This is a genomic window from Streptomyces sp. GSL17-111, from assembly GCF_037911585.1.
GTDB lineage: Bacteria > Actinomycetota > Actinomycetes > Streptomycetales > Streptomycetaceae > Streptomyces.
Genome location: NZ_JBAJNS010000001.1, coordinates 4,759,709 through 4,815,991, shown reverse-complemented (window position 1 = coordinate 4,815,991; position 56,283 = coordinate 4,759,709). Strand labels below are relative to the sequence as shown.

Genomic DNA, 56,283 nt, shown 5'->3' with positions numbered 1-56,283 from the left:
GGAGGAGCAACGACGTAGTTGATCTGGGCGCCATCGCGCACGATGCCGACAGAGAAGCTGCCTTGCTCTGCCCGCGACACGACGTTCGCAGGCGTGCCCTCAGTCGACAGCGGTCCTGCGGGCGATGGGCATGGGTCAGCCGGTCCGTTCAGCCCTGGTACGGATCCGGCTCCGAAGGGGTGCCCGTACGTGCACCTCCGCTGATCGCACCAGCGGCGATCCCCCCTGTGTGGGCGCTGATTTCGGTGCGGCCGACAAAAGCCGCTCCCCCACGGTCGGCCGAGACTCCGCCTTCTGGCTTGTACTGGGAAAGTAGAGCGCGCAGTTCCTCGGCCGCCTGGGCTCGCTCGTTGTCGTCCAAGCTCTCAAGCAAGTCCGCAATGCGGGTCTGCCATGCTGCTTCCTGACGGATACGTACCCGCTCCGTGTCAGCAGCCTGCGCGGTCCGCAGCTCCTCAGCCGACCGGTCCAAACGCTCCAGCTCGCCCCGTTGGCGCTGCTCGTCACCGCGGCCGAACCAGCGTGCGAGCGCCTGCCGGAGGCCGGTCCACATGTCTGTCCCAGCCGCCTGGACCACTGCGGTTCCGCCAGCCGCGGCCAGTACCGTCAAAGCCTCTTCCAGCATCTCCGTCCTGCCCTCCCAGAGACGAACTGGTCAGTACAGTAGCCCCGCGCTCGGTGCCCGCGCAGCATCATGAGAGAACATTTAGGCGTTCGTTTCACACGTTCACTTGGCGCTCTCAGTTCCCCAGCATCGGCGCGCCTCATCCGCCTCCACTAGGCACTGTCCGGCGGATCATCTTGCCGGCCAAAGGGAATACCGAACGAACGGCCTAACGAGCTCGTGCACGGTAGGCGGTGAGGCATCGAGGACCTCGGTGAGGCTCGGTGTTCACCTCTGTCGTGTCGGCGTCAGGTCCGCGGTTTGCTGGTGGGAGAGGAGGCCGGCGACGGCTTGGACGGTGTCGCTGATGTGCTCGCGGCGGGCCAGGGCGCGCCAGTTCTTCAGATGGGCGATGCCGTGCTCGACGCGGATGCGCCGCGAGGAGTGCGCCGTGCGCTGCCGCTGGTACATCTCCTCGTACCAGTCGGGAGCGTTCTTCTTGAACTTCCGGTGCGGTGGTGTCACGACCCGTCCGCCGGTCTGCGCGCCCAGGCCCTGGTATCCGGCGTCGGTGAGGATCTCCACGGCCGACCCGTCGGCCAGGAGCCTGGCCAGCCCCAGCTGGCGGGCGTGGGTGATGTCCGCGCAGCTGCCCGGCCGGGTCGGGCTGCAGAACAGCATCCGGCCGCTGGCGTCGGTGACGACCATGGTCTTGACGGCGTTCTGCCTGGTCTTGCCGGAGATGAATTTGTCCCGGTCCCTGCGTCCGGCGGCCGGGCGCCGGACGCGGATCTCGGTGCCATCGATGATCCCGGTCCTACCGCTGGCACCGAGGTGGTCGATGACCTCGGCGAGAGTCCGCAGCCGCACGCCGGGGGGCGATGGTGCAGCCGCGCTCGGCGAGCAGGGGCCGCACTTCGCCGACGGCGCGGGTGATGGTGGAGCGCTCCACACCGAACCAGCAGGCCAGCACGTCATGCGTGGTGGCGTGACGGAGGTGGACGAGCGTGGCCAGGAGCCGGTCGACGAAGACCAGCCGGTGCTTCGCGCCAGCGCCCACCGCCCGCTTCCGCGGCCGGGAGGTGAGCCTGGCCTGGTGCCGTTCATGCCACAACGGGCCCAACTCGGCGACGATTTCAGCGATCACGTCGGCCGACAGGCCCGTGATCCTTCGGTCGCTGATGATCGCTGCACGAGATGCGTTCCCCACCACACGACCATGATCGGCGATCAGCAGCTCGATGCCTCACTGCCTACCGTGCACGAGCTCGTTAGCCGAGGATCAGGGCGGCGGAGGCGATGACGCCGACGGTGATGATGACCGCGCGCAGGGCCGTCGGGGGCAGCCGGCGGCCGAAGCGGGCGCCCAGCGTGCCGCCGACGGTCGCGCCGACGGCGATGGCTCCGGCGGCCGCCCAGTCGATGTGCGTGACGGCGATGAAGACGACCGCCGCGACGCCGTTGACGATGGACGACAGCACGTTCTTCACGGCGTTCAGACGTTGCAGGTCGTCGTCGAGGACGCTGCCGAACAGACCCATCATCAGCACGCCCTGAGCCGCGCCGAAGTAGCCGCCGTACACGCCGGTCCCGAGGACGCCGAGCCACAGGGGGACGCCGCCGTCGGCGTCCGCGCCGTCCGGGCGGCGCGAGACCAGCCAGCGGTTCAGGCGCGGTTGGAGCACGACGAGCACGCAGGCCGTCAGGATCAGGACGGGGACGACGGCCTGGAACGTCTCGGGCGGCAGCTTCAGCAGGAGCAGCGCCCCGATGAGGCCGCCGATCAGGGAGCCCGCGCCGAAGCGCAGGACGCGGCGGCGCTGGCCCCGCAGCTCCCGCCGGTAGCCCCAGGCGGCGCTCAGGACGCCCGGCACCAGGCCGACGTTGTTGGAGACGTTGGCGAGCACCGGTGGGTAGCCGAAGGCGAGGAGCGTGGGGAAGGTGATGAGGGTGCCGGAGCCGACCACGGCGTTGATCGCGCCGGCCGCGACGCCGGAGGCCGCGATGGCCGTCAGCTCCAGGACGCTCACGACGCCGTCCGCTTGTAGTAGTACGTGGTCGGCCGCAGGACCCCGGCGGGGTCGGCGGCGTAGTCGGGCACGGTGCCCGCCTCCGTCCAGCCGGCGGCCCGGTAGAGGCGTTCGGCGGGGCTGCCGGTCTCGGTGTCGAGGACGAGCAGGGCGTACCCGGCCTCGCGGCCGGCGTCCTCGGCGGCCGTCAGCAGGGCGCGGGCGACGCCGCGGCCGCGGGCGTCCGGGTGGACCATGAGCTTGGCCACATCGGCGCGGTGCCGTCCGTTGGGCATGCTGCCGGGGGTCAGGGTGATCGTCCCCACGGTGCGTCCGTCCGGCGTCCGGGCCACCCAGACGAGGGCTGCGCCGGTGGCGACGGCGTCGGCCCGCGCGAGCCACCAGGAGCGCGCGTCGGCGTGGGGCAGCGGGGCGAGGAAGCCGACGGAGGCGCCGTCGGCGACCACGTCGACCAGGAGACGGGCGAGGGCGTCGGCCTCGGTGAGGAGGTCCGACCCGGACAGCGGCGAGATCGTCGGCACGACCACGGACCCTACCGCCCGCCCGCACGGCGCACCGAGGTGACCGGTGAGTAGCCGGGGCGGTGGGCGCCGTATTGTCGGAGGTCGACAGTTAGGAGCGCCCATGGCACCGCCCGTCGTCCACTCACTGCGGGAGCAGATCCGCGAGCACATCGTGGAGGGCATCGTCAGTGGCCGGTGGAAGCCGGGCGAGCGGATCGTGGAGCGCCGCATCGCGGTGGAGCTGGAGGTCAGCCAGACGCCCGTGCGGGAGGCGCTGCGCGAGCTGGAGACACTGCGGCTGATCGAGTCGGCGCCGAACAAGGGCGTGCGGGTGCGCGCGCTGTCGGCGGCCGACCTGGAGGAGATCTACCCCGTGCGGGCGGGCCTGGAGCAGATGGCGGCGGAGCTGGCCGCGCCGCGTCTGGCCCGGGACGTCTCGGCCCTGGAGCCGCACGTCGCCGCGCTGTACGAGGCGGACCGGGCGGGCGACGGGGAGGCGCAGGTGCGGCACACCGTCGCCTTCCACCGGGAGCTGGTGCGGGCGTCGGGCAACAGCGTGCTGCTGCACACCTGGGAGTCGCTGGGCATCGAGGTGTGGACCGCGCTGTCGATCCGCTGGCTGGGCACGGTGCAGCAGTCGTACGCCGAGGAGCACGACGCGGTGGTGGCCGCGTTCCGCCGGGCGGACCCGAACGTCGCGCAGCTGGTGAAGGAGCACGTGCTGGGCTGCGCCCCTGCCCCGGAGCCGCACGTCCGCTGACGTCGTGGCCCGGGGCCCGGGGGGCGCGTTCCGTGGGGCCGGTCAGCCGCCGACGTAGGCGGCCAGGTGCTCGCCGGTGAGGGTGGAGCGGTCGGCGACGAGGTCGGCGGGCGTGCCCTCGAAGACGACCCGGCCGCCGTCGTGGCCCGCGCCGGGGCCGAGGTCGATGATCCAGTCGGCGTGGGCCATGACGGCCTGGTGGTGTTCGATGACGATGACGGACTTGCCCGCGTCGACGAGCCGGTCGAGCAGGCCGAGGAGCTGTTCGACGTCCGCGAGGTGGAGCCCGGTGGTCGGCTCGTCGAGCACGTGGACGCCGCCCTTGTCGGCCATGTGCGTGGCGAGCTTGAGCCGCTGCCGCTCGCCGCCGGAGAGGGTGGTCAGCGGCTGGCCGAGCCCCAGGTAGCCGAGGCCGACGTCGGCGAGCCGGGTGAGGACCTTGTGGGCGGCCGGCGTCCGCGCCGGACCTGCGGCGAAGAACTCCTCCGCCTCGGCCACCGACATCGCGAGCACCTCGCTGATGTCACGTCCGCCGAGGTGGTACTCCAGCACGGAGGCGTCGAAGCGCCGGCCCTCGCACTCCTCGCAGGTGGTCGCCACTCCGGCCATCATCGCCAGGTCGGTGTAGACGACGCCGGCGCCGTTGCAGTTCGGGCAGGCGCCCTCGGAGTTGGCGCTGAACAGCCCGGGCTTGACGCCGTTGGCCTTGGCGAAGGCCTTGCGAATGGGTTCGAGCAGCCCGGTGTAGGTCGCCGGGTTGCTCCGCCGCGAGCCGCGGATGGGGCTCTGGTCGACCGAGACCACGCCCTCGCCGGCGGGGATCGAGCCGTGCACGAGGGAGCTCTTCCCCGAGCCCGCGACGCCGGTGACGACGACGAGCACCCCGAGCGGGACGTCCACGTCCACGTCGTGCAGGTTGTGCCGGTCGGCGCCCCGGATGGGCAGCGTGCCGGTGGGCTTGCGGACGGTCTCCTTGAGGGCGGCCCGGTCGTCGAAGTGGCGGCCGGTGAGGGTGCCGCCGGTGCGCAGCCCCTCGACGGTGCCCTCGAAGCAGACGGTGCCGCCCTCGGTCCCCGCGCCGGGGCCGAGGTCGACGACGTGGTCGGCGATCGCGATGGTCTCCGGCTTGTGCTCCACGACGAGCACCGTGTTGCCCTTGTCCCGCAGCCGCAGCAGCAGGTCGTTCATCCGCTGGATGTCGTGCGGGTGCAGGCCGACGGTCGGCTCGTCGAAGACGTAGGTGACGTCGGTGAGCGAGGAGCCGAGGTGGCGGATCATCTTGACGCGTTGCGCCTCGCCGCCGGAGAGCGTCCCCGAGGGCCGGTCGAGGGAGAGGTAGCCGAGGCCGATCTCGGTGAAGGAGTCGAGCGTGCGCTGGAGGGTGGTGAGCAGCGGTGCCACCGACGGCTCGTCGAGGCCGCGCACCCAGTCGGCCAGGTCGTCGATCTGCAGGGCGCAGGCGTCGGCGATGCTGAGGCCCCGGATCTTCGAGGAGCGGGCGCCCTCGCTCAGCCGGGTGCCGTCGCACTCGGGGCAGGCGGTGAAGGTGACGGCGCGGTCGACGAAGGCGCGGATGTGGGGCTGCATCGCCTCCCGGTCCTTGGACAGCATCGACTTGCGCAGTTTGGGGATCAGTCCCTCGTAGGTGAGGTTCACGCCCTCGACCTTCACCTTGGTCGGCTCGCGGTGGAGGAAGTCCCGCATCTCCCGCTCGGTGAACTCGCGGATCGGCTTGTTCGGATCGAGGAACCCGGACTCGGCGTAGATGCGCACGGTCCACCAACTGTCCGACTTCCAGCCGGGGATGGTGAACGCGCCCTCGGCGATCGACTTGGAGTCGTCGTAGAGCTGGCCGAGGTCGATGTCGGTGACGGTGCCCCGGCCCTCGCAGTGCGGGCACATGCCCCCGGTGCGGCTGTAGGTCTGCTTGACGGTCCTGGCGTCCCCGCGTTCGACGGTGACGGCTCCGCTCGCCCGGACCGAGGGAACGTTGAAGGAGTACGCGTTGGGTGAGCCGATGTGCGGCCGGCCGAGCCGGCTGAAGAGGATGCGCAGCATCGCGTTGGCGTCGGTGGAGGTGCCGACCGTGGACCGGGGGTCGGCGCCGATCCGCTGCTGGTCGACGATGATCGCGGTGGTCAGTCCGTCGAGGACGTCGGCCTCCGGCCGGGCGAGGGTCGGCATGAAGCCCTGGACGAAGGCGCTGTAGGTCTCGTTGATCAGACGCTGGGACTCGGCGGCGATGGTGTCGAAGACCAGCGAGCTCTTGCCCGAGCCGGAGACACCGGTGAACACCGTGAGCCGGCGTTTGGGGATCTCGACGCTGATGTCCTTGAGGTTGTTCTCGCGCACGCCCTGCACGCGGATCAGATCGTGGCGGTCGGCCGCCCGCGCCGGGGGCGTCGACGTGTCCGGCGTCGTGGACCTGCTCATCTTGTCTCCGTACGTCGTGAGGCGGCCCGGTGGTGCGGGAGCGACGGCGGGCGGTACGCCTGGTTGCTGGGGGTCGGCGGGGCCGGGGCGCGGCCCCGGGGCAGCGGGGGCGGTGCCGCGCGCGGCTCCACGGTAGCCACGCCGCGCGTGGTCCGCAGGTCGATATCGCCGGGCGCCGGGAGGTCGATCTCCGGCGCCCGGAGGCGGGTTCAGCGTCCGCCTGACTGACTGAAGCGCACCATGTTCCCGGCGGGGTCGCGGAAGGCGCAGTCCCGGACGCCGTAGGGCTGGTCGACCGGCTCCTGGAGCACGTCGGCGCCGGCGGCGCGGAGGCGTTCGAACGTCGCGTCGCAGTCGTCGGTGGCGAAGATGACGGCGCGCAGGAGGCCCTTGGCCAGCAGTTCGGCCATGGCCCGCCGGTCGTCGGGCGAGGCGTTCGGGTCGGCCACCGGCGGTTCGAGCACGATGCTGACGTCGGGCTGCGTGGGTGCCCCGAGGGTCACCCAGCGCATTCCCTCGAACCCGACGTCGCCCCGGACCTCCAGCCCGAGGGCGTCCCGGTAGAAGGCGAGCGCCTTGTCGTGGTCGTCGACGGCGATGAAGCACTGCGAAAGGTTGATCTCCATGCCCGTCACGCTACGGGCGGGGGCGCGGTCCGTGCTTCTCCGTTCCTGACCGGTCGTGTGTAGACCTTGGCGACGCAGGCCGGGACGGCGGCGCCCTCCGCGTGGTCGCGGGCCCGGTACGCGCTCGGCGTCTCCCCCACCAGCTCGGTGAACCGCGAGCTGAAGGACCCCAGCGACGTGCAGCCGACGGCGCAGCAGACGTCGGTCACGCTCAGGTCGCCCCGGCGCAGGAGCGCCTTGGCGCGCTCGATGCGGCGGGTCATGAGATAGCTGTACGGCGTCTCCCCGAAGGCCGCGCGGAAGCTGCGGGAGAAGTGGCCCGGTGACATGAGGGCGACGCGGGCGAGGGCGGGGACGTCGAGCGGCTCCGCGTAGTCGCGGTCCATCGCGTCGCGGGCCCGGCGCAGCCGGACCAGGTCGTCCAGGTTCACCCGGCCACGATCCCACACCGGCCCCACGGGTGGCGGTCGGCGCCGCCTCGACGGACAGGGGCACCGAGTGCCCGGTTTCGTGGCACGGAATGCCGATTTTGGCCTGCGGAACATATTTTCGGCTCCCAGGCTTTGATCGATCATCGATCGAGGCTTATCGTCATCGGCGCGGGCTCACCCCTGTCCTGCCCTGCACCTTTCAGCCCCACCACCGTCCTCATCCCCGGAAGGCGGCCCACGATGACCCGTCCCGTACGCACCCCGGCGAGCGAGCTGGACCAGCTCCCCGACCGCGATCCGCAGGAGACCGCCGAATGGCGGGAGTCCCTGGACGCCGTGGCGGCCGAAGCCGGTCCGCAGCGCGCCGCCTACCTGGTGCGCCGGACGGTGGAGCACGCCCGGCACAGCGGCCTCGCCGTGCCGTCACTGCTGGAGACGGAGTACGTCAACACGATCCCCACCGCCGCCGAGCCGGAGCTGCCCGGCGACACGGAGATGGAGACCCGCATCACGGCCTGGAACCGCTGGAACGCCGCCGCCATGGTGACGCGCGGCAGCCGGTACGGCGTCGGCGGCCACATCGCCACCTACGCCTCGGCGGCCTGGCTCTACGAGACGGGCTTCCAGCACTTCTTCCGCGGCAAGGAGGACCCGGAGCGGCACGGCTCCGGTGACCAGCTCTACATCCAGGGCCACGCCTCCCCCGGCATCTACGCCCGCGCCTTCCTGGAGGGCCGGATCACCGAGGAGAACCTGGACCACTTCCGCCAGGAGGCCGGTGGCAAGGGCCTGCCGTCCTACCCGCACCCCCGGCGGCTGCCGTGGCTGTGGGAGTTCCCGACCGTCTCGATGGGCCTCGGTCCGCTTTCGGCCGTCTACCAGGCGCGGTTCAACCGCTACCTGGAGCACCGGGGCATCAAGGACACCAGCCGCAGCCACGTCTGGGCGTTCCTCGGCGACGGCGAGATGGACGAGCCGGAGTCGACGGCCGCCCTCGCGCTCGCCGCCCGCGAGCAGCTCGACAACCTGACCTTCGTCATCAACTGCAACCTCCAGCGCCTCGACGGCCCCGTCCGCGCCAACTTCAAGATCGTGCAGGAGCTGGAGGCCCAGTTCCGCGCGGCGGGCTGGAACGTCGTGAAGTCGCTGTGGGGCTCGGCCTGGGACGAGCTGATCCGGCTCGACACCACCGGTGCGCTGCTGCGCCGCCTGCGCGAGGTGCCGGACGCCCAGTTCCAGACGTACGCCACCCGCGACGCCGCCTACATCCGCGAGCACTTCTTCGGCGCCGATCCGGCCCTCGCCGAGCTGGCGAAGCGGCTGTCGGACGCGAAGATCGCCGAGTGCTTCCACACCTCCCGCGCGGGCCACGAGCCGCGCAAGGTGTACGCGGCCTACCGGGCGGCCGTGGAGCACCGGGGCGCGCCGACCGTCGTCCTGGCCCAGACGGTCAAGGGCTGGACGCTGGGCCCCGGCTTCGAGTCGCGCAACGCCAACCACCAGATGAAGAAGCTCTCCGGCAAGGAGTTCCGCGCCATGCGGGACCTGCTGGAGCTGCCGATCCCGGACGCGAAGCTGGACGACGAGCTGGTGCCCTACGCGCACCCGGGCGCCGACAGCCCCGAGGTGCGCTACCTGCGGGAGCGACGCGCCGAATTGGGCGGCCCGGCACCGGCCCGCAGGGTCCACCCGGTGGCGCTGCCGGCCCCGGCCGACCGCCCCTTCGCCGCGCTCGCCAAGGGCAGCGGCAACCAGGAGATCGCCACCACCATGGCGTTCGTCCGGCTGGTGAAGGACCTGATGCGGGACAAGGAGACCGGCAAGCGCTGGGTGCCGATCGTCCCGGACGAGGCGCGCACCTTCGGCATGGAGGCGCTGTTCCCCTCCGCCGGCATCTACTCACCGCTGGGCCAGACGTACGAGCCGGTCGACCGCGACCAGCTGATGTACTACAAGGAGGCCAAGGACGGGCAGATCCTCAACGAGGGGATCACCGAGGCCGGCGCCATGGCCGACTTCACGGCGGCGGCGACGTCGTACGCCACCCACGGCGAGCCGATGATCCCGTTCTACATCTTCTACTCGATGTTCGGCTGGCAGCGCACCGCCGACCAGTTCTGGGCGCTGGGCGACCAGCTCGGCCGAGGGTTCGTGGTCGGCGCGACGGCGGGCCGCACGACGCTCACGGGCGAGGGCCTCCAGCACGCCGACGGCCACTCGCACCTGATCGCGGCGACGAACCCGGCGGCGCTGAACTACGACCCGGCCTTCGCGTACGAGATCGGCGTCATCGTCAAGGACGGCCTGCGCCGCATGTACGGGGAAAACCCCGAGGACGTCTTCTACTACCTGACGGTCTACAACGAGCCCAAGCCGCAGCCCGCCATGCCCGAGGGGGTCGAGGAGGGCATCGTCAAGGGGCTCTACCGCTTCAACCGGGGAAGCGTCCAGAACCCCGAGAAGCCCGACGCCGACGTTCCGCGCGTCCAGCTGCTCGGCTCGGGCACGGCGATCCACTGGGTCCTGGAGGCGCAGCGGCTGCTGGCCGAGGAGTGGGGCGTCGCGGCGGACGTGTGGTCGGCGACGTCGTGGGGCGAGCTGCGCCGCGACGCGCTGGAGTGCGACGCCGCCGCGCTGCGCGGCGAGGAGCGCACCCCGTACGTCACGCGGGTCCTGCAGGACGCGCCGGGGCCGGTACTGGCGGTCAGCGACTGGATGCGGCAGGTGCCGGACCAGATCAGCCAGTGGGTGCCGGGCGACTACTCCTCGCTGGGCACGGACGGCTTCGGCCTGTCCGACACGCGGGAGAACGCCCGCCGGCACTTCGGCGTGGACGCGCGGTCCGTCACCGTCGCGGCGCTGGCGCGGCTGGCCCGGCGCGGTGAGGTGAAGCAGGAGACCGTCCGCGAGGCCGCCGAACGCTACGGCCTGGCCTGATCCGTGGCACACGTGGGGCCGCGACCCGGTGGTCGCGGCCCCACGACGCGTCAGATGGAGTGCTCCTCCGGGGACTCGGGAGGCAGCTCGACCTCGGGGTGGCCGCGCAGTTTGAGGATGGCCAGGGCGAGCCCGCCCCACACGACCACGATCGACACGATCAGCATCACGATGGCGCTGGCGGACATCAGGCACTCCTCTTCTCGTCGTCCACGTCCGGCGGGACCTCCGCGCCGCGACGCCAGGGGATCAGGGACAGGACGATCCCGATGAGCAGGGCGCCACCGGCCACGCCCCAGCCCGCCCAGGCCAGGAAGCTGCTCGGGTAGTCCCCGTAGTTCTCGTCGAGCTCCTGCGCGAGGGAGTCGATGAGCATCAGCCCGAGCACGATCGGCGTGATGATCCCCAGACACAGCTTCCACCAGCGGCCCAGCTTGACCGCGGAGGTGGCGTCGGCGTCGCGCTGCAGGACGGGCAGCTTGCGCAGGAGCCAGGCGACGACGATGACGGAGATGAGCGAGGCGAGGGCGATCCCGTACCGGTTGATGAACCGGTCGGCGGCGTCCAGCAGGTACAGCCCGCCGTTGGTCGGGTAGAGCAGCAGGGAGACGAGCGCCACCAGCGTGCCCACCATCAGCACCGAGACGAGCCGGCTGACCCGCAGCCGTTCCTGCACGGCCGCGACGATGACCTGCATGATGCTGATGAGCGACGTCCACCCGGCAACCACCAGCGACAGGAAGAACAGCACGCCGAAGAAGCCGCCCCACGGCATCTCCGAGATGATCGTGGGGAAGGCGACGAAGGCGAGCCCGAGTCCGCCCTCGGTCTCGAAGACCGCGCCGCCGCTGCTCGCCGCGAGGAAGCCGAGGGTGGCGAAGACGCCGATGCCGGCGAGGATCTCGAAGGAGCTGTTGGCGAAGCCCGCGACCAGGGCGGAGCCGGTGAGGTCCGAGCGCCGTCCCAGGTAGGAGGCATAGGTGATCATGATGCCGAAGCCGACGGACAGCGAGAAGAAGATCTGGCCGTAGGCCGCCACCCAGACGTCCCCGTCGGTCAACGCGTCCCAGTCGGGGGTGAACAGAGCGTCCAGGCCCAGATCGGCGCCTTCCAGGGTGAGGGCCCGGACGACGAGGACGACGAAGAAGATGATCAGCAGCGGAATGAAGATCTTCGCCGCCGTCTCGATCCCGTGCCGGATGCCGAGGGCCAGCGTGATCAGGACCGTGACCCAGATCGCCAGGAGCGGCCAGAAGACGCCGCCCACGTAGCCGCCGAGCTCGCCGGGGGTGTCGCCCACCTGGAGGAAGGTCCCGAACAGGAAGCCCTCCGCGTCGTCCCCCCAGCTCTGCCCGACGGAGAAGCCGACGTAGCGCAGGGCCCAGGCGAGGATGAGGGCGTAGTAGGTGGCGATGACGAAGCAGATCGCCACCTGCCACCAGCCGATGAACTGCGCCGGGCGGCCGAGCCGGAGGTAGGAGGCCGGTGCGGAGCCCCGGTAGCGCCGCCCGATCGTGTATTCCATGATCAGCAGCGGCAGACCGGCCGTCACCAGGGCGATCAGGTACGGCAGCATGAACGCCCCGCCGCCGTTGCGGTACGCCTCGGCCGGGAAACGCCAGATGTTGCCCAGGCCGACCGCCGAGCCGATCGCGGCCAAAAGGAAGCCCGTTCGGCTGCCCCACCTCTCGCGGGGTTGATCGCTCATCATCCAGATCCCCTTGTGACGGAATGCATGGGTATGGGTCTTTTGCACGCTAGCAGCGGCCTGTGACCGCCGCCCGCGGACACGCGTGCCGTACGCCCGCCCGCGCGCCCGCCGCTGACGGACCGGCACAATGCCCGGTTATGCGGGCCGCACGACTCATCAGACTGGTACTGCTCCTTCAGAACCGGCGGGCGATGACGGCCGCCGAACTGGCCGCCGAACTGGAGGTGTCACGGCGCACGGTCGTGCGGGACGTCGCGGCGCTCTCGGAGGCCGGGGTGCCGGTCTACGCCGACCGGGGCCGGGCGGGCGGCTACCGCCTGATCGGCGGATACCGCACCCGGCTGACGGGGCTGGGACGGGACGAGGCGGAGGCGCTGTTCCTCTCCGGCGTGCCGAGCGCCCTGCGCGACCTCGGCCTGGCGGACGCGGCGTCGGCCGCGGAGCTGAAGGTGCTCGCCGCGCTCGACCCGCACCTGGGCGACGCCCGGCGCAGCGTCGCCCAGCGCTTCCACCTCGACGCGCCGGGCTGGTGGCAGGAGCCGACGGCGCCTCAGCTGCTCCCCCGGCTCGCCGACGCCGTCTGGGACGACCGGCGGGTGACGGTCCGCTACCGGCGGCGGGACACGACGGTGCTGCGGACGCTGGAGCCGTACGGGCTCGTGCTGAAGGCCGGCGTCTGGTACCTCGCGGCCCGCGTGCCGGCCCCCGACACGGAGCCGCCCGGGGAGGGGGCCTTCCGCGTGTACCGGGTGGACCGGCTGGTCTCGGTCGTGGCGGAGGAGGAGCGGTTCGGTCGGGAGGAGGGCTTCGAACTGCCCGCGTTCTGGGCCCGGCGGGCGTCGGCGTTCGCCCGCTCGCTGCTGCGCGAGGAGGTCGTCGTGCGGCTGACGGAGTCCGGGGCGCAGCGGCTGCGGTACGTGCACAGCGACCGGACGGCGGCCGACGAGGCGCTCGCCGCCGGGGAGCGCACGGAGCGGGGCGGGCGGAACGTCGTGACGGTCACGCTGCCCGTCGAGTCGCTGGACGTGGCGTTCGGGGAGCTGTTCACGCTCGGCCCCGAGGTGGAGGTCCTGGCCCCGGACGCCCTGCGGGAACGTTTCGCGGAGGCCGCCCGCCGCATGGCGGCGCTCTACACCGACGTGCGGCGGGCGGGCCCCTGACTAGCGGTACTTCTCCGGGTCCGGGCGCGGCCCGGCCGCGTCCCCGGCCTCCTCGTGCGCGTGCAGGTCGAGCAGGTAGGCCCACGCGTCCGGCTGTGAGCCGTCCGTGTCGGTCACGCCGTACTCCCGGGCCAGCGAGGCGCTGGAGAGGGACCGGCCGTTGAAGCGGGCCCGGTCCGGGTCGGCGGCGAGCGCCGCGAGACCTCGGGCCAGGTAGCGCGGTGTCTCGGAGACGGCGAAGTCCGGATTCTGCCGCGCGCCCTCGCGCCAGCTGTCCTCGGTCACCTTGAAGTGGGTGTCGAGCATGGTCTCCGAGCGCAGCCAGCCGGGGGTGACCACCACGGCCGTCGCGCCGTGGGCGGGCAGCTCCCGGGCCAGGCCGTGGGCGATGCGCAGCGGCGCGCTCTTGGCCAGGTCGTAGTAGAGGGGCTCGCGGTAGCGGCGGTTGTACTCGGCGGTGCCGTCCGTGACCTCCACGACGAGGCCGCCGGGCTCACGGATGAGGAGCGGGATCGCGTAGTGGCTGGTGACGAGGTGGGTCTCGACGCCCAGCCGCAGCGCCCGCAGCCCGTCGCGCAGGTCGTGCTCCCACATCGGCCGGCCCCAGCCGATGAGGTGGTCGCCGCCCCAGATGTCGTTGACGAGGACGTCGAGCCGGCCCCGCTCCCGCTCGATCCTGGCGACGGTGGCCTCGACCTGGGCGGGGTCCAGGTGGTCGGTGGGAACGGCGATGCCCGTACCGCCGGCGGCGGTGACCAGCTCGGCCGTCTCCTCGATCGTCTCCGTGGCCCGTCCGACCTCGCTCACGTGCCGGCGCGTCGTGCGGCCGGTCGCGTAGACCGTGGCCCCGGCCCGGCCCAGCTCGACGGCGGTGGCCCGGCCGGCCCCGCGCGTCGCGCCCGCGACGAGGGCGACCCGTCCCCGCAGCGGCCGGTCGGCGTCCTGCGGCGGTTTCGACCCGTCGGCGTTCCGCTGCGGGGTGGTGCTGTGTTCCGTCATGCCCGATTCGCTCCTTACGTCGGCTTCAGCGCACACGTTCGCACCGAAAGGAGCCATCCACTGTCGCGATTCCCGTGTTTTCCGGGAGACCTTCGGCCAGCCGGGGGACTGCGCGTGCGGCCGGACGTCCCGGGGCTGATGCTGGTCGGGTGACGATGCACGAGGACGAGTTCTGGGAGCTGATCGACGGCGCCCGCACGGCGGCCGAGGGCGACCCGGACGAACAGGCGGAGCTGCTGGTCGAGCGGCTGACGGAGCTCGATCCGGAGACCGTCACCGACTTCGCACGGCACTTCGAGGCCCGGTACCGGCGGGCGTACCGGTGGGACGTGTGGGGCGCCGCCTGGGTCCTGCTGGACGGCGCGAGCGACGACGTCTTCGACGCGTTCCGCTGCTGGCTGATCGGGCAGGGCCGCAAGGTCTTCGAAGGCGCGCTGCACCGCGACCCCGACGCCCTGGCCGAGCTGCTGGAGGACTTCGACCCCGAGGTCGACGGCGACGCCGAGGAGCTGGGCTTCGCGGCGGACGAGGCGTACGAGGAGCTCCTGGGCACCGAAGTGCCCGAGCTGGGCCTGCCCGACCCGCCGCGCGAGCCGGAGGGCACCCCGCTGAACTTCGAGGACGACCGGGTCCTGGCGGAGCGCTTCCCCCAGCTCTGGGCCCGGTTCCGCAGCTGAGACCCCGCCCCCGACGCGTGCCGTGGGCCGGTGCGGCCCACCCGTGCGACCGCTGTGCGCCCGTGCCCTGTCCATGCGCGTGTCCGCCGCATCCCGTAGGTCCGTAGGGTCGAACGGCGCTGGAGCTTTGGCGGAGCCCCGCAGGGGGCATGAGCCGGACAGCGCGACCGTCACACCGCCGCACAACGGTTCCCGACCCCGGGGAGGGCACGTGCTCAGCGCTGCACGCACACGTCGCACGGACGGCGCGGACGTCGCGGACGTCGCGGACGTCATCGTCATAGGAGCCGGGCTCGCCGGGCTCGCGGTGGCCCGCAGGCTGGTGAGAGCCGGGCTCACCGTCACCGTGCTGGAGGCCGCCGCGGGGATCGGCGGACGGCTGGCGACCGACGAGGTGGACGGCTTCCTGCTCGACCACGGCGGACGGTTCCTCTGCGCGGACTGGCCCGAGCTAACCGGGACGCCGGGACTGGAGGCGCTGGCGCTGCGGCCGCTGGCCCCCGGCGTGGTGATCCGCAGCACCGAGCGCACGGCGCGGATCAGCGGGGCCCGCGCCGTCCGGCCCGTGCCGGGGACGGCCGCTACCGTGCCGGGCGTCGGAAGCACAGGAGGCGCACGCCACCCGGCGCGCGCCCTCACCAGTGCGCTGGACGCCGCCCGGCTGCGGAACCAGCTCGCCCGGCTGGCCACCACGCCGCCCGCGCGGCTCCTGGCCCGCGCCGACCTGCCCGCCGGGCAGGCCCTGGCCGCGCGCGGCGTGCCCGCGCGCGTGGTCGAGGCCATGCTGCGCCCGCTGGTCGGCGCCCTGCTGTGCGACCCGGAGCTCACGACGTCCAGCCGGGTCGTCGACCTGGCGCTGCGCTCGTTCGCGCGGGCCGGGCTGTGCCTGCCGGCGGGCGGTGCGGCGGCCGTGCCCCGGCTGCTGGCGGCCGGGCTGCCGCGCGGCACCGTGCGCACCGGGGTGCGGGCCGTCGCCGTCTCGGCGAACGCGGTCGAGACGGCGGACCACGGCACGCTCGGCTGCCGCGCCGTCGTCATCGCCACCGGCGCCCCCGACGCCGCGCGGCTGCTGCCGGGGCTGCGGGTACCGGACTTCCACCCCGTCACCGTGCTGCACCACGCCGCCGACGCCGCCCCGCCCGGCGTCGGCGGGGCCCTCGTCCTCGACGCCGACCGGCGCGGCCCCGTGGCGCACTCCGTGGTGGCCTCCGCCGTCGACCCCTCCCGCGCGCTGCCCGGCCGCACCCTGGTGACGTCCGTGGTGCTGGGCCGTGAGGCGGCCGACCCGCCGGGCGTGCTGGACAAGGCGGCGCGCCGTCAACTGAGCGCGCTGCACGGCGTGGACGCCGACGCCTGGGAGCTGGTGGGCGCCCACCACCGGGCGCACGCGGCACCCGCCGTGCCCGCGCCGCACGACGCCCACCGCGCGGTCCGGGTGCTCACGGGGCTGTACGTGTGCGGCGACCACCGTGACGTCGGGACGCCGCAGGGTGCGCTGCGGTCGGCCGCCCGGGCGGCGGACGCCGTGTGCCGGGACTTCGGTGTCCGCAGCCCGGCCGCCCCGGCCGGCGCGGCCGCCGCGTAGCCGGGGGCCGGGGGCCGTCACCGGGCCGCCGCACCGGGGCGGCGGCCCGGCGCGACGGCCCGGGGCCGTCACTCCCCGGCCACCCGACCTCTGCCCAACTGATGGGTAACTGCCTTAGCCTTGCGCTGACTTGGTCTCCCCCACCAGCGAAGGCGGCTCCCCGTGCGCATGTCCTCGTCCCTGGCCGCGGCGGCCCTCCTGGCCGCCGCCGTCGCCGTTCCGGCCCACGCCGACCCCCGCACGTCCGACGCCGGCTCCCTGTCCTACGCCCAGAGCACCGGCGTGGGCGTGCACAACGCCTACGAGCAGAGCCGCTACTCCTACCTCGCCGACGCCCTCGACTCGGGCGCGGCGATGCTCGAACTCGACGTGTGGACCAACGGCTTCGGCGTCGGCTGGCGGGTGGCCCACAACACCCCGCTGTGGAACGAGAACAACTGCGTCGACGCCACCACCGCCGCCGAACTGCGGACCGGGAGCCGCAACCAGGACCTCGCCGGCTGCCTCGCGGACCTGCGCGCCTGGCACGACGCCGACCCCGGCCACCGTCCGGTCCTGCTGAAGATCGAGCTGAAGGACGGCTTCAACGGCACCGGCGGACGCGGTCCCGCCGCGTTCGACGCCCTGGTGCAACGCGAGCTGGGCGACGCCCTCTTCCGGCCCGCCGACCTGCTGGGCGCGCACGCCACGCTGGACGACGCCGCCCGCGCGGGCGGGTGGCCCACGCGGGAGGCACTGGCCGGGAAGTTCCTGATCCACCTCATACCGGGGACGGTCGAGCAGGGCAACCCGTTCGACTCGCTGTGGACCGACGTCGAGTACGCCCGGCACCTGCGGGCCCTGGCGGCGGCGGGCACGATCGAGCGCGCCGTCGCGTTCCCGGCGGTGCTGCGGGCGGAGCCCGGCGACCCGAGGGCCCGTTACGCGGACGCGGGGCTGCGGCCCTGGTTCGTCGTGTTCGACGGGGACGCCTCCGCGTACGCCGCCGGCGCGATCGACACCGGCTGGTACGCCGACCGGGGCTACCTGCTGGTCATGACCGACGCCCACGCCGTCCCGCCCGCCGTCGACGCCCGCAACCCGACGGAGGCCGAGGCGCGGGAGCGCGTGAGCGAGCTGGCGCGCGCCCACGCCACCGTCGTCAGCTCCGACTGGACGCCCCTCCCCCAGGTCCTCGGCACCGTCCTGCCGCGCGGCTGACGACGCCCCCTGCGGTGGGGGGCCGGGCCCGATTATCGTTCGGGCATGTTCGAATCGCGGCACATCAAGACCTTCCACGAGGTCGTGCGGACCGGGTCGTACACCGCCGCCGCCCGGGCGCTCGGCTACACCCAGCCCGCGATCACCCAGCAGATCAAGGCGCTCGAACGGGCCGTCGGCGCACCGCTGTTCGTCCGGGTCGGTCGGCGCATGCGGCTCACCGAGGCCGGGGAGACGCTGGCGCGGCACGCGGGCGTCATCCTGGACACGATGGCCGTCGCGCACCAGCAGATGCGGGCGCTGCAAGGGCTGCGGACCGGGCGGGTGCGGGTGTGCGCGTTCCCCAGCGCGGGGGCGACCCTCGTCCCGGAGGCGCTGGCGCGGCTGACGGCGGGCCGCGCCGGGGTCCGCGTCGAGCTCCAGGAGAGCGAACCGCCGGACTCCCTGCACCGCGTGGTGCGGGGCGCGTGCGACATCGCGCTGGCCTTCACCTATCCCGGGCTGCACGAGGAGGTGCCGCCGGAGCTGGTGGAGATCCCGCTGCTGGAGGACCAGTTGACGGTCCTGCTGCCCGCCGGGCACGCCATGGCCCGCCGCCGGGCGGTGAGGCTCGCGGAGCTGGCGGACGAGCGCTGGATCGCGGGCTGTCTGCGCTGCCGGACCAACTTCCTTCACGAGTGCGCCGAGTTGGGCTTCGCCCCCGACATCGTCTTCACCACGGACGACAACCTGGTGGTGCAGAGCCTGGTCGCCGAGGGGCTGGGCATCGCGATGATGCCGGGGCTCGTGCTGTCGTTCCTGGTGCACCGCAAGGTCGTCGGCCGGGCCATGGACCCCGCTTCGCGACGCCAGATATCCGCTTATGTGCTGCGCGAGCACCTGGAGGTGCCGGCCACGGCGCTCGTGCTTGACGAGCTGAGATCCGTGGCGGCGAACCGGGTCGGTTGCTGACCCTCCCTCGTTCCATAAGCGGGGATTGGGGGAACGCGAAAGAACCCTCGTTGGACGTGATGACCGGGTGGCGGGACGCTGCGGTCATGACCCCCTCAACCGACTCCACCGCCTTCGGAACCCGCACCACCGACCGTCTCACCGGTCTGGTCGACGAGATCCGCGACGTCGTCGGCCGGGGCCTGCCGCCCGACATCACCGCCTACCTCGTGGGCGAGCGGCTCGGCCCCCACCTGGGCGCCGGTGACCTGCTCACGCCGCAGCAGCGCGAGGGCGACCCCGAGCACTACCGCCAGCACCTCCTGCACGCCGAGCCGGGCGGCGGGTTCTCCGTCGTGGCGCTGGTGTGGCTCCCCGGGCAGCGCACGTCGGTGCACGACCACGTCTCCTGGTGCGTGACCGGTGTCCACGAGGGCGAGGAGCGGGAACGCCGCTACCGGCTCGTGCCCGCGACGACGAACGGCGGCCGGGCCCGTCTCGTCGCCACCGAGGAGGTGGTGAACCCGCGCGGCGCCGTGTGCGGCTTCGCCCCTCCCGGCGACATCCACCGGGTGTGGAACGGGTGCGCGGACACCGCGATATCCCTGCACGTCTACGGCGCCGACATCTCCCGGCTGGGCACCAGCGTCCGGCGCGTCTACGACGTCCCCGCCGACCGCTGATGGCGGCACCGGCCGCCCGCGCCGACGCGCCGCGCGGCGCCCGGTGGGCCGTTCGGCGCGGCGCGGGGCACGGCGCGGGGCGAGGCGTCCGGGGGAAGGCGGGCGGGCCGGAGCGCGCGGCCGGGCCGCTGCCGGGGCTCGCCCTCGTCGCGGCGGGCGTCACCGCCGCGTGGGGCGTGCATCTGCTGGTGCCGGCGGTGCCCGTGCTCACCGCCGCGATCGTCCTCGGCGTGGCCGTCGCCCACCTGCCGCGTGTGGGCCGCTTCGTGCGAGGCCGGGGGCGGCGCGGGCTCTCGCTGGCCGGGCGGCGCCTCATGCGGGTCGGCATCGTGCTCCTCGGCCTCGAACTGAGCCTCGGCCAGGTGCTGGAGCTGGGCTGGGGGACGGCCACGATGGTGCTCGGCGTGGTCGTCGCGACCTTCTTCGGCACTCTCTGGCTGGGGCGCAGACTGGGGCTGACAGGCGATCAGCCGCTGCTCGTGGCGACCGGCTACGCGATCTGCGGCGCGTCCGCGATCGGGGCCGTGAGCGAGGTCCGACGCAGCGACGAGCGGGACGTCGCGGCCTCCGTCGCGCTGGTGACGCTGTGCGGGACGCTGGCCATCGCCGTCCTGCCGCTGCTGCACCAGCCGCTGGGGCTGAGCGACGCGGAGTTCGGGCGCTGGGTGGGGGCCGGCGTCCACGACGTGGGGCAGGTCGTGGCGACGGCGCAGACCGCCGGGTCGGCGGCCCTGGGCGAGGCCGTGCTGGTGAAGCTCCTGCGCGTCGTCCTGCTCGCCCCGCTGGTCGCGGTGCTGGCCGGCGTGGTGGCGCGACACCGCACCGGCCGTGCGGCGGGGGTGCGGCGTCCGCCGCTGCTGCCGCTGTTCGTCGCCGGATTCCTCGCCGCCGCCGCCCTGCGCACCACCGGCGTCCTCCCGGCGGGCCTGCTGGACGGCGCCGCCACGGTCCGCGAGGTCCTGCTCGCCGCCGCGCTGTTCGGCCTCGGCAGCGGCGTCTTCCTGCCCACGCTGACCGGAACGGGACGCCGCATGGCCGCCCTGGGGGCGGCCGCCTGGGTCGTCGTCGCGGGGCTGTCGTACGGGGGCGTGCTGCTGACGGCGTGACGCGGCCGGGGCTCACGCCCGGCGGCGCAGGGCCTCCCGCACGGCGTCGTCGGTGCGGGCCACGAGGGCGGTGCCGTCGTCGGCCGTGATGATCGGCCGCTGGATCAGGCGCGGGTGGGCGGCCAGCGCCGCCGTCCACTTCGGCCGGGTCTCCGCGTCGCGCGGCCAGTCCCGCAGCCCCAGGTCCCGCGCCACCGGCTCCTGGACGCGGGTGATGTCCCACGGTTCGAGGCCGAGTCGGGCGAGGACGGCCTCCAGTTCGGCCTCGCTCGGCGGGTCCTCCAGGTACCGGCGGACCGTGTATCCGGCTCCGGCCGCGTCCAGCTCGGTGAGGGCGCCGCGGCACTTCGAGCAGGAGGGGTTGATCCAGATCTCCATGCGGACCAATCTACGGCGCCGACGCCCGCTCCCCGCACCGGCCGGACAGGATCGGAACGACGCGCGAGGCTACCAGCAGGTAGGTCACGGTTTCACCGGAAAAGTATCGATCTGGTCTTGTCAGGCGCACAATGAAAGCGCGGCCAAGGCTTGCGTATCCAAGCTCTGAAGGGGGCGAGTCGAAATGGCCTCAGTCTCACACCGGCGGGGTGACCTGGCCGGTCACCCCGACGCCACCGAAATGCGGGAACGCTACGACCGCGTGCTCGGTGGCAAGGACGTGGCGCTGGTGGACGGGCCGGTCTTCCTGCTCGGTCTGTACTGCGCCGTGTCCCCCTGGGTCGTGCACTTCTCCGGCAACCAGGCGTCGCTGACGACCCACAACCTCATCATCGGTATCGCCCTCGGGCTGATGGCCCTCGGCTTCACCATGGCACCGGCCCGGATGTACGGCCTGAGCTGGGCCATCTGCGCCGTCGGCGCATGGCTCGTCATCTCACCGTGGGTGGTCGGAACCAGCCCGGACGCGGGCGTCATCCTGAACCAGGTCATCGTCGGCGGTATCGCCTTCCTCCTGGGGCTGGCCTGCGCCGCGACGGCGATGCGCGTCAAGCGGGCGAACGGCTAGCCGGAGCCGTCCCGCACGGAGCGGGACGGCGGCCCGTCTCTTCGCGAACGTTCACCCATCCCTCCAAGGCGGACAGGAGGTCCCTCACCGGCGGCGCCGCTCCCCTCTCCAGCCCGATGCGGAGCGGCGCCGCCGCCTGTCCGGACCGGCGGGCGGGGGACCGACCGCCGTAGGCTCTCCCGCATGGCTCTGCGGACCATCCCGGCGGTGGGAGCGGCACTCGGCATCCTCGGCGCGGCCCAGTGGCTCGGCATCCGGTCACCCCCGCGCGCCGTCCCCGGCGTCTCGGTCACGGCGACGGCCGCGCTGCTCGGCGTCGCCCGCGCGGCGGGGCTGGGCCGCGACGACCTCGGCCTCGCGCCGTCCCGGCTGCGGGCGGGCGCGCGGCTCGGGGGCGCGCCCGCCGCCGCCGTGGGCGTCGGCTACGCCGTCGGCGCGGCGCTGCCGGTGACGCGCGCGCTGTTCGCGGACCGCAGGGCCGCCCGGACGTTCCCCGGCGCGCTGCGCCAGGCCTGCGTCGACGTTCCGCTCGGCACCGTCCTGCTGGAGGAGACCGGCTTCCGGGCCGTACTGCCCGCCCTGCTGCGGGAACGGTGCGGCCCGGCGGGTGCGGACGCCGTCGCGGCCGTCCTGTTCGGGCTGTGGCACGTCCTGCCGTCCGCCGCACTGGTCGAGGCGAACCCGGCCCTGGCCCGTGCTTCCGGGGGCGGCGCACGCCCCGGCCGGGCCGCCACGGCGGCGGGCAACGTCGTGGTCACCGCCGCCGGGGGCGCGTTGTTCGGGCTGCTGCGGCGGCGCAGCGGCAGCCTGCTGGCCCCGGCCCTGACACACACCGCGCTCAACGCGTTCGGCTACCTCGCGGCGTACGCCGTGCGGCGCGCCGGGGCCCCGTCCCGCGCCGGTGGCGTCAGCCCTCCGGGTCCGGCCGGGGGCTGACCCCGGGGGCGCCGGGAGGGGGCCCGGCGAGGTGGTCGGCGAGGTGGTCGGCGAGGATGCGCCGCAGCTCCCGCGCCGCCCGGGGCGGGGAGACGTCCGCGCGGTGCGCCACCGAGACCGTGCGGTGCAGTCCCGGCGGGGCCAGCGGCGTCGTCCGCAGCCCCGAGCGGTCGGCCACCATGCGCGGCACGACGGCGAGCCCGAGCCCGGCGCGGACGAAGCCGAGCACGGCGTCCATCTCGCCGCCCTCCACGCTGAACCGGGGCTCGAATCCGGCCGCGCGGCACGCGGAGAGCGTCAGCTCCCGCAGGTCGTAGCCGTGCCGGAACATCACCAGCGGCCGGTCCCGCAACTCGGCGACGTGCAGCCGCTTCCCGGTGGTGGGCGCGGGCCCGGCCGGGGCCGACACGACGACCAGTTCCTCCCGCAGCAGCTCCGCCGTGACGAGGGCGGGCGCCTGGCCGGGCAGCGGGGTGATGACGAGGGCCAGGTCCAGCTCCCCGGCGGCCAGCACGGCGACCAGATCGCGCGAGCCGCCCTCGTGCACGAGGAGTTCCACGCCCGGGTAGCGGTCGTGGAAGACGCGCAGCACGTCCGGCACGACGCTGGCGCACAGGCTGGGCGGCGCGCCGAGCCGGACCCGGCCGCGCCGCAGCAGGGCGACCTCCTGCACCTCCCGGCGTGCGGTCTCCGTGTCGGCGAGGATGCGGCGGGCCAGGGGCAGCAGCGCCTCCCCGGCGTCGGTGAGGGTCACGTGCCCGCGCGCCCGGTGGAACAGCTCCGTGCCCAGCTCCCGCTCCAGTGCGCGGATCTGCTGGGAGAGCGAGGGCTGGGCGACGTGCTCGCGCTGGGCGGCGCGGGTGAAGTGCCGGGTGTCGGCCACGGCGGCGAAGTAGCGGAGCTGCTGGAGCTGCATGCGCCCATGCTAGGAGGTGTCATAGGCCATGCCTATCGTTATGAGCTGGTTCATGTCTTGGACGGATCACGGTCGGCGCTTCTAGCGTCATCGGCATGGCACCGGCGACGAGGACCGACACCCGTCCCTCCACCGTGACGCTGATCTGGCGCACGACCGTGGGCAAGAAGGCCGTCATGGCCGTGACCGGCGTGGCGATGCTGCTGTATCTGGTCGTGCACATGCTGGGCAACCTCAAGATCTTCTTCGGCCCCGGGGACTTCAACGGGTACGCGCACTGGCTGCGTACCATCGGCGAACCCTTCCTGCGCTACGAGTGGTTCCTGTGGTTCGCCCGGGCGGGCCTGCTGGCGTCCGTCGTGCTGCACGGCCTGGCGGCGTACCAGCTGACCCGGCTCGACCGGGCGGCCCGTCCGGTCGCCTACGTGCACCGGGACGCCCGCCGCGACTACGCCACCCGCACGATGCGCTGGGGCGGCGTGATCCTCGCGCTGTTCGTGGTCTGGCACATCCTCGACCTCACGACGGGCACGGTGAACCCGCGCGGCGAGGCCGGCAACCCGTACGGGAACGTCGTCGCCACGTTCAGCACCTGGTACGGCAACACGATCTACTGCGTGGCCATGCTCGCCGTGGGGCTGCACGTGCGGCACGGCCTGCTCAGCGCCGGACGCACACTCGGCGCCGTCGGCCGCCGCTCCCAGCACGCCGTGCGCGTCGCCTCGGAGACGCTCGCCCTCACCCTGACCGCCGGATTCCTCGCCGTCCCCCTCGCCGTCATGACCGGAGTGGTGAACTGAGATGACGTCCACGCCCGCACCCCCCGAGCAGGCCGCCTACCGCGTCGGTGCGCCGCTGCGCGACACCGCCGTGCCCGACGGGCCGCTCGCCGAACGCTGGGACCGGCGCCGCTTCGAGGCGCGGCTGGTGAGCCCGGCCGCCCGACGGCGGCACACCGTCATCGTCGTCGGCACCGGCCTGGCGGGCAGCGCGGCCGGCGCGACCCTGGCCGAGCAGGGCTACCGCGTCGAGCAGTTCTGCTTCCAGGACTCCCCGCGCCGCGCCCACTCCATCGCCGCGCAGGGCGGCATCAACGCCGCCAAGAACTACCGCAACGACGGCGACTCCGTACGGCGGCTCTTCCACGACACCGTCAAGGGCGGCGACTTCCGCGCCCGCGAGTCCAACGTCCACCGGCTGGCGCAGGTCTCGGCGGAGATCATCGACCAGTGCGTCGCCCAGGGCGTGCCCTTCGCCCGCGAGTACGGCGGGCTGCTCGACACCCGCTCCTTCGGCGGCGCGCAGGTCTCGCGCACCTTCTACGCCCGGGGCCAGACCGGCCAGCAGCTCCTGCTCGGCGCCTACCAGGCGCTGTCCCGGCAGATCGCGGCCGGCACCGTGACCATGCACGCGCGCACGGAGATGCTGGACCTCGTCGTCATCGACGGCCGGGCGCGCGGCATCATCACCCGCGACCTCGTGAACGGACGGATCGACACCTACCTCGCCGACGCCGTCGTCCTCGCCACCGGCGGCTACGGCAACGTCTTCTACCTCTCCACCAACGCCAAGAACTCCAACGCCACCGCCATCTGGCGGGCCCACCGGCGCGGCGCGCACTTCGCGAACCCCTGCTTCACCCAGATCCACCCCACCTGCATCCCGCGCTCCGGCGAGCACCAGGCGAAGCTGACGCTGATGAGCGAGTCGCTGCGCAACGACGGCCGCATCTGGGTGCCGGTGACGCCGGGCGACGCCCGCCCGGCGCACGAGATCCCCGAGGACGAGCGCGACTACTACCTGGAGCGCCTCTACCCGGCCTTCGGCAACCTCGTCCCGCGCGACATCGCCTCCCGGGCGGCGAAGAACGTGTGCGACGACGGCCGGGGCGTGGGCCCCGGCGGCCAGGGCGTGTACCTGGACTTCGCCGACGCACTCGCGCGGCTCGGCCGCGCGGCGATCGAGGAGCGGTACGGGAACCTCTTCGAGATGTACGAGCGCATCACCGGCGAGAACCCGTACGAGGTGCCGATGCGCATCTACCCGGCCATCCACTACACGATGGGCGGTCTGTGGGTGGACTACGACCTCCAGACCACCGTCCCCGGCCTGTTCGCCATCGGCGAGGCCAACTTCTCCGACCACGGAGCGAACCGGCTCGGGGCCTCCGCGCTCATGCAGGGGCTGGCCGACGGCTACTTCGTCCTGCCACCCGTCCTCGGCGACTACCTGGCGCGGCTGCCGCGCGGCGCGGCGTGGCAGGTGGACGAGGACCACCCGGCCGTGCGGGAGGCCATGTTCGCCGTCACCGACCGGCAGTACGCGCTGCTGTCCAACAACGGCGACCGCACCGCCGACTCCTTCCACCGCGAACTCGGCGCCCTGCTGTGGGACCGGTGCGGCATGGCCCGGGACGCGGACGGGCTGCGGCACGCCCTCACCCGCATCCCGGAGCTGCGCGAGGAGTTCTGGCGCCGCGTGCGGGTACCGGGCAGCGGCACCGAGGTCAACCAGTCGCTGGAGCGGGCCGGACGCATCGCCGACCACCTGGAGCTGGCCGAGCTGATGTGCCTGGACGCCCTGCACCGCGCCGAGTCCTGCGGCGGCCACTTCCGCACGGAGAGCCGGACCGAGGACGGCGAGGCCGCCCGCCGGGACGAGGAGTTCTCCTACGTCGCCGCGTGGGAGTTCACCGGCACCGGCCGGCCACCCGTGCTCCACCGCGAGCAGCTGGCCTTCGACCACGTCCACCCCACCCGACGGAGCTACGCATGAGGCTCACCCTGCGCGTCTGGCGACAGGCCGGCCCGGACACCCCCGGCCGGATGGCCCGCTACGAGGTCGCCGACGTCTCCCCCGACATGTCCTTCCTCGAAGTGCTCGACGTCCTCAACGAGGAGCTGACCCTGCGCGGGGAGGAGCCCGTGGCGTTCGACCACGACTGCCGGGAGGGCATCTGCGGGGCCTGCGGCGTGGTCGTGAACGGGCAGGCCCACGGACCGGAACGCACGACGGCCTGCCAGCTCCACATGCGGCACTTCTCCGACGGCGACACCATCGACGTCGAACCGTGGCGGGCGGCGGCCTTCCCCGTCGTCAAGGACCTCATGGTCGACCGCTCGGCGCTCGACCGCATCGTCGCCTCCGGCGGCTACGTCACCGCCCCCACCGGCAGCGCCCCCGAGGCGCACGCCACGCCGGTGCCCAAGGAGGACGCCGAGCGGGCGTTCGAGAACGCCGCGTGCATCGGCTGCGGCGCCTGCGTGGCCGCGTGCCCGAACGGCTCCGCCATGCTGTTCACCGCCGCCAAGGCCGAGCACCTGGGCGCGTTGCCGCAGGGGCGGGTGGAGGGGGACCGGCGCGTGCTGGCCATGGTGGAAACGATGGACGCGGAGGGCTTCGGCGGCTGCACCAACACCGGCGCGTGCGCGACGGCCTGCCCCAAGGGCATCCCGCTGCCCTCGATCGCCGCGATGAACCGCAGCTTCCTGTCGGCGGCGCGCCGGGCCCGCTGAGCCGCCGCGCACCGGGACGCCCACCGCCGGACGCTCAGCCCTCCCGGCCCCGCTCCCGCCCGGCGCCCCCGACGGGCGTGGGGGCCGGGGCGCCGGTGAGGACGTCCCGGGGCGTCAGCAGCGTGGCCGGGGCTCCGGCGGGCGGGCCGAGCGCCGCCGCGACCCTCGGCGGCATGGCGGCGGGATCGAGCAGCCCCCGGGTCACGGCGGCGGTCAGGGCGTGCCAGTCCCCCGCGCGGCGCAGCATCGCGTGGTCGCTGCCCGCCAGGACGACGCCGCAGGCGCGGGCCCCGGCCGCGCGGGCCCGGGCGGCGAGGCTCCAGGTGCCCCGGGGATCGGTCATGCGGTCGCTCTCGTCGTGCAGCAGGACCAGGCTGCGCCCCGCGAGGTGGTCGACGGGCTCACCGGCCGGGCACCACGGAGCGAGCCCGACGACGCCGCGCACCCGCGGGTGGCCGCCGACGCGCAGCGCGGCCCGGCCGCCCATGGAGTGCCCCACCAGCACGACCGGCACGTCCCCGAGCTCCTCCAGGAGGGCGTCCAGCGCCACCTCGGCGTCCCGGGCGGCGTCCGCCCGCTCGCCGTTCCAGCCTCGGTGGCGGTAGCGCACGCGCGCGACGACGGGCCGCTCGGCCGCGCAGGACCGGGCGACGGCCCGGGCGAAGGGCCGCATCCGCAGACCGGGCAGGTTCCAGCGCGGGGGCGGCTCCAGCGCGTCCGAGCGCCCCCCGTGCAGGAGCAGTACGAGGGCGCCGGGGCGCTCGGGGCGTACGGAGGTCGCGTAGCGAGGATGATCCACCGGTGGGCTGCCTAACTGTCCGGGGCGGGCGCGCTGCGCGGTGCAGCGTATCCACCAACGACCACACCGGTGATTCGGTGCCCGGGGCCCGGCGGACGGGTCCGGATCGTGCCGGGCCGGACGGGCGAGCGGCGGCGCGCCCCGCGTCGGCGGCGGGCTCAGCGCCCGCGTGGGGTGCGCAGCAGCGCGGCCAGCGTGAGGGAGCCCCAGCCCACCGACACGGCCACGGCGGCCCAGCGCCTGCCCCCGCGCGGGAGCGTGGCACCGAGCAGCGCGGCGTCCCCGAAGTCCGCCGCGACGCGCAGGGCCGTGGCCGTCCGCAGCGTCCGCTCGTCGCGGGCGGCGAGCATCGCCAGGCCGCTCGCGGCGTCACGCCACACCAGGGGGCGCAGCGAGACCGCCGTGTGCGGCGCCGTCCGCCCCTCGGCGTCCACCAGGCCGGCCGACCGGGCCAGCAGCTGGGGGCGGGCGGTGAGCAGCAGCCCGTACGCGGTCGTGGCGGCCCCGATCAGCCGCAGGAGTTTCGTGTCCACCGTCGCCTTCCCTGTGTCGTGTGTCGCGTGTCGTGCGCCGGGCCGCGTCACCCTCGGTCGGCCGGGAGGAACTCCGGCAGGCCGAAGGTGGCGAACAGCCGCGTGTCGAAGAAGGCGGCGACGTGCGAGACGCCGCCCTGCGAGAGCGTGAGGACCTGGAGGTGGAAGGGCCGGTAGGTGCCGTCCTCCGCCAGCATGTAGAGGCCGAAGGCGGGCTGGCCGTTGGAGCCGGCCGGGATGAGCCTCATCTCGCCGGGGCCGCCCGGGCAACGGGTTCCGATGAGCTCGCCGACGGCGGCCTGCCCCTGGTACCAGCCGGTGAACGGCGGCATCTCCCAGACGACCTCCTGGCTGAGGAGCTTGACGATCTCCGCGACGTCCTTCACCTCGAACGCGGCGACGTAGCGCTCCAGCAGCTCGCGCCGCTCCCCCTGACTCGGCTCGGTCACCGTGTCCTCGGCGGGCGCGACCTGCTTGAGCTGGGCGCGGGCGCGCTGCAGGGCGCTGTTCACCGACGCCGTCGAGGTCTCCAGCAGCTCGGCGACCTCGGCGGCCCGCCACTTGAGGACGTCCCGCAGCAGCAGGACGGCGCGCTGCCGGGCCGGCAGGTGCTGCAGGGCGGCCACGAACGCCAGGCGGATGCTCTCCCGGGAGGTGACGACGGCCGCCGGGTCGGCGCCGTCGGCACCGACCAGGGCGTCGGGCACGGGCTCCAGCCACGGCACCTCGCCCTGCTCGACCAGCTCGTCCGAGGGGTCGGAGCTGGGCGCGCCCAGACCGGTGGGCAGCGGGCGCCTGCTGCGGCTCTCCAGGGCGTCGAGGCAGGTGTTGGTGGCGATCCGGTGCAGCCAGGTACGCATCGAGGAGCGGCCCTCGAAGCGGTCGTACGCGCGCCAGGCCCGCAGGTAGGTCTCCTGCACGAGGTCCTCGGCGTCGTGCACGGAGCCCAGCATGCGGTAGCAGTGGGCCAGCAGCTCCCGCCGGAAGGGGTCCGCCAGGCGGGGGAAGTCCTCGCCGACCCGGGTCTTCGTCGGGTTCTCCGCCATCGTCCCGCCCTCTCGTCGCCCGGAATCTCCGGTTGGTGTCGCGATGCCCGCCATCCTTGCAGAAGGCACTGACAACGGCCCGCGCTGAACGGCGCCGGCGGTACCGGAGCCGCCCCGGCGCACTCCGGCCCGCGAGAGGGGTTCACCGTGCGGAGGCAAGCCATCGGCACAGTGTGACGTGTCACAGACAAGCACGCGTGCCTGTGGGAACTTCAACTCCATTACCCCTCAGTACAGTTGCCGGACCAACGGCTCGCGACGCCCTGCCCGCGCCCGGAGAGGACCGCATGAGCACCCTGGAAGGCACGACCTCCGCCACCCTCGAGGGCATCGTCGACACCTCGCGGTACCCGCTGACGGACCTCGGGAACGCCGCGGGCCGGGCGATCCTGGCCCGCGCGCGCCGGGAGCTGGCCACGGACGGCTGCACCGTCCTGCCCGACTTCGTCCGCCCCGACCTGCGCGAGGTGCTGCGGCGTGAGGGCGCCGCCATGGCCCCACAGGCCTACTTCGACGTCGAGACCGTCAACGTCTACAACGTCGACGTCGGCGCCGAACTGCCCGAGGGGCACCCCGGCCGCCGCACGTTCCGGCGGGGCAACGCCTTCGTCGCCCGGGACCGCGTACCGGAGGACGCCCTCATCAGCCGCCTCTACTCCCACCCCGTCTTCCAGCGGTTCGTCGCCGCCTGCTTCGGGCTCCCCGCCCTGCACGAGCTGGCCGACCCGCTGTCCGGACTCGTCCTCAACGTGATCGCGCCCGGCATGGAACACCCCTGGCACTTCGACACCAACGAGTTCACCGTCAGCATGCTGACCCAGGAGCCGCAGACGGGCGGCGTCTTCGAGTACTGTCCGGGCATCCGATCCGCCGAGGACGAGCGCTTCGAGGACGTGCGCGCCGTCCTCGACGGCCGGGGTGAGCGGCTGGTCCGCCGGCTCCCCCTGCACCCCGGGGACCTCCAGCTCTTCCAGGGGCGCTACGCGCTCCACCGGGTCAGCCCCGTGGGCGGCGACACCGCCCGGCACTCGGCCATCTTCGCGTACAGCGAGCGCCCCGGGGTGATCGGCAGCGTCGCCCGCACCCGGCAGCTCTTCGGCCGCGTCCTGCCCGCACACCTGGCGGCCGAGGGCCGCGCCGTCCGGGGCGACCGGCTGCTCGACTGACACCCACCGCACTCACGGAGGCCGTCCCTGTGCGTTTCGACGCGACCGGCAAAGTCTCGCTCGACCACATCTACACCCAGCCCGACCCGCGCCCCTACTTCACCGCGCTCCGCCCGCTCGGCTACACCGTCCCGCAGCACGCCAAGCCCTACTTCGCCAAGCTGGTCCGGGAGTACCGCGACACCCACGGCGTCGCGGTACCGCAGGTGCTGGACATCGGCTGCTCGTACGGCATCAACGCCGCGCTGCTGAAGCAGGACACGACGATGGAGGCGCTGTACGAGCACTACGCCCCCGGCGGCGAGGACCGGCGCACCCGCGCCGAACTCCTGGCCGAGGACCGCGCGCGGGCGCGCACCCGGCGCCCGGCCCCCGTCCGGGTCGTCGGGCTGGACACCTCCGCCGAAGCCCTGTCCTACGCGGTGCGGGCCGGCCACCTCGACGACGCCGTCCACGCCGACCTGGAGCAGGAGGAACCCACGGCCGCGCAGCGGGAGCTCCTCGCGGGCACCGACCTGGTCGTCTCCACCGGCTGCCTCGGCTACGTCACCGAGCGCACCCTCACCCGCGTCGTCGCGGCGCAGGGCGGCCGCCGCCCGTGGATGGCCCACTTCGTGCTGCGGATGTTCCCCTTCGACCCCATCGCGCGGGCCCTGGCCGAGCTCGGCTACCGCACCACCCGCGTCGAGGGCCTCTTCCCGCAGCGGCGCTTCGCCTCCCCGCAGGAGCAGGACCGCGTGCTGGCCGGCATGGCGGCCGCGGGCGTGCCGCCCGGCGACCTCGAAGCGGACGGCTGGTTCGCCGCACAGCTTTTCCTCTCCCGTCCCGACGAACCGAAACGAGAGCGTCCTTGAAGAGCGTCTTCGCCCGCGAGGCCGAGCTGCCGCGCGTCCCCCTGCCCACCCTTGAGGAGAGCTGCGAGCGCTTCCTCAGCTGGTGCGCACCGCTGCTGACCGACGAGGAACTGGCCGCCACCGAGGCGGAGGTGGCGGCCTTCCAGGGGCCGGGCGGCCCCGGCCCCGAGCTGCACGCGGCCCTGAGCGCGTACGACGCGAGCGAGGGCGTGCACAGCTGGCTCGACACGTTCTGGCCCTACCGCTACCTCGGCCGCCGGGACCGGATCGCGCTGAACGCCAACTTCTTCTTCCTGTTCGAGGACGCCGAAGCGGCCCAGGTGCCGCGCGCCGCCGGCCTCGTCGCAGCGGCCCTCGACCACAAGCGGCGGCTCGACGACGACCTCGTGCCGCCCGCGACGCAGCGCGGCGTGCCGCAGTCCATGGTCCAGGGCGCCTACCTGTTCTCCACCACCCGCATCCCCGGCGCCGAGCAGGACACCGTCCGCGCCCCGTGGAGCGAGGCGTGGCCGGGGCCGTCCGACGCGCGCCACATCGTCGTGCTGCACCGGGGCCACCTGGTGCGCATGGACGTCCTCGGCCCCGACGGCGTCCCGCACAGCCTGGCGGACCTCGAAGCCGGACTGCGGCACGTGATGCGGACGGCCGCCGCCCCGGAGCCCTTCCCCGTCGGCCATCTCACCACCCTGGCGCGGGCCGAGTGGGCGAGCGCGCGGGCCTCCCTCCAGGCCCTCGACCCGGGCAACGCCGAGGCGCTGGAGGACATCGAGACCGCGCTGTTCTGCCTCTGCCTGGAGGACGTCGCCCCCGCCGGGGCCAAGGCAGCCTGCGACGAGCTGCTGCACGGTGACCGGGGCAACCGCTGGTTCGACAAGGCGGTGTCGCTGGTGGTGTTCGCCGACGGCCGCGCGGGCGTCAACGTCGAGCACTGCGAGCTGGACGGCACGACCGTCCTCGGCTTCGTCGACGCCCTGCTGGAGAGCCCCGCCGAGGAGCGTGCCCGCGCGCTGGGGGCCCGGTCGCAGGGCCTGCCCGCCGTGGCACCGCTCGACTTCACCCTGGACGCCGCGCTGCGCGCCCGCGTCACCGGGGCCGCCGCCTCCTTCGCCGAGCACGGCGCCGCCACGGCCACCGCCACCGTCGCGTTCGACGACTTCGGCAGCACCGCCGCCAAGGCCCTCGGTGTCTCCCCCGACGCCTTCGTCCAGTGCGCCTACCAGCTCGCGCACCAGCGCGCGAAGGGGCACCTGGGCGCGACGTACGAGTCGATCGCGACCCGCCAGTACCGCTACGGGCGCACCGAGGCGATGCGCGTCGTCACCCCGGAGATGCGGCGGTTCGTGAGCGCGATGGAGGACCGGGGGGCCGACGCGGAGACCCGCCGCGCCGCCTTCCACGCGGCCGCCGGGGCCCACGTGGCCCGGGCCCGGCAGTGCCAGGCCGGCCAGGCGCCCGAGCAGCACCTGTGGGAGCTGGAGCTGATCCAGCGCCGCCGGGGCGGCCCGCAGCCCGCCCTGTTCCGCTCACCCGGCTGGCTGACGATGCGCGCCGACTACCTGAGCACCAGCTCCGCACCCTCCACCCACATCCAGTACTTCGGCTTCGGTTCGACGAGCCCGCAGTGCATCGGCGTGGCGTACGTGCTGCTCCCCGACCGCTTCCACGTCTACCTGAGCACGCCCCGGCCGGTCGCCGCCGCGATGGAGACCTTCGCCGACGCCCTGCGCGAGGCCGTCGCCCAGCTGCGCGCCCTGCTCTCGCCGTCCTGACCGCGTGCTGACTGCGCCCTGACCGCGTGCTGACCCCCGGTCGGCCGCCCCGCTGCGGGGCGGCCGACCGGCCACTTTCTGGCCTGTCCGAGCGGCCCAGGACGGATCACCCGTTCAAGTGGTGAACACACACGGCGCGTGAGTCCGGTGGTTCCCGATGTCGGGACGGTGTTGACGTGAAGTGTTGACGGCTCAGGACCGGACCAGTTAACTCCAGGCCGTGCGTACGACCCTCGTCCTCGACGAAAGGGAACGTGTCATGCCTACGACAAGGAGAGGGCGGGGCGGCCTCGCCCTCCTCGCCTCCGCGGCCGTCCTCACCGGACTGCTGCCCTTCTCCCCCGCCGGGACGAACCCGGCGGCGGCCGCCGGACCCGATCCCGTCCCCGTCGACCGCTTCGAGGGCGAGGTGCCCTTCGCCGAACCGCCCGCCGGCGGCCTGTTCACCTGGGGCGGCGACGCCGACGACCACCCGGAGCTCCGGCTCGCCGAACGCGCCGACGCCCCCGAGGGCGAGCACGTCCTCGAAGGCGACTACGACATCAGCGCGTGGGGCGGCTTCAGCCACAACTTCGCCTCGGCCGAACCTCCGCACGACTGGAGTGCCCACCGGGGCCTGCGCTTGTGGTGGTACGGGCAGAACGACGAACCCCAGCCGCCCGGCTCCGGCGACCGGATCCACGTCGAACTGAAGGACGGCGGCGAGCACGGCGAGGCGTCCGAGCTGTGGACGACGTCCTTCACCGACGACCAGCAGGGCTGGCACCTGGTCGAACTGCCCTTCTCCCGGTTCGAGTACCGCACCGACCACCAGCCCGTGGGCGGCATCGACCAGGTCCTCGGCCTGGACCGCGTGTGGGGCTACGCCGTCACCCTGCCGACCGGCGCGCCCGGCACGTTCGCCATGGACGGCGTCGAGCTGTACGGCACCGCCGATCCCGCCCCGGACGCCCGGATCGTCCTGGACTCCGCCGTCCATCCCGTCCAGGAGGGCGAGACCGCCCGGGTCGGCGTCACCGTCACCACCACCGGCGCGGCGCCCCTGGCCGCGCCCGTCACGGTCGACTACGCCACCGAGGGCGGCACCGCGACCCCCGGCACCGACCACACCGCCGCCTCCGGCACCCTCACCTTCCCCGCCGGGACGCCGTCCGGCACCACCCGCGAGATCGCCGTCACCACCCTGCGCGACGAGGACGACGAGACGGCCGAGACCGTGCCCGTCACCCTGGACGTCGCCGGCGCCACCGCGCCCCCCGAGCCGCCCGTCGTGGTCATCGACGCCCACGGGCTGCCCTACCTCGACGCCACGCTCCCCGTCGCGGACCGCGTGGCGGACCTGCTCGACCGGATGACGCTGGACGAGAAGGCCGGGCAGATGACCCAGGCCGAACGCAACGCGCTGCGCGCACCCGGCGACATCGCCGCCCACCACCTGGGCTCCCTGCTCTCCGGGGGCGGCTCCGTCCCGACGCCCAACACCCCCGAGGCCTGGGCCCGGATGACGGACGACTACCAGCTCCGGACGCGGGCGAGCCGCCTGCAGATCCCGCTGATCTACGGCGTCGACGCCGTGCACGGGCACAACAACGTCGTCGGCGCCACCGTCATGCCGCACAACATCGGCCTCGGCGCCACCCGCGACCCCGAGCTCGCCCGGCGCACCGGAGAGGTGACCGCCACCGAGGTCCGCGCCACCGGAGTCCCGTGGAACTTCGCGCCCTGCCTGTGCGTCAGCCGCGACGAACGCTGGGGCCGCGCCTACGAGTCCTTCGGCGAGGACCCCGACCTCGTGACCGCCATGAACACCGTCGTCCAGGGGCTCCAGGGCGACGCCGACGGCAGCGACCTGGCCCGCAACGACAAGGTCCTCGCCACCGCCAAGCACTTCGTCGGCGACGGCGGCACCACCTACGGCTCGTCCACGACCGGCGACTACACCATCGACCAGGGCGTCACCCGCGTGACGCCCGAGGAACTGGAGGCCGTCCACCTCGCGCCCTTCGAGGACGCCGTCGACCGGGGCGTCGGCACCGTCATGCCCTCCTACTCCTCCCTGGACGTCATCGGCGACGGCGCCGGGCCGGTGAAGATGCACGCCGACGCCGAGCGGATCAACGGCGTCCTCAAGGACCGCATGGGCTTCACCGGCTTCGTCATCAGCGACTGGCAGGCCATCGACCAGATCCCCGGCGACTACGCGAGCGACGTGCGCACGTCCGTCAACGCCGGCATCGACATGGTCATGGTGCCGACCGCCTACCGCGACTTCCGCAGCACGCTCATCGCCGAGGTCGAGGCGGGCCGCGTCACCGAGGCCCGCGTCGACGACGCCGTCGCCCGCATCCTCACCCAGAAGTTCCGCCTCGGCCTGTTCGAGAAGCCGTTCGCCGACACCACCCACCTCGACGCCGTCGGCTCGCCCGAACACCGCGCCGTCGCCCGCGAGGCGGTCGCGGCGTCCCAGGTGCTCCTGAAGAACGACGGCGTCCTGCCCCTGCGCCGGGACCAGAAGGTCTACGTCGCCGGATCCAACGCCGACGACCTCGGCAACCAGGCCGGCGGCTGGACCATCAGCTGGCAGGGCTCCTCGGGCGACATCACCGAGGGCACGACGATCCTCGACGGGCTGCGCGCCGTCGCCCCCGACGCCGCCCTCACCCACTCCGCCGACGCCTCGGCCCCCACCGACGGGCACGACGTCGGCGTCGTCGTCGTGGGCGAGACCCCCTACGCCGAAGGCATGGGGGACGTCGGCAACGGCCACGACCTGGAACTCTCCGCCGCCGACCAGCGGGCCGTCGACACCGTGTGCGCCGCCATGGAGTGCGCCGTGCTCATCGTCTCGGGACGACCGCAGCTCATCGGGGACCGGCTCGACGCCATCGACGCCCTCGTCGCCTCCTGGCTCCCCGGCACCGAGGGCACCGGGGTCGCCGACGTGCTCTACGGCGAGCGGCCCTTCACCGGCCGCCTCCCGGTCACCTGGCCGCGTACCGAGTCCCAACTGCCCATCAACGTGGGCGACTCCACCTACGACCCGCAGTACCCCTACGGCTGGGGCCTGACCACCTCGGCCCGGGCCCCGCAGGGCGGCCTGGCCACCCTCAAGACCCTCACCCTCGCCGCCTCGGCCCTCGAACGCGTGGGCCGCGCCGACTCCCCCGCCGCTCACCGGATCGAGGCCACGGCCCGCGCCATCACCCAGCACCGCATCGGGCAGGACCTCACCCCCGCCGTCTCCGCACCCTTCGCGGCGGCCGACCGGCACCTCACCGCGGGCCGCCTGACCCAGGCGCTCCGCTCGCTCACCACCGCCTACCGCGCCGCGTCCTGACCGACCGGCCCACCGACGGAGCCCCCCGCGCCACCGGCCGGGGGGCTCCGCGTCACACCGGGGACGGCCCGCCTCACCAGGCCTCGTTCTCCGCCCCGCCCGGCACCCCGGCCCGTCGGCGAAGCCTCAGCGCGAGCAGCGGGAAGACCAGAACCGACACCATGGCCGCGCCCACGAGCGCCGCCGCCTCGTCCGTCCCGATGAGGTCGTCGTCGAGCCCGATGGTGGTGATGGCGACCACCAGCGGCAGACAGGTCGCCATATGCAGCGTCAACGCGGCCCGGTCCGCCCTCCCGAGATCGCGCGGCGCCGCCAGGAGGACGGGCAGACCGCGCACCAGGAGGAAGAGCAGGAGGAACGTGGGCACCAGGAGCAGCGCCCGGCCGCCGGACAGCAGCGCGTCGAGGTCGAACTCAACGCCGGTGACGACGAAGAACAGCGGCACCAGGAAGCCGAAGCCCATCGCCTCCACCTTGCCCAGCACCTCCCCACTGCTCTCGGGCGCACCGGCCAGGACCAGCCGCGTCAGCAGGCCCGCCGCGAACGCCCCCAGCAGCACGTCCAGACCGAACGCCGCCGACAGCGCCAGCATGGAGAACAGCAGCAGCATCACGAAGCGCACGGCGAACTGCCCGCTGGTGTGCAGCGTCCTGGCGACGAGATCCGCGAACCACGGCGGCCGGGGCCGCAGCGCCCAGACGACCGCCACCGCCGTGATCACGGCGAACGCCACCAGCAGCGCGGCCGACTCCACCGGCTGACGCCCGCTCAGCAGCAGCGCGATGGCGATGATCGGCCCGAACTCCCCCACCGCCCCGAAGGCGAGGACGACCCTGCCGAACCGGCCGTCCAGGTCCCCCGCGTCCCGCAGGACCGGCAGGATCGTCCCCAGCGCGGTGCTGGTCAGCGCGGTGCCCAGCACGAAGCTCTTGTCGATGTCCGCGCCGGTGAGCACCAGTGCGATCCCCAGGCCCAGGGCCAGCGCGAGGAGCCAGGCGACCGCCGAGCGCCGCATCGTGGGGCCGCGCACCTCGCCGAGGCCCAACTCGTAGCCCGCGAGGAAGATGAGCATGGCCAGCCCCAGGTCGGCCAGGGTGTCCAGCACCGTGCTCGGGTGCGCCCACCCCAGGACGGCCGGGCCGAGCAGCACGCCCAGCGCGATCTCGAAGATGACCAGCGGCACGCGGACCCAGCGGCCGAGCCCGTAGGCCAGCAGGGGCGCCAGGACCGCCGCCGCCATGATCAGGATCAGGGTCTCCGGATGCTCCATGCCCGCATTGTCCAGGAATCGCCGGAGGATTCCGGGAGTGACGACCGCCCGCCCGACCGGCCGGTCTCAGGAGCGGGAGAGGACCACGAGCCGCCGCGTGGCCCGCGTCATGGCGACGTAGCGGTCGACCGTCCCCGCCACGCCCTCCCCGAACGCCTCCGGTTCCACCAGGACGACCAGGTCGAACTCCAGCCCCTTCGCCAGCTCCGGCGTCAGCGACCGGACGCGGGGCGTCGCACGGAACGTCGGGTCGCCGATGACGCACGCGGTCCCCTCGGCGTGCCCGGCGAGCCACTCCGCCAGCAACGGCCCCAGCTCCGTCACGTCCCCGTGGACGACGGGCACACCGCTCCTCCGCACGGACGTCGGCACGTTGGCGTCCGGGAGCACCGCCCGGATCACCGGCTCGGCCTCGGCCATGACCTCCTGCGGCGTGCGGTAGTTGACGCGCAGCGACGCCACGTCGATACGGTCGAACCCGAGCCGCCCCAGCCGCTCCCGCCACGACTCCGAGAACCCCCGCCGCGCCTGCGCCCGGTCCCCCACGACGGTGAAGCTGCGCGACGGACACCGCAGGAGCAGCATCCGCCACTCCGCGTCCGTCAGCTCCTGCGCCTCGTCCACGACGACGTGCGCGAACGGCCCGGCGAGCAGGTCCGGTTCGACGCCGGGCGCCCCGCTCGCGTCGGCCAGCGCGTCGCGCAGGTCAGCGCCGTGCAGCATCGTCACGACGCCCTCGCCGTCGTCGTCGCTCGCCAGCAGCGTGTCGACGACCGCGGACATCCGCTCGCGTTCGGCGGCCCGGGCCGCCGCGTGCCGCCGCGCACGCCGCGACGCCTCCGGATCGCCCAGCCGCTGCCGGGCGGCGTCCAGGAACGGCAGGTCGGACACGGTCCACGCCTGCGCGTCGGCCCGCCGCAGCGCCCGGATCTCCGCCGGGCCGAGCCAGGGCGCGCACCGGCGCAGGTAGGCGGGCACCGACCACAGGTCACCGACGAGGTCGGCCGCCTCGATCAGCGGCCACGCGCGGTGGAGGGCCGTCAGGAGCTCCCGGCTGCGCCGCAACGACCGGCGCAGCACCTCGGCCGGGACCTCGGCCGGAACGCTGTCGCCCGGCTCGTCCACCACGACCGCGAGCATCTCGTCCAGGATCTGCCCGTGTGCCTCGTTGTGCGGGGTCCCCGGCTCCACCGCCGCGAAGGCCCGGGCCCACTCACCAGGACCCAGCCGCACGTCCCCCAGCTCCGTCGCCACCGTCGTCACCTCGGCGGGCGGCTCCTCGTAGAAGCGGACGGCGGCCTCGACCGCCCCGACCAGGCGGGCCGAGGACTTCAGCCGCGCCACCTCCGGATCGGCCTCGGCGACCGCCGTGGCCCCCTCGGGGACCAGGTGCCGCAGCGTGCACGTCCGCACCCCCTCCTCCCCGAGGCTCGGCAGCACGTCGGCCACGTACCCCAGGTACGGCTCGTGCGGGCCGACGAACAGCACACCGCCCCTGCGATGGCCCAGACGCGGGTCGGAGTGCAGCAGGTAGGCGGCGCGGTGCAGGGCGACGACCGTCTTGCCCGTCCCCGGGCCCCCGTCGACGACGAGCGCACCCCGGGAACCGGCGCGGATGACGGCGTCCTGATCCGCCTGGATCGTGCCCAGCACGTCCCGCATCCGCGCCGAGCGGTGCCCGCCCAGGCTCGCGACGAACGCCGACTGGTCGTCCAGCGCGGCGTGACCGGCCAGCCCCTCCGGGGTGAAGACCTCGTCCCAGTAGTCGCTGACCCGTCCCCCCGTCCAGCGGTAGCGGCGGCGGCTGGCCAGCCCCATCGGGTCGGCGTGCGTGGCTCCGAAGAACGGCTCGGCGGCCGGCGAGCGCCAGTCGAGCAGCAACCGGCGTCCCGCGCCGTCGGTGAGGCCGACCCGTCCGACGTACCCGGGCTCACCGCCGTCCGCACCCACCATGCGTCCGAGGCACAGGTCCAGCCCGAAACGGCGCAGCGCACCCAGACGACCGGTCAGCCGGTGGACCTCCGCGTCCCGGTCCATCGCCTGCCGCCCGGCCCCGCCCGGCGCCCGGCGCGCGGCGTCCAGCCGGGCGGACACCTCGGCGACCGACTCCGCCAGGCACGCCTCGAGGGCCGCGAAGTGCCGCTCGTCATCGGCGATCAGCTCCGGGACGGCCTTGGCCGCGCGGTCATCCGGCAGGTCGAAGGCACGGCTGGTCAAGGTGGTCACGTCATCAGCTCCGCTCGGGGGTGCGCCCGCGCCGGTCGCGCGCGGCACTGCCTGAAGGACCGGCGTGGTGCACCCGGCGCCGCGACGCGCCCTCACGGGCCGCACCGCGCCGTCCGGTCCAGGCCGAGGATTCTGCGCCACCACCGGGGCCTTGCCGCAAGCCCCCCGGTGCGCTATACGTTGAGAGTGGCAAGGAGCGTCCGATCTCCTTGCCTTTCGTCTTTCTCTCTCCCCCCACCCCGGTCCGCGCCGCGCACCTCACGCCGCCGCGACGTGACACGATGGCGAACACGCCTGTGTCCTGGTGCAGTTGACCCTGGACCGTACGAGAGGGGAATCCGGTGAGCAATCCCAACAAGGGGCTGGGCAAGGTCGAGGTGACGCTCAAGTGGGACCCGAGCGCCGCCGACGCCCCCGACCACGACCTCGACATCATCGCCGCCGTCTACGGCACGGACGACCTCCACGGAACACCCGTCTACCTGGCGCACTTCGACAGCCGCTCCCCGGACGGCACCATCACGCTCGGCAGGGACAGCCGGAACGGCCTCGGCCTCGGGGTCGACGAGTCGATGACGCTGGAGCTCGACCGCCTCTCGTCCGCCTACGGACGCGTGGTCGTGGGCGTCGCCATCCAGCAGGGCGGCGGACGGGTCACGTTCGCCGACATCGCCCGCCCCCGGTGCTCCGTCCACGAGGGCTACACCGAGCTGCAGACCCACGACTTCACCGACGTCCCCGACGCGACCGCCGCGACGCTGGTGGAGTTCGTCCGCGACTCCGGCGGCCCCTGGACGCGGCGCAGCACCGTCCGCGGCTTCGACACGGACCCCCAGTCCTTCACCCGGCTCATGGGCGCCCAGCACACCTGACGGCAACGGGGAAAACCCCCCTCGCGCGCCCCACCGTCAGCCCGGACGCTGCCGGAAACGGCCGTCGGCCGTGCCTTCCGCCAAGGAAGGACACGGCCGACGGACAGGAGCGGACCACTCAGGCAGCCCGGACGTCGCGGACGTGACCTTCGCCGAGGACGCCTCCGCCGTCCACACCGGGACCGCATCCCACGCCATGGCCACTGTCCGCAACCTCGCCATCGGCACGCTGAAACCCCTGGAGCCGACAACATCACCAAGACCACCCGGACCGCCGCACTCCAGTGAGCACTCTCCGCCCCGGGCGTCACCACCAACCCGGCCCCACAAGGAACTTGATCCAGCCCTGGGGAACCGCAGGACTCGATGCGGCTCGGCGACCGTAGCGAAAGGGCCTGACCGATGGACGTGCCCGACCGGGCAGGTTGCCTCAGGAAGGAGAGACGGCCCGGTCGGCTACGCGGCGGAAGCGAGATCGCTCGTAGAATTCCGCCGGTGGGCCGTGCCGCGGCCGGCACACGTCAAGCACGCTCCACTCACAGGAACCGGGCCCAGAACACGGACGGAGCACCCTCATGGCACCCTCGCATGTGGTCGAAGCGCTCAGCGCGGCGGATTTTCTGCGGAATCACCTGGAGCCTGGCCAGCCGGTCGTGGTGAGGGGAGCTCTGAACGGCTGGAGGGTTCCCCCTCCCTGGGGACTGCAGGACCTCAAGGAGCGCTTCCGCGACGCCGAAGTCTCACTGTTCGACACGCTCTTCACCCTCGAGGAAGTGGCCACCTTCGGCGACTACGTCGACGAGCACACCGGTCAGGGGGACGCCGGGATACCGCCCTATCTGCGCTGGTTCACTCAGCAGAGCCATGATCAGATGATCGTCGCCGATGACGCGTTCGCGGAACTCGCGAACGACTGGTCGATGCCGTCCTGGCTGCCCGAGGGGGACTATCTGCTCCCGCCGGCCGTCGGGCCCGTGGACGCCTCCCGTGACCGCTTCCCAGCGCGGGGCATGTTCGTCTGCGGCCAGGGCGGGCGGACGCGCCTGCACGTCGACCCCTGGGCCAGCGACGCGTGCCTGTGCCAGGTGACCGGCAGGAAGCGCTTCATCATGTACGGGCCGGAGGCCGGCGAGTTCCTGACCGACTCGGAGGGCGGCACCGTGGATCTCGACCACCCCGACGAGAGCAGGTTCCCCCGCTGGAAGCAGGCGGTGCCCACGCTCGACGAGGTCCTGTCGCCGGGAGACGCCATCTTCATCCCCCAGGGCTGGTATCACACGGCCATCGCGCTCGATGACAGCGTCTCCCTCACCTGGAACTTCACCCATCGGGTGCACGAGGAGCGGTTCGACACCTTTCTCCGGTCCGGCGGCGGTGAGGACCCCGTCATCCGCTATTTCCTTGCGGATGTCGACAAGGGGTAGGGCGGAAGTGGGCCGGCCCCAGCCCGCCATCACCCGGTGAGAGGCGTCTCCCCGCGGCGCGGGGAAGCGATCACCGTCAGCCGAGCGTCCGGACGACCAGCGACTCGATCTGCTCGTCCGTGATCTGACGCGGGGCTCCGGAGCGCGGAGCGTCGACCAGTCCCTCAAGGCGGTCGGCGGCGAACCGGGAGGGCCACTTACTCACCGTCTCCCGCGAGATGCCGAGCTCCTGCGCTACCTGGAACTACCGCCTCAGCACCAGGAGATCAAGGAGGCTGCCGCCGCACGAAGAACGTGGACGAGCCTGCGAGGGCCGCTACCCCGGCTATGGAGTAGCGGCCCTCGCAGCGTTCTGACCTCACGACAGTGAATCGGCCGGGCGGTGAACACCCGGTGCGCAAGGGGGTGGAGAACAAGCGGTGACAGTGAGAACTACTGAGGAGAGTTTCCGCAGGTCACAGCTTGTTTCTATGGCTTACACCCAGGTCACCCGACCCCGCGTCTCAGATGTCGAAGTACAGCTCGAACTCGTGGGGGTGCGGGCGGAGCTGCATCGGGGCGATCTCGTTGGTGCGCTTGTAGTCGATCCAGGTCTCGATGAGGTCGCTCGTGAAGACGCCGCCGGCCTGCAGGTACTCGTTGTCCTCCTCCAGGGCGTCGAGGACGGCCGGGAGGGAGGTGGGCACCTGCGGGACGCCCGCGTGCTCCTCGGGGGCGAGCTCGTAGAGGTCCTTGTCAATCGGCTCGGCCGGCTCGATCTTGTTCTTCACGCCGTCCAGGCCGGCCATCAGGAGGGCGGCGAAGGCCAGGTACGGGTTGGAGGACGGGTCCGGGGCGCGGAACTCGACGCGCTTGGCCTTCGGGTTCGAGCCGGTGATCGGGATGCGCATCGCGGCGGAGCGGTTGCGCTGCGAGTACACCAGGTTGACCGGGGCCTCGAAGCCGGGCACCAGGCGGTGGTAGGAGTTCACCGTCGGGTTGGTGAAGGCCAGCAGCGACGGGGCGTGCTTGAGGATGCCGCCGATGTAGTAGCGGGCGGTGTCCGAGAGGCCCGCGTAGCCCTGCTCGTCGTAGAAGAGGGGCTCGCCGCCGCTCCACAGCGACTGGTGGACGTGCATGCCGGAGCCGTTGTCACCGAAGATCGGCTTGGGCATGAAGGTGGCGGTCTTGTTGTTGCGCCAGGCGACGTTCTTCACGATGTACTTGAAGAGCATCAGGTCGTCGGCGGCGGCGAGGAGCGTGTTGAACTTGTAGTTGATCTCGGCCTGGCCGGCGGTGCCCACCTCGTGGTGCTGACGCTCGACCTCCAGGCCGGCCTTGGCCAGCTCCAGGGAGATCTCGGCGCGCAGGTCGGCGAAGTGGTCGACCGGCGGGGCCGGGAAGTAGCCGCCCTTGTAGCGGACCTTGTACCCGCGGTTGCCGCCGTCCTCGATCGCGCCGGTGTTCCAGGCGCCGGCCACGGAGTCGATGTGGTAGTAGCCCGCGTTGGCCTTGGTCTCGAAGCGGACGTCGTCGAAGACGTAGAACTCGGCCTCGGGGCCGAAGAAGGCGGTGTCGGCGATGCCGGAGGAGGCCAGGTAGGCCTCGGCCTTCTTCGCCACGTTCCGCGGGTCACGGCTGTACTGCTCGCCGGTGATCGGGTCGTGGATGAAGAAGTTGACGTTGAGGGTGGCGTCCTTGCGGAACGGGTCCAGGCGGGCGGTGGACAGGTCGGCGACGAGCGCCATGTCCGACTCGTGGATGGCCTGGAAGCCGCGGATCGAGGAGCCGTCGAACATCAGGTTCTCGGCCGGGTCGAACGTGGCGGCCGGCACCGTGAAGTGCTGCATGATCCCGGGAAGGTCGCAGAAGCGGACGTCGACGAATTTCACGTCGTTGTCCGAAATGAACTTCTTCGCTTCGTCGGCGTTCTGGAACATCCAAGTCCTCCTAGTCCCGCCTCGACGGGACGGGATTGCAGCTTAAGGTCGCAGCCCAGTGCGGTGGTCCGCTGGGCTCGACCCTAGGCATGCGGGATTTCTCCAGCATGACCCGATTGTTTCGCCGATGTTAACCAGGCCGCTCCGATTTCGGCTGGTGCGGCGCTTGAGGCTCGCGGCGCCCGTCGCGTCGTATACCTCCAGGGTGCACCCGGCCGCCGTCGGACGCCTGGGCCGTCCGGGTTACCGTGGTCGGGTGGACAAAAGGCAGGCAATCGGATCATGGCTGTCCGGCCCGCAGGCCGCGGCCGAGGACTTGCTGGGTGCGGACTTCGGTTACCGGGGCGAGCGGCTGGGGCTGCCCCAGGACGGGCCCGGGTCCGTCGCACCCACCGGGCGCCGGATCGGCGCGATCTTCATCGACTGGATGCTGTGCCTGCTCATCGGGTACGGGCTGCTGTCCGGCGACGGCATGTCGAGCGCGGGTAACTGGGCGCTGCTCGTCTTCGGTGTGATGTCGCTGCTGCTGGTGGGCACGCTGGGCTTCACGCCGGGCAAGCGGCTGCTGGGCCTGCGGGTGGTATCGGTGCACGGCGGACGGCTGACGTTCCCCCGGACGGCGCTGCGGACGGTCCTGCTGCTCCTGTTCATCCCGGCGGTGGTGTGGGATCGCGACGCGCGGGGGCTGCACGACCGGCTCGCGCACGCGGTGCAGGTCCGCATGTGAGACGGACGCGTCCGCAGCCGGGCTCAAGGGGCCGGTGACCGGGCCGCGAGCCCGTCGCGGCGCGCGCACGTCGTGGAACGGCCGTGGGGCCCGCCCGGGAATCTCCGGGCGGGCCCCACGGCCGTTCGTGTCATCGGTGCGGCTCAGCGGCGCCCGCCGCCGCTGGGCCCCTTCGGCATCCGCATCCCCTTCGGCATGGGTCCCTTCGGGATCGGCATGTTGCTCATCAAATCCCCGACGGCCCGGAGCCGGTCGTTGATCTCCGTCACCTGCGAGCCCGCGAGGACGCGCGGCTTCTTGACGATCGTCGTGCGCAGCTTCTTGAGCGGCACCTCGCCCTCGCCGTTGCCGACGATGATCTGGTGCACCGGGACGTCGCCGAGCAGGCGGGCCATCTTCCGCTTCTCGGATCCCAGCAGGTTGCGCAGCCGGTTCGGGTTGCCCTCGGCCACGAGGACGACGCCGGGGCGGCCGACCGCCCGGTGGACGACGTCCTGGCTGCGGGTGATCGCGACGGCCGGGGTGACGTTCCACCCCCGCCCGATGTTGTCCAGTACCGCCGCCGCCGCTCCCGGCTGGCCCTCCATCTGTCCGAAGGCCGCCCGCTCGGCGCGGCGCCCGAAGACGATCGCCACCGCGAGGAAGGCCAGCAGGAATCCGAGGATGCCCAGGTAGATCGGGTGCCCGATCAGGAAGCCGATCGCGAGGACGACGCCGAAGGTGATCAGCCCCACGCCCAGCAGGATGAACCCGATCCAGCGATCAGCCCGCCGGGTCATCTTGTAGGTCAGGCCGATCTGCTTGAGTCGCCCTGGGGTCTCGGATTGTTCCTTCCTCGCCATAGGAGGAAGTTTACGTGGCCTGGGAAGTGCCTTCCGCTGCGGCCTCCAGGACGTGGGCGGCCTCCCTGCGGTCCTGGGCCCGGCGGCGGTCCTCCAGGACGGAGGTCCAGGCGTTGCGGCGGGCCGTGGCGTGGCCGCCGCGCAGCAGGACGGACTCCAGGGCCAGCAGCGCCGTGGAGAGGCCGGGACGAACGGGGGTCACCGTGACGTCGTCGCGAACGGGGCGGGGCGGCATGGCTGTTCCTCCACGAGGAGTGGCGTCGGCATACGCGGTACGTGACAACAGCATCACCGAACGGTGTTACCACCGTATGACCCGACGGTCAAAACGGACCGAACGGTTTTCCCGCAGGGGCGCCGGGAGCCCGAACCCTGCCGGCCCCGCGCCGGGCGCGGGGCCACTGAGCCGAGTGGGGTGCGGCACCCGCCGCCGGTCCGTCAGGCGGCGGAGGACGCCTCCGCGCGGCGGTCGATGGCCTGCTGGTAGAGGCGGCCGGCGCGGTAGGACGAGCGGACCAGGGGGCCGGACATGACACCGGCGTAGCCCATCTCCTCCGCCTCCTCCTGGAGCTCCACGAACTCGTGCGGCTTCACCCAGCGCTCGACGGGGTGGTGGCGCGGCGTGGGGCGCAGGTACTGCGTGATGGTGATGAGCTCGCAGCCCGCGTCGTGCAGGTCGCGCAGGGCCTGGCTGACCTCTTCGCGGGTCTCGCCCATACCGAGGATGAGGTTCGACTTGGTGACGAGGCCGTCCTCGCGGGCGCGGGTGATGACCTCCAGCGACCGCTCGTAGCGGAAGGCCGGCCGGATGCGCTTGAAGATGCGCGGAACGGTCTCGACGTTGTGGGCCAGCACCTCGGGACGGGAGGAGAAGACCTCCGCCAGCTGCTCGGGAACGGCGTTGAAGTCGGGGATCAGCAGCTCGACGCCCGTGCCGGGCATGAGGGCGTGGATCTGGCGGACCGTTTCGGCGTAGAGCCAGGAGCCGCCGTCCTCCAGGTCGTCGCGGGCGACGCCGGTGATGGTGGCGTACCGCAGTTCCATCTGCTGGACGGACTCGGCGACGCGGCGCGGCTCGTCCCGGTCCAGCTCGGCCGGCTTGCCGGTGTCGATCTGGCAGAAGTCGCAGCGCCGGGTGCACTGCTCACCGCCGATGAGGAACGTCGCCTCGCGGTCCTCCCAGCACTCGAAGATGTTGGGGCAGCCCGCCTCCTGGCAGACCGTGTGCAGCCCCTCCCGCTTCACCAGGGACTGGAGGGCGTTGTACTCCGGCCCCATCTTCGCCCGGGTCTTGATCCACTCGGGCTTGCGCTCGATGGGGGTCTGGCTGTTGCGGACCTCCAGTCGGAGCATCTTGCGACCGTCGGGTGCGACAGCGGACACGTCCGGCTCCTCAGGTTTCGATTCCTCGGCGCGTCCCAGGGTACGCCCCGTCTTCGGTGGTCCTCCCACCACGGTCGGCCGGCGGAATCGCAGGGCACTTCACCCCGGCGGCTACCCGCCGGTAGAACGCCCGTGCGATCAGACCGCGCGCGGCAGCGGCACGGACTCCTCCAGGACGGCCCGCAGGTGCTTCTCGACGACCGGCAGCACCTCGGTGACGCTCACCGGGCGGCCGAGCTCCCCGGAGAGCGAGGTGACGCCCGCGTCCCGGATGCCGCAGGGCACGATGCGGTCGAAGGAGGTGTTGTCGGAATCACAGTTCAGGGAGAAGCCGTGCATGGTGACGCCCTTGGCGACGCGGATGCCGATGGCGGCGAGCTTGCGGTCCTCGCCGCGCTGCCCGGCGTTGGAGGGGGCGTACTCCGGCCCCATGAGACGGGTGTCGTACTCCTCGCCCTGGAGGCGGGGGTCGAAGTCCAGCGCGAGGCCGCCCAGTGACGGGCCGCCCTCGCCCTCCCCGGTCGGCGCGCCGAGGACCCACACGCCGCTGCGGCCCTCCAGACGGGAGGTCTCCAGGCCGAACTCGGCGCAGGTGCGGATCAGCGCCTCCTCCAGGCGCCGCACGTGCGCGACGACGTCGACGGGACGCGGGAGTTTCAGGATCGGGTAGCCGACGAGCTGGCCGGGACCGTGCCAGGTGATCTTGCCGCCGCGGTCCACGTCGACGACCGGGGTGCCGTCCAGGGGGCGCTCGCTCTCGAGCGTCCGGCGCCCGGCGGTGTAGACGGGCTGGTGCTCCAGCAGCAGGCACGTGTCGGGGATCTCGTCCGCGAACCGCGCGGCGTGCACCTCCCGCTGCCGCTGCCACGCCTCGCGGTAGTCCACGGCGTCCGCGCCGAAGCCCAGGTGGACGTAGGCCAGCTCACTCACGGCAGCTTCCCTTCTCGACTTTCTCGACGTTCGCGACGTTCCCGCCCGGCGGCCCCGACGCGCCCGCCCCCTCACTCTACGGCGGCACCCGAACGGGGGACGGCGGTGCCCGGGCTGCACGGAACCGTTCCTTCCTCACACGTATGGATGAATACCGGAGGTCACCCTCCATAAGCCCTGTTCAGAGGGCTAAGTTCACGCCCGTTCCGCAGGGCGCCCAGGCGTCCCCACATGACCGAGGGGCAGGAGACAGCACAGCCTATGCCGACGGAACCACCCGGGACCCGACCGTCCCCGCAGCGCACCCACAACCGGCAGCTCGCCGCGCTCATCGCCGAGGCCGGATTCTCCAACGCCGGCCTCGCCCGGCGGGTGGACCAGCTGGGCCTGGAACACGGGCTCGACCTGCGCTACGACAAGACGTCCGTCACCCGGTGGCTGCGCGGACAGCAACCGCGCGGCACGACACCCGCCCTGATCGCCGAAGTCTTCACCCGACGGCTGGGCCGCCGCCTGTCGGCCCAGGACCTCGGCCTCGATCCGTGCGCCCCGGTCTACGCCGGGCTGGAGTTCGCGGCGACGAGCGCGGAGGCCGTGGACATCGTGAGCGGCCTGTGGCGCAAGGACGCCGGCAGCCATCGCGAGCTACGGAAGATCGCGTTCACCCCGGCCGGCCTCGTCGTGCCGAGCCGGGACTGGCTGATCGGCCGCCCCGACGACCGGGTGGGACGCGGGGAGCCCGCCCCGCAACCGCCACCCGCCCGCGTCCCCGTGCAGGGCAGCCGGGTCGGGCCGCTCGCCGGCGGACCCGGCGGCGGACCGCTCGGCGGCGGACCGCCGGGCGGCCGGGTGCCGCACGCGGAGCGCGCGGAGCGGGCGGAGCGGCCGGAGCTGGTGGAACGCTGCCCGGGCCAGCGGGTCACCCCCGGTGACGTGACGGCGCTGCGCTCCGTCGCGGAGCTGTTCCACTCGCTGGACGAGGCGCACGGCGGCGGCCACGCCCGGCAGGCGCTGGTGCGGTACCTGGAGCACGAGGCCGAGCCGATGCTGCGCGGCACCTTCGGGGACGCGCTCGGTCGGCGGCTGTTCGCGGCGGCGGCCGACCTGACGCGGCTGGCGGGCTGGACGGCGTACGACGTCGCCGCGCACGGGCTGGCGCAGCGGTACTACGTGCAGGCCCTGCGGCTCTCGCAGGCGGCCGGGGACCGGGCGTACGGCGCGTACGTGCTGGCGACGATGAGCGCGCAGGCGGTCTACCTGGGGCACGGCCGGGAAGCGGTGCAGCTGGCTCGGGTCGCGCAGCAGGGTCTGGGTCCGGGCGGGCCGGCCGCCGTGCAGGGTCTGCTGCACGCGGTCGAGGCGCGCGGGCACGCCCTGCTGGGCGAGGCACGGTCGGCAGCGGCGGCGCTGACCCGTGCGGAGCGTGCCCTGGAGACGGTGGGGCGGGACGACCGGGACGAAGGCGAGGGGCATTGGACACGGGCCTTCGACGAGGCCCGCTTCGCCGATGAGTCGGGCCACTGCCACCGGGACCTCCAGCAGTACCGGACGGCCGCCGAGCACGCCGAGCGGGCCCTGCGGCTGCGCGGTGAGGGGCAGGGGCGTGGCACGGTGCTCGGCCGGATCGTGCTGGCCACGGCGCGCCTGGGTCTGGGCGAGCTCGAGCGGGCGTGCGAGCTCGCCGCGGAGGCGGCGCGCGGGGCCTTCGAGCTGCGCTCGGTGCGGGCCCACGAGTACGTGCGGGACTTCGAACGGCGGCTGGAGCCCTACCGGGACACGGCGGCCGCACGGGGGTACCGCGAGCGCGTCGCGGCCCTGGGCTGACGCCCGCGCCCGGCCGGGTGTCGCACCCGGCCGGGCGTCGTCGCGCGGGGACCGGCCACCGCCCCGGCCCCGCTATCCGGGTGACGCCGCGCGGGGCCGACGGCTAGCGTGCGGGGATGGTTGCCTCAGTGGAACCGGCGACGGAGCCGGTGTACCCGCCCAAACCCCGGCCCGGGGACCGCGTCGCGGTGGTCTCGCCCTCCGGCGGGCTCGGAGAAACGTTCCCGCTGCCCTACGAGCTCGGACTGCGGCGGCTGCGCGAGGAGTTCGACCTCGACGTCGTCGAGTACCCGGGCAGCCGGGCGGCGGGCCTCGGGCCGGCGGAGCGGGCGGCGGAGCTGCACGCGGCGTTCACGGACCCGACGGTGAAGGCGCTGATCGCCACCATCGGGGGCGACGACCAGATCACCGTCCTGCCCCACCTGGACGCCGCGTTGGTGCGGGCGCACCCGAAGCCGTTCTTCGGCTACAGCGACAACACGAACCTGCTGGCGTGGCTCAGCCGGTCGGCGGGCGTCGTCGGCTACCACGGCGGCAGCGTGATGGTGGAGTTCGGCCGGCCGGGGCGGATGAGCGAGCTGACCAGCCGTTCCCTGCGGGCGGCGCTGTTCACCTCGGGCCCGTTCGAGCTGCGCGAGTCGCCGGTGTACGGGGACGTGAACACCCCGTGGGACGACCCCGCGACGTTCGCCGCCGAGCCGCGCATGGACCCGTGCGGCGGCTGGTGGTGGCACGAGCCGCACCGCGTGGTGGAGGGCCGGGGCTGGGGCGGCTGCCTGGAGATCCTGGCCTGGCTGCTGATGGCCGACCGGGAGACGGAGCCACCGGAGCGCTACGACGGCCGGGTGCTGTTCCTGGAGACCTCCGAGGAGCTGCCGCGCGCCGAGGATGTCTACCGGACGCTGCGCGCGCTGGGCGAGCGCGGGCTGCTGCGCCGCTTCCCCGCGCTGCTGATGGCCCGGGCACGCACGGCGTCGGTCTTCGACCAGCGCGAGGACGCCGCGCGCGCCGCCTACCGCGCGGAGCAGCGGGCGGCGGTGCTGCGGGCCCTGCGGGAGTACGCGCCGGAGACGATGGCGGTCTTCGACGTGGACTTCGGCCACACGGACCCGCAGCAGGTGCTGCCCTACGGCGGGACGATCCGCGTGGACGGCCCGGCCCGGCGGATCACGGTGACGTACTGATGACGTACTGAGCCCGCCGGGCCCGGCGGTCACCGCAGCCGGGCCTCGGCGGCGGCGAGGATCTCCGTGACGCGCAGCGCGTACGCGGCGTCGCAGGGGTGCGGCTCGTCCGCGAGGAGTGCGTCCACGGCGGCGGCGAAGGCGACAGGGGCCGGTTCGTCCCGCTCCGGCAGGGAGACGACGCCGGACGTCCCCCGCAGTTCGGCGACGACCCCGGCGGCGGCCGGGGGCACGGAGTGGGTGACGGTCACGGTGCTGGAGGCGCCGCCCGTGTGCCGCAGCGCCAGGTGGACGGTGTCCCCGGGGCCGCGCGCGGCGGTGACGGCGCCCGGGTCGTCCGGGTCGACGTCGCCGAGCACGGCGGTCAGCACCGACAGGGCGTGCGGGCCGACGTCCCACAGCGCGCCCTTCTCGCGCCGCCACGGTGAGGCGGTGTAGGGGCTGTCGGCGCCGCCGAAGACGGGCGAGTACCAGTCGGCGCGGCCGGTGAACCAGTCGCCGGTGACGCGCTGTTCGGCTATCCAGCGGGCGGAGGTCGGGGCGAAGCGGAGGGTGAAGAACACCACGGAGCGCACCCCGGCCCGCCGCACGGCGTCGGCGACCTGCCGGGCCCCGGGCACCGTGGTGGCCAGCGGCTTGTCGAGCAGCAGGTGCTTGCCCGCCGCCGCGGCACGGACGGCGAGCCCCGCCTGGACGTCGGGCGGCAGGGCGACGGCGACGGCGTCGCAGTCGGCGAACAGGGCGTCGACGTCGGTGTAGGGGCGGGTGCCGTGGCGTTCGGCCAGCGCGGCGGCGGCCTCGGGACGGCGCCCCCACACCCCGGCCAGCTCGGCGTGCGGATGGGCGGCGAGGGCGAGACCGTGGGTGTTCTCGGCCCACGTCCCGGTGCCCAGGAGACCGAACCTCACGCGAGCACCCCCTTCTCGCGGGCGTCCTCCTGGTGGGCGACGTACGCCTGCCGGTCCATGTCGGTGATGTGGACGGAGAGGTCCAGGCGGCGGCCCGCGGCGGGACCGATCCGCTTGCGGGCCAGGTCCATGACGGAGCGGGCCAGCTCCGTCTTCGCCTCCTGGGTGCGGCCGGAGAGGACGGCGACCTCGATGTGGACCATGTCGACCTCCCCGTCCCCGTCGGCGATGACGCACTCCTCGATGCGGCGGAAGCGCGTCTTGCAGGCGGCGACCGAAGCACCGATGGCGTCCTCGGTGACGGCGTGCAGCTCCTTGCCGAACGCGGCGCGGTCGAAGGCCGCGGCGAGCGGCGCCGCGTAGTCGACGGTGATCTGCGGCACGGTGGAGACCTCCCATGGGATGCGCGGTACAGGCCCAGACTAAGGGGGTGTCCCTCCCACGGACCTCCAGTCCCGCTCGTGGTGTCCCGGAGAGCGATGTCACAGCCGCTTAACAGCCGGGCAACTGCCGGGAAACCGCTCCCGCCGACAGTGACGGCAGCGCGACATCCGCCCCGAGCTGCCGAAGGACACCGTCACGTGAGCTACAAGGCCGAGTACATCTGGATCGACGGCACCGAGCCGACCGCCAAGCTGCGGTCCAAGACGAAGATCCTCGCCGACGGCGCCGAGCCGCCGGTGTGGGGCTTCGACGGCTCCAGCACCAGCCAGGCGGAGGGGCACGCGTCCGACCTCGTGCTCAAGCCCGTCGCCTCCTATCCGGACCCGATCCGCGGCGGCGCGCACCGGCTCGTGCTGTGCGAGGTCTTCACGACCGACGACCGGCCGCACTCCTCGAACACCCGGGCCCTGCTGCGCCCGCTCGCCGAGAAGTACGCCGCGCAGGAGCCGGTCTTCGGCATCGAGCAGGAGTACACCTTCTTCGACGGCGCCCGCCCGCTCGGCTTCCCCGAGGGCGGCTTCCCCGCTCCGCAGGGGGGCTACTACTGCGGTGTCGGCGCGGACGAGATCTTCGGCCGCGAGATCGTCGAGCGGCACCTGGACAACTGCCTGGCCGCAGGGCTGGGCATCAGCGGCATCAACGCCGAGGTGATGCCGGGGCAGTGGGAGTTCCAGGTCGGCCCGCTCTCGCCGCTGGAGGTCTCCGACCAGCTGTGGGTCGCCCGCTGGCTGCTGTACCGCACGGCCGAGGACCACGGCGTCTCCGCGACGCTCGACCCCAAGCCGGCCAAGGGCGACTGGAACGGCGCCGGGGCCCACACCAACTTCTCCACCCGGGCCATGCGCGAGGGCTACGACGCGATCGTCGCCGCCTGCGAGGCCCTGGGCAAGGGCGACAAGCCCGCCGAGCACATCCGCCAGTACGGCGCGGGCGTCGAGGCGCGGCTGACCGGCGCCCACGAGACGGCCCCCTGGAGCGAGTACAGCTACGGCGTCTCCGACCGGGGCGCCTCGGTGCGCATCCCGTGGCAGGTCGAGGTGGACAAGAAGGGCTACATCGAGGACCGCCGCCCGAACGCCAACATCGACCCGTACGTCGTCACGCGGCTGCTGGTGGAGACCTGCTGCGCGGAGCTGGAGGCGCTGGACCTCGTCTGAGCCGCACGAGGCCACGGCCCTCCGGGGGGGGGCGGCGGCGCGGCGCCGAGCTGGGGAGGGGCTCGGCGCCACCGTGCCGTGGTCCGGCATCATGGCACGGGCGGGACGTTTCTCCCCCCGCCCGTGCGGGTTTTTGTCACCGAGGCACCGAGGCCGGCCCGGGGTGGTGTCAGCTACACCCCGGGCCGGGGACGTGGGCCCATGTCGTCGTGGGAGCCGCCCGCCCAGACTGGGACGTGGGCGGCTCCCACAACGACAGGAGCGCCACGGTGACGAAGGGGGACGGGGATGCGGGCAGGACACGTCGGCGAGGCCGTGGTCGTGGCGGTACGCGGGGGCTGGCTGGCGGTCTCCGGCGTCGTCGCGGGAGCGTTCCTCTTCGCGGCGACGGCCGTCTCCCTGGCGCTCATTCCCCTCGGGATCGGCCTGGTGACGACCCCGGTGCTGGTCCGCACCCTGCGGGCGTACGCCGACCGGCGGCGCGCGGGGGCCGTGGCGTGGGGCGGGGTGCCCGTCGCGTCCCCGTACCGGCCGCTTCCCCACCCACCGGAGCCGGAGCGCGGCACCGGGCTCACCGGCCGGGTGGGGCCGTGCGTGGCCCTGCTGCGGGATCCGGCCACCTGGCGCGACCTCCAGTGGCTGCTCGTGGACATGACGGCCGGGTTCCTCACCGCCGTCCTTCCCGCCGCGCTGCTGCTGAACGGGGTCCTCGGCGTGCTGCTCGGCGTCGGGCTGTGGCGTCCCGTCGTCGCGACGGAGGACGGGACGTACTGGTACGCCTTCGTCCCCGTGGACTCGCAGGGGACGGCGCTGCTCGCGGCGGCCCTCGGACTCGGGTGGGTCGCGGTGTCCCTGCGCTGGGGCCCGGCGCTGCTGCGCTGCAACGCCCGGCTGACCCGCGCGCTCCTGCGACCCACGCGGAAGGCCGCATTGGCCCGGCGGGTGGAGCGCCTCCAGGAGAGCCGGCACGACGCGGTCGACTCCTCCGCCGCCGAACTGCGCCGCATCGAACGCGACCTGCACGACGGCGCCCAGGCCCGGCTGGTGGCGATGGGCATGAACCTCGGCGCGGTGGAGGCGCTGATCGAGCAGGACCCGCAACAGGCCAGGGCCCTGCTCGCCCAGGTCCGGCAGAACTCGGCCGAGGCGCTGACCGAGCTGCGCGACCTGGTGCGCGGCATCCACCCACCGGTGCTGGCCGAGCGCGGGCTGGGGGACGCCGTGCGGGCACTCGCGCTGCGGCTGCCTCTCCCCGTCACCGTGGAGGTGGAGTTGCCCGGGCGGCTGCCCGAACCGATGGAGACGGCCGTCTACTTCGCCGTCAGCGAGGTCCTGACGAACGCGGCCAAGCACGCGGAGGCCACGGAGGTGCGGGCCGTCCTGCGGCACGGGGGCACGAGCACCGGTGTACTGCGGGTGACCGTGACCGACGACGGCCGGGGCGGGGCCGACCCGGCGCGCGGCTCCGGGCTGGCCGGGGTCCGGCGCCGGCTGGGCCAGTTCGACGGGACGCTGGCCGTCAGCAGCCCGCCGGGCGGGCCGACGCGCGTGGTGCTGGAGGTGCCCTGCCCGGTGGCGGCTCCCCCGCCGCCCGGTGCCCCGGCGCGATAGATTCGCCCTGGTCGTACCTCCTCTGTCCTCGCCCCGCTCGGAGCCACGTTGCGCGTCGTCCTCGCCGAAGACCTCTTCCTGCTGCGCGACGGACTCGTGCGGCTGCTGGAGGCGTACGACTTCGAGATCGCCGCCGCCGTGGACAACGGGCCCGATCTGAGCCGGGCACTGCGCGAGCTGCGGCCGGACGTCGCCGTCGTGGACGTCCGGCTGCCGCCGTCGTTCACGGACGAGGGGCTGCAGTGCGCCCTCGCGGCGCGGCGGGAACGTCCGGGCATGCCGGTGCTCGTGCTCTCCCAGCACGTGGAGCAGCTCTACGCGCGGGAACTTCTGGCGGACGGCAGCGGCGGCGTGGGCTACCTGCTCAAGGACCGGGTGTTCGACGCCGGGCAGTTCGTCGAGGCCGTCCGCCGGGTGGCGGCCGGGGGCACCGCGATGGATCCGCAGGTCATCCGGCAGCTGTTGGCCAGACGGGACCGTCCGACGGAGACGCTGACGCCGCGTGAGCGGGAGGTCATGGAGCTGATGGCCCAGGGCCGGTCCAACGCCGCCATAGCCGAGCGCCTGGTCATCACCGAGCGGTCCGTGGCGAAGCACACGTCCAACATCTTCGGGAAGCTGGGCCTGCCGGTCTCCGACGACGACAACCGGCGTGTGCTGGCCGTCCTCGCGCACCTCGACCGGGGCTGAGACCGGCCCCGCTCGACGCGGCATCGTGACCGACACGGGGTTCGCTCGTTCAGCTGAGCGTGGCTCTGAAGGATGCGACCTCTCCCCCGTCCCCGTCCGCCGGTCCCGTGGATGTCGAGCGGGCCGAGGCGGCGCTCGTCGAGCACTACCCACGGTTGGTGCGCCTCGGCTATCTGCTGCTGCCGCCCGCGCTCGGTCGGCACCGCAGATCGCTGACCGCGCACGCCCTGGCGCAGAGCGCCCTGCCGCGCGGCCGGGCCGCCAAGGAGAAGCCGCCGCTGCCCGCGCAGCGAGGGCCCGGCCCGGCTTCCGCGTCCGCCGCGGGCGCCGACACCGAGTACGCCTACCTGCGGATGCGCGTGGTGCGCGGTGCGCTGACGGCACCGCGCCCGCCCCGGCTGGGCCGGTGGGAGCTGGGCTGGCTGCCGGGGCGGCGTCCGCTGCTGCCGCAGGTGGCCGGTCTGCGGCTGTTCCCCGGGGCGGGCGGCGCGGACGAAGTGGCCCTCGAACAGGCCCTCTCGGCGGTCAGCGGGCCGGGCCGCGCGGCCTTCGTCCTGCGCGGTCTGGAAGGGCTCGGCGACGGGGACGTGGTCCGGCTCCTGGACGCGGCGGGGGTCGCC

At 73.4% G+C, this 56,283-nt stretch carries 52 protein-coding genes and 1 pseudogene (1 of these 53 running past the window's edge); 27 read left to right on the top strand and 26 right to left on the bottom strand.

What is annotated here, in order from left to right:
• Positions 1-148: 148 nt before the first annotated feature.
• From V6D49_RS21460 to V6D49_RS21440, 5 genes are all read right to left on the bottom strand, one after another.
• Entirely contained in the window at positions 149-625 is a 477-nt protein-coding gene (locus tag V6D49_RS21460) for a hypothetical protein (protein ID WP_340562051.1), read from the bottom strand.
• A gap of 267 nt (positions 626-892) precedes the next feature.
• Positions 893-1,474 carry a transposase family protein gene (locus V6D49_RS21455; RefSeq protein WP_340562049.1) on the bottom strand — a complete coding sequence of 194 codons (582 nt, stop codon included), beginning with the start codon at positions 1,472-1,474 and terminating at the stop codon, positions 893-895.
• Positions 1,422-1,814, bottom strand: a complete 393-nt coding sequence (locus tag V6D49_RS21450; protein ID WP_340562047.1) for a helix-turn-helix domain-containing protein — start codon at positions 1,812-1,814, stop codon at positions 1,422-1,424. Before V6D49_RS21450 ends, V6D49_RS21455 begins: the two co-directional genes overlap by 53 nt.
• A 61-nt stretch (positions 1,815-1,875) precedes the next feature.
• Complete coding sequence (locus V6D49_RS21445; RefSeq protein ID WP_340562045.1) at positions 1,876-2,634, bottom strand: sulfite exporter TauE/SafE family protein; 759 nt, start codon at positions 2,632-2,634, stop codon at positions 1,876-1,878.
• Entirely contained in the window at positions 2,631-3,155 is a 525-nt protein-coding gene (locus tag V6D49_RS21440; protein ID WP_340562043.1) for a GNAT family N-acetyltransferase, read from the bottom strand. The genes V6D49_RS21445 and V6D49_RS21440 overlap by 4 nt, the downstream gene beginning before the upstream one ends.
• 103 nt (positions 3,156-3,258) lie before the next feature.
• Between V6D49_RS21440 and V6D49_RS21435 the strand changes: the two genes are divergently transcribed.
• A complete protein-coding gene (locus V6D49_RS21435) occupies positions 3,259-3,897 on the top strand; it encodes a GntR family transcriptional regulator (protein ID WP_340562041.1) in 639 nt (212 codons plus the stop codon).
• A gap of 42 nt (positions 3,898-3,939) precedes the next feature.
• Here V6D49_RS21435 and V6D49_RS21430 read toward each other — a convergent pair whose 3' ends face one another.
• From V6D49_RS21430 to V6D49_RS21420, 3 genes are all read right to left on the bottom strand, one after another.
• Positions 3,940-6,330 carry an excinuclease ABC subunit UvrA gene (locus tag V6D49_RS21430; protein WP_340562039.1) on the bottom strand — a complete coding sequence of 797 codons (2,391 nt, stop codon included), beginning with the start codon at positions 6,328-6,330 and terminating at the stop codon, positions 3,940-3,942.
• 209 nt (positions 6,331-6,539) lie between these two features.
• Complete coding sequence (locus V6D49_RS21425; protein ID WP_340562037.1) at positions 6,540-6,956, bottom strand: VOC family protein; 417 nt, start codon at positions 6,954-6,956, stop codon at positions 6,540-6,542.
• Positions 6,957-6,961: 5 nt separating this feature from the next.
• Complete coding sequence (locus V6D49_RS21420) at positions 6,962-7,387, bottom strand: helix-turn-helix transcriptional regulator (RefSeq protein WP_340562035.1); 426 nt, start codon at positions 7,385-7,387, stop codon at positions 6,962-6,964.
• Positions 7,388-7,627: 240 nt separating this feature from the next.
• Here V6D49_RS21420 and aceE point away from each other — a divergent pair, with 240 nt between their 5' ends.
• Entirely contained in the window at positions 7,628-10,324 is a 2,697-nt protein-coding gene (gene aceE / locus V6D49_RS21415; RefSeq protein ID WP_340562034.1) for a pyruvate dehydrogenase (acetyl-transferring), homodimeric type, read from the top strand.
• Positions 10,325-10,374: 50 nt separating this feature from the next.
• Here aceE and V6D49_RS21410 read toward each other — a convergent pair whose 3' ends face one another.
• Together V6D49_RS21410 and V6D49_RS21405 are read right to left on the bottom strand one after the other, a co-directional pair.
• The gene (locus V6D49_RS21410) at positions 10,375-10,512 is read right to left on the bottom strand and encodes a methionine/alanine import family NSS transporter small subunit (protein ID WP_191207634.1); all 138 of its coding nucleotides are present in this window, start codon (positions 10,510-10,512) and stop codon (positions 10,375-10,377) included.
• Positions 10,512-12,032, bottom strand: coding sequence for a sodium-dependent transporter (locus tag V6D49_RS21405; RefSeq protein WP_340562032.1), 1,521 nt, complete (start codon positions 12,030-12,032; stop codon positions 10,512-10,514). Before V6D49_RS21405 ends, V6D49_RS21410 begins: the two co-directional genes overlap by 1 nt.
• 140 nt (positions 12,033-12,172) lie before the next feature.
• Here V6D49_RS21405 and V6D49_RS21400 point away from each other — a divergent pair, with 140 nt between their 5' ends.
• Complete coding sequence (locus tag V6D49_RS21400) at positions 12,173-13,195, top strand: helix-turn-helix transcriptional regulator (RefSeq protein ID WP_340562030.1); 1,023 nt, start codon at positions 12,173-12,175, stop codon at positions 13,193-13,195.
• Here the strand turns inward: V6D49_RS21400 and V6D49_RS21395 are convergent, their stop codons facing one another.
• Complete coding sequence (locus V6D49_RS21395; RefSeq protein ID WP_340562029.1) at positions 13,196-14,194, bottom strand: SDR family oxidoreductase; 999 nt, start codon at positions 14,192-14,194, stop codon at positions 13,196-13,198.
• Positions 14,195-14,349: 155 nt separating this feature from the next.
• On the opposite strand from V6D49_RS21395, the gene V6D49_RS21390 reads away from it, so the two are divergent.
• The 6 genes from V6D49_RS21390 to V6D49_RS21365 all read left to right on the top strand — a co-directional run bounded on the left by V6D49_RS21390 (position 14,350) and on the right by V6D49_RS21365 (position 20,375).
• Positions 14,350-14,871, top strand: a complete 522-nt coding sequence (locus V6D49_RS21390; protein WP_340564196.1) for a DUF4240 domain-containing protein — start codon at positions 14,350-14,352, stop codon at positions 14,869-14,871.
• Between the two features lie 211 nt (positions 14,872-15,082).
• Complete coding sequence (locus V6D49_RS21385) at positions 15,083-16,456, top strand: NAD(P)/FAD-dependent oxidoreductase (RefSeq protein WP_340562027.1); 1,374 nt, start codon at positions 15,083-15,085, stop codon at positions 16,454-16,456.
• A 168-nt stretch (positions 16,457-16,624) separates the two neighbouring features.
• Entirely contained in the window at positions 16,625-17,656 is a 1,032-nt protein-coding gene (locus tag V6D49_RS21380) for a phosphatidylinositol-specific phospholipase C domain-containing protein (RefSeq protein ID WP_340564194.1), read from the top strand.
• A 45-nt stretch (positions 17,657-17,701) separates the two neighbouring features.
• On the top strand, positions 17,702-18,607 hold the full coding sequence (locus tag V6D49_RS21375) for a LysR family transcriptional regulator (protein WP_340562025.1): 906 nt from the start codon (positions 17,702-17,704) through the stop codon (positions 18,605-18,607).
• 86 nt (positions 18,608-18,693) lie between these two features.
• A complete protein-coding gene (locus V6D49_RS21370) occupies positions 18,694-19,269 on the top strand; it encodes a cysteine dioxygenase family protein (protein WP_340562024.1) in 576 nt (191 codons plus the stop codon).
• Complete coding sequence (locus tag V6D49_RS21365) at positions 19,269-20,375, top strand: YeiH family protein (protein ID WP_340562022.1); 1,107 nt, start codon at positions 19,269-19,271, stop codon at positions 20,373-20,375. Before V6D49_RS21370 ends, V6D49_RS21365 begins: the two co-directional genes overlap by 1 nt.
• Before the next feature lie 12 nt (positions 20,376-20,387).
• Here V6D49_RS21365 and V6D49_RS21360 read toward each other — a convergent pair whose 3' ends face one another.
• A complete protein-coding gene (locus V6D49_RS21360) occupies positions 20,388-20,753 on the bottom strand; it encodes an ArsC/Spx/MgsR family protein (protein WP_340562021.1) in 366 nt (121 codons plus the stop codon).
• Positions 20,754-20,937: 184 nt separating this feature from the next.
• On the opposite strand from V6D49_RS21360, the gene V6D49_RS21355 reads away from it, so the two are divergent.
• The gene (locus V6D49_RS21355; RefSeq protein WP_340562019.1) at positions 20,938-21,381 is read left to right on the top strand and encodes an SPW repeat protein; all 444 of its coding nucleotides are present in this window, start codon (positions 20,938-20,940) and stop codon (positions 21,379-21,381) included.
• 183 nt (positions 21,382-21,564) lie between these two features.
• The gene (locus V6D49_RS21350) at positions 21,565-22,317 is read left to right on the top strand and encodes a CPBP family intramembrane glutamic endopeptidase (protein ID WP_340562017.1); all 753 of its coding nucleotides are present in this window, start codon (positions 21,565-21,567) and stop codon (positions 22,315-22,317) included.
• On the opposite strand, the gene V6D49_RS21345 is transcribed toward V6D49_RS21350, so the two are convergent.
• The gene (locus V6D49_RS21345; RefSeq protein ID WP_340562015.1) at positions 22,289-23,233 is read right to left on the bottom strand and encodes a LysR family transcriptional regulator; all 945 of its coding nucleotides are present in this window, start codon (positions 23,231-23,233) and stop codon (positions 22,289-22,291) included. The genes V6D49_RS21350 and V6D49_RS21345 overlap by 29 nt on opposite strands.
• Positions 23,234-23,328: 95 nt before the next feature.
• Between V6D49_RS21345 and V6D49_RS21340 the strand changes: the two genes are divergently transcribed.
• From V6D49_RS21340 to V6D49_RS21330, 3 genes are read left to right on the top strand one after another with little or no spacing between them, the layout of a single operon-like run.
• Positions 23,329-24,033: a succinate dehydrogenase cytochrome b subunit gene (locus tag V6D49_RS21340; protein ID WP_340562014.1), complete on the top strand. Its 705-nt coding sequence runs from the start codon at positions 23,329-23,331 to the stop codon at positions 24,031-24,033.
• A 1-nt stretch (position 24,034) separates the two neighbouring features.
• Positions 24,035-26,008: a fumarate reductase/succinate dehydrogenase flavoprotein subunit gene (locus tag V6D49_RS21335; RefSeq protein WP_340562013.1), complete on the top strand. Its 1,974-nt coding sequence runs from the start codon at positions 24,035-24,037 to the stop codon at positions 26,006-26,008.
• Positions 26,005-26,748, top strand: coding sequence for a succinate dehydrogenase/fumarate reductase iron-sulfur subunit (locus V6D49_RS21330; protein WP_340562011.1), 744 nt, complete (start codon positions 26,005-26,007; stop codon positions 26,746-26,748). Before V6D49_RS21335 ends, V6D49_RS21330 begins: the two co-directional genes overlap by 4 nt.
• A gap of 34 nt (positions 26,749-26,782) precedes the next feature.
• On the opposite strand, the gene V6D49_RS21325 is transcribed toward V6D49_RS21330, so the two are convergent.
• From V6D49_RS21325 to V6D49_RS21315, 3 genes are all read right to left on the bottom strand, one after another.
• Positions 26,783-27,547, bottom strand: coding sequence for an alpha/beta hydrolase (locus V6D49_RS21325; protein ID WP_340562009.1), 765 nt, complete (start codon positions 27,545-27,547; stop codon positions 26,783-26,785).
• Positions 27,548-27,705: 158 nt separating this feature from the next.
• Positions 27,706-28,080 (bottom strand): hypothetical protein, encoded by a 375-nt coding sequence (locus V6D49_RS21320; protein ID WP_340562007.1) that lies wholly within the window; start codon positions 28,078-28,080, stop codon positions 27,706-27,708.
• A gap of 47 nt (positions 28,081-28,127) precedes the next feature.
• A complete protein-coding gene (locus V6D49_RS21315) occupies positions 28,128-29,126 on the bottom strand; it encodes a sigma-70 family RNA polymerase sigma factor (protein WP_340562005.1) in 999 nt (332 codons plus the stop codon).
• A 287-nt stretch (positions 29,127-29,413) separates the two neighbouring features.
• Here V6D49_RS21315 and V6D49_RS21310 point away from each other — a divergent pair, with 287 nt between their 5' ends.
• From V6D49_RS21310 to V6D49_RS21295, 4 genes are all read left to right on the top strand, one after another.
• Positions 29,414-30,292, top strand: coding sequence for a HalD/BesD family halogenase (locus V6D49_RS21310; RefSeq protein ID WP_340562003.1), 879 nt, complete (start codon positions 29,414-29,416; stop codon positions 30,290-30,292).
• Between the two features lie 29 nt (positions 30,293-30,321).
• Positions 30,322-31,146: a class I SAM-dependent methyltransferase gene (locus V6D49_RS21305; protein WP_340562001.1), complete on the top strand. Its 825-nt coding sequence runs from the start codon at positions 30,322-30,324 to the stop codon at positions 31,144-31,146.
• On the top strand, positions 31,143-32,915 hold the full coding sequence (locus V6D49_RS21300; RefSeq protein WP_340561999.1) for a choline/carnitine O-acyltransferase: 1,773 nt from the start codon (positions 31,143-31,145) through the stop codon (positions 32,913-32,915). The genes V6D49_RS21305 and V6D49_RS21300 overlap by 4 nt, the downstream gene beginning before the upstream one ends.
• 259 nt (positions 32,916-33,174) lie before the next feature.
• The gene (locus V6D49_RS21295) at positions 33,175-36,252 is read left to right on the top strand and encodes a glycoside hydrolase family 3 N-terminal domain-containing protein (protein ID WP_340561997.1); all 3,078 of its coding nucleotides are present in this window, start codon (positions 33,175-33,177) and stop codon (positions 36,250-36,252) included.
• Positions 36,253-36,325: 73 nt separating this feature from the next.
• On the opposite strand, the gene V6D49_RS21290 is transcribed toward V6D49_RS21295, so the two are convergent.
• The gene (locus V6D49_RS21290) at positions 36,326-37,522 is read right to left on the bottom strand and encodes a cation:proton antiporter (RefSeq protein ID WP_340561996.1); all 1,197 of its coding nucleotides are present in this window, start codon (positions 37,520-37,522) and stop codon (positions 36,326-36,328) included.
• A 66-nt stretch (positions 37,523-37,588) separates the two neighbouring features.
• Positions 37,589-39,748, bottom strand: coding sequence for an RNA polymerase recycling motor ATPase HelR (helR, locus tag V6D49_RS21285; protein ID WP_340561995.1), 2,160 nt, complete (start codon positions 39,746-39,748; stop codon positions 37,589-37,591).
• Between the two features lie 341 nt (positions 39,749-40,089).
• On the opposite strand from helR, the gene V6D49_RS21280 reads away from it, so the two are divergent.
• A complete protein-coding gene (locus V6D49_RS21280) occupies positions 40,090-40,620 on the top strand; it encodes a TerD family protein (protein WP_340561994.1) in 531 nt (176 codons plus the stop codon).
• Between the two features lie 590 nt (positions 40,621-41,210).
• Positions 41,211-42,044, top strand: a complete 834-nt coding sequence (locus V6D49_RS21275; RefSeq protein ID WP_340561993.1) for a cupin-like domain-containing protein — start codon at positions 41,211-41,213, stop codon at positions 42,042-42,044.
• A gap of 76 nt (positions 42,045-42,120) precedes the next feature.
• On the opposite strand, the pseudogene V6D49_RS21270 reads toward V6D49_RS21275, so the two are convergent.
• Together V6D49_RS21270 and glnA are read right to left on the bottom strand one after the other, a co-directional pair.
• Positions 42,121-42,273, bottom strand: a pseudogene (locus tag V6D49_RS21270) (helix-turn-helix domain-containing protein); the annotation flags it as partial.
• Between the two features lie 274 nt (positions 42,274-42,547).
• Positions 42,548-43,963 carry a type I glutamate--ammonia ligase gene (glnA, locus tag V6D49_RS21265; protein ID WP_191207670.1) on the bottom strand — a complete coding sequence of 472 codons (1,416 nt, stop codon included), beginning with the start codon at positions 43,961-43,963 and terminating at the stop codon, positions 42,548-42,550.
• Positions 43,964-44,219: 256 nt separating this feature from the next.
• Here glnA and V6D49_RS21260 point away from each other — a divergent pair, with 256 nt between their 5' ends.
• Positions 44,220-44,690: an RDD family protein gene (locus V6D49_RS21260; RefSeq protein ID WP_340561991.1), complete on the top strand. Its 471-nt coding sequence runs from the start codon at positions 44,220-44,222 to the stop codon at positions 44,688-44,690.
• 143 nt (positions 44,691-44,833) lie between these two features.
• Here the strand turns inward: V6D49_RS21260 and V6D49_RS21255 are convergent, their stop codons facing one another.
• From V6D49_RS21255 to lipB, 4 genes are all read right to left on the bottom strand, one after another.
• Positions 44,834-45,532: a DUF4191 domain-containing protein gene (locus V6D49_RS21255; RefSeq protein WP_340561989.1), complete on the bottom strand. Its 699-nt coding sequence runs from the start codon at positions 45,530-45,532 to the stop codon at positions 44,834-44,836.
• A 10-nt stretch (positions 45,533-45,542) separates the two neighbouring features.
• A complete protein-coding gene (locus V6D49_RS21250) occupies positions 45,543-45,767 on the bottom strand; it encodes an SCO2195 family GlnR-regulated protein (RefSeq protein ID WP_340561987.1) in 225 nt (74 codons plus the stop codon).
• Positions 45,768-45,970: 203 nt separating this feature from the next.
• The gene (gene lipA / locus V6D49_RS21245; RefSeq protein WP_191207674.1) at positions 45,971-46,915 is read right to left on the bottom strand and encodes a lipoyl synthase; all 945 of its coding nucleotides are present in this window, start codon (positions 46,913-46,915) and stop codon (positions 45,971-45,973) included.
• Positions 46,916-47,053: 138 nt separating this feature from the next.
• Positions 47,054-47,845, bottom strand: a complete 792-nt coding sequence (gene lipB, locus V6D49_RS21240) for a lipoyl(octanoyl) transferase LipB (protein WP_340561985.1) — start codon at positions 47,843-47,845, stop codon at positions 47,054-47,056.
• Positions 47,846-48,106: 261 nt separating this feature from the next.
• Here lipB and V6D49_RS21235 point away from each other — a divergent pair, with 261 nt between their 5' ends.
• Entirely contained in the window at positions 48,107-49,669 is a 1,563-nt protein-coding gene (locus V6D49_RS21235) for a regulator (RefSeq protein WP_340561983.1), read from the top strand.
• Between the two features lie 116 nt (positions 49,670-49,785).
• The gene (locus V6D49_RS21230) at positions 49,786-50,853 is read left to right on the top strand and encodes a S66 family peptidase (protein ID WP_340561981.1); all 1,068 of its coding nucleotides are present in this window, start codon (positions 49,786-49,788) and stop codon (positions 50,851-50,853) included.
• A 29-nt stretch (positions 50,854-50,882) separates the two neighbouring features.
• Here the strand turns inward: V6D49_RS21230 and V6D49_RS21225 are convergent, their stop codons facing one another.
• Positions 50,883-51,761 (bottom strand): Gfo/Idh/MocA family protein, encoded by an 879-nt coding sequence (locus V6D49_RS21225; protein WP_340561980.1) that lies wholly within the window; start codon positions 51,759-51,761, stop codon positions 50,883-50,885.
• Positions 51,758-52,144, bottom strand: coding sequence for a 5-carboxymethyl-2-hydroxymuconate Delta-isomerase (locus V6D49_RS21220; protein WP_340561979.1), 387 nt, complete (start codon positions 52,142-52,144; stop codon positions 51,758-51,760). The genes V6D49_RS21225 and V6D49_RS21220 overlap by 4 nt, the downstream gene beginning before the upstream one ends.
• Before the next feature lie 198 nt (positions 52,145-52,342).
• On the opposite strand from V6D49_RS21220, the gene glnII reads away from it, so the two are divergent.
• The 4 genes from glnII to V6D49_RS21200 all read left to right on the top strand — a co-directional run.
• The gene (gene glnII, locus V6D49_RS21215; protein ID WP_340561977.1) at positions 52,343-53,362 is read left to right on the top strand and encodes a glutamine synthetase; all 1,020 of its coding nucleotides are present in this window, start codon (positions 52,343-52,345) and stop codon (positions 53,360-53,362) included.
• A 288-nt stretch (positions 53,363-53,650) separates the two neighbouring features.
• The gene (locus V6D49_RS21210) at positions 53,651-54,973 is read left to right on the top strand and encodes a sensor histidine kinase (RefSeq protein ID WP_340561975.1); all 1,323 of its coding nucleotides are present in this window, start codon (positions 53,651-53,653) and stop codon (positions 54,971-54,973) included.
• Positions 54,974-55,021: 48 nt separating this feature from the next.
• On the top strand, positions 55,022-55,663 hold the full coding sequence (locus V6D49_RS21205; protein ID WP_340561973.1) for a response regulator transcription factor: 642 nt from the start codon (positions 55,022-55,024) through the stop codon (positions 55,661-55,663).
• 59 nt (positions 55,664-55,722) lie between these two features.
• Positions 55,723-56,283, top strand: partial view of a hypothetical protein gene (locus tag V6D49_RS21200; RefSeq protein WP_445330572.1) — the 5' portion only. The gene runs 1,437 nt beyond the window's last position; the window shows 561 of its 1,998 coding nt (coding positions 1-561); its start codon is at positions 55,723-55,725; its stop codon lies beyond the right edge, outside the window.

What these genes read in the sequence shown, in the direction of transcription:
- V6D49_RS21395 (WP_340562029.1), bottom strand. Translation starts at nt 14,194, where the DNA reads ATGACGGAACACAGCACCACCCCGCAGCGGAACGCCGACGGGTCGAAA.
- V6D49_RS21335 (WP_340562013.1), top strand. Translation starts at nt 24,035, where the DNA reads ATGACGTCCACGCCCGCACCCCCCGAGCAGGCCGCCTACCGCGTCGGT.
- V6D49_RS21375 (WP_340562025.1), top strand. Translation starts at nt 17,702, where the DNA reads ATGTTCGAATCGCGGCACATCAAGACCTTCCACGAGGTCGTGCGGACC.
- V6D49_RS21310 (WP_340562003.1), top strand. Translation starts at nt 29,414, where the DNA reads ATGAGCACCCTGGAAGGCACGACCTCCGCCACCCTCGAGGGCATCGTC.
- V6D49_RS21460 (WP_340562051.1), bottom strand. Translation starts at nt 625, where the DNA reads ATGCTGGAAGAGGCTTTGACGGTACTGGCCGCGGCTGGCGGAACCGCA.
- V6D49_RS21340 (WP_340562014.1), top strand. Translation starts at nt 23,329, where the DNA reads ATGGCACCGGCGACGAGGACCGACACCCGTCCCTCCACCGTGACGCTG.
- V6D49_RS21255 (WP_340561989.1), bottom strand. Translation starts at nt 45,532, where the DNA reads ATGGCGAGGAAGGAACAATCCGAGACCCCAGGGCGACTCAAGCAGATC.
- glnA (WP_191207670.1), bottom strand. Translation starts at nt 43,963, where the DNA reads ATGTTCCAGAACGCCGACGAAGCGAAGAAGTTCATTTCGGACAACGAC.
- V6D49_RS21235 (WP_340561983.1), top strand. Translation starts at nt 48,107, where the DNA reads ATGCCGACGGAACCACCCGGGACCCGACCGTCCCCGCAGCGCACCCAC.
- V6D49_RS21405 (WP_340562032.1), bottom strand. Translation starts at nt 12,032, where the DNA reads ATGAGCGATCAACCCCGCGAGAGGTGGGGCAGCCGAACGGGCTTCCTT.
- V6D49_RS21365 (WP_340562022.1), top strand. Translation starts at nt 19,269, where the DNA reads ATGGCGGCACCGGCCGCCCGCGCCGACGCGCCGCGCGGCGCCCGGTGG.
- V6D49_RS21230 (WP_340561981.1), top strand. Translation starts at nt 49,786, where the DNA reads ATGGTTGCCTCAGTGGAACCGGCGACGGAGCCGGTGTACCCGCCCAAA.
- V6D49_RS21295 (WP_340561997.1), top strand. Translation starts at nt 33,175, where the DNA reads ATGCCTACGACAAGGAGAGGGCGGGGCGGCCTCGCCCTCCTCGCCTCC.
- V6D49_RS21210 (WP_340561975.1), top strand. Translation starts at nt 53,651, where the DNA reads ATGCGGGCAGGACACGTCGGCGAGGCCGTGGTCGTGGCGGTACGCGGG.
- V6D49_RS21290 (WP_340561996.1), bottom strand. Translation starts at nt 37,522, where the DNA reads ATGGAGCATCCGGAGACCCTGATCCTGATCATGGCGGCGGCGGTCCTG.
- V6D49_RS21250 (WP_340561987.1), bottom strand. Translation starts at nt 45,767, where the DNA reads ATGCCGCCCCGCCCCGTTCGCGACGACGTCACGGTGACCCCCGTTCGT.
- V6D49_RS21390 (WP_340564196.1), top strand. Translation starts at nt 14,350, where the DNA reads ATGCACGAGGACGAGTTCTGGGAGCTGATCGACGGCGCCCGCACGGCG.
- V6D49_RS21425 (WP_340562037.1), bottom strand. Translation starts at nt 6,956, where the DNA reads ATGGAGATCAACCTTTCGCAGTGCTTCATCGCCGTCGACGACCACGAC.
- V6D49_RS21400 (WP_340562030.1), top strand. Translation starts at nt 12,173, where the DNA reads ATGCGGGCCGCACGACTCATCAGACTGGTACTGCTCCTTCAGAACCGG.
- V6D49_RS21435 (WP_340562041.1), top strand. Translation starts at nt 3,259, where the DNA reads ATGGCACCGCCCGTCGTCCACTCACTGCGGGAGCAGATCCGCGAGCAC.
- V6D49_RS21330 (WP_340562011.1), top strand. Translation starts at nt 26,005, where the DNA reads ATGAGGCTCACCCTGCGCGTCTGGCGACAGGCCGGCCCGGACACCCCC.
- V6D49_RS21350 (WP_340562017.1), top strand. Translation starts at nt 21,565, where the DNA reads ATGGCTCTGCGGACCATCCCGGCGGTGGGAGCGGCACTCGGCATCCTC.
- V6D49_RS21410 (WP_191207634.1), bottom strand. Translation starts at nt 10,512, where the DNA reads ATGTCCGCCAGCGCCATCGTGATGCTGATCGTGTCGATCGTGGTCGTG.
- V6D49_RS21370 (WP_340562024.1), top strand. Translation starts at nt 18,694, where the DNA reads ATGACCCCCTCAACCGACTCCACCGCCTTCGGAACCCGCACCACCGAC.
- V6D49_RS21360 (WP_340562021.1), bottom strand. Translation starts at nt 20,753, where the DNA reads ATGGAGATCTGGATCAACCCCTCCTGCTCGAAGTGCCGCGGCGCCCTC.
- V6D49_RS21345 (WP_340562015.1), bottom strand. Translation starts at nt 23,233, where the DNA reads ATGCAGCTCCAGCAGCTCCGCTACTTCGCCGCCGTGGCCGACACCCGG.
- aceE (WP_340562034.1), top strand. Translation starts at nt 7,628, where the DNA reads ATGACCCGTCCCGTACGCACCCCGGCGAGCGAGCTGGACCAGCTCCCC.
- V6D49_RS21315 (WP_340562005.1), bottom strand. Translation starts at nt 29,126, where the DNA reads ATGGCGGAGAACCCGACGAAGACCCGGGTCGGCGAGGACTTCCCCCGC.
- V6D49_RS21355 (WP_340562019.1), top strand. Translation starts at nt 20,938, where the DNA reads ATGGCCTCAGTCTCACACCGGCGGGGTGACCTGGCCGGTCACCCCGAC.
- V6D49_RS21380 (WP_340564194.1), top strand. Translation starts at nt 16,625, where the DNA reads ATGTCCTCGTCCCTGGCCGCGGCGGCCCTCCTGGCCGCCGCCGTCGCC.
- V6D49_RS21430 (WP_340562039.1), bottom strand. Translation starts at nt 6,330, where the DNA reads ATGAGCAGGTCCACGACGCCGGACACGTCGACGCCCCCGGCGCGGGCG.